Genomic DNA, 47,676 nt, shown 5'->3' with positions numbered 1-47,676 from the left:
CCTCGCCCGGTTCCCCGAGCTCAACTCCACCGTCGACATGGCGGCCAGGGAGATCGTGCGCCTGGACGCCGTACATCTGGGGTTCGCCGCGCAGACCGAGCGGGGACTGGTCGTGCCGGTCGTCAAGGACGCGCACGCTCGGGACACCGAGTCGCTGTCCGCGGAGTTCGCCCGGCTGACCGAGGCGGCCCGCACCGGCACCCTCACCCCCGCGGAACTCACGGGCGGCACCTTCACGTTGAACAACTACGGCGTGTTCGGTGTCGACGGCTCCACGCCGATCATCAACCACCCCGAGGCGGCCATGCTCGGCGTCGGCCGCATCATTCCCAAACCGTGGGTGCACGAGGGTGAGCTGGCGGTGCGTCAGGTCGTCCAGCTCTCGCTCACCTTCGACCACCGGGTGTGCGACGGCGGCACCGCGGGCGGCTTCCTGCGGTATGTGGCGGACTGCGTGGAACAGCCGGCGGTCCTGCTGCGCACCCTGTGACCGAGGCACCCGCACACCACGCTCGCGGCGCCGGCACCCGCCCGCCGCGAGCGTGGTGTCGGCACGCCACCCCCGATCGCGGCGCCGCCGCACGTTCCCTGTGATCGCGACGGCACGCATACTCGGGGGGTGACCTCCAACGAGCCCCCGCGCGCCCCGCACGCCGGTCCTGTGTACGACGTGGTCGTGCTCGCCGGGGGTGCCGCCCGGCGGCTCGGCGGTGCGGACAAGCCCGGTGTGCGGGTGGGCGGACGGGCCCTGCTCGACCGCGTCCTCGCGGCCTGCGCCGACGCCGGTACCACCGTCGTCGTCGCCGACCCCCGCCCCACCGCCCGGCCGGTGACCTGGGCCCGCGAGGACCCGCCCGGCGGCGGTCCGCTGGCCGCCCTGGACGCCGGCCTGCGCCACACCACGGCGCGGTACGTGCTCGTTCTCTCCGCCGACCTGCCCTTCCTCCATGAGGGCACCGCACGAACGCTGCTGACCGTCCTGCGCACGGGCGCTGCCGACGGCGTGCTGCTCACCGACGCCGACGGCCGCGACCAGCCGCTGGTGGCCGCGTACCGCACGCCCTCACTGCGCCACGAACTCGCCGCACTCACCAAGGAGCACGGCGCTCTCACCGGCCTTCCGCTGCGCCGGCTGACCGCCGCGCTCGATCTCACCCGCGTCCCCGACCCCGTCGCGTCCTTCGACTGCGACACCTGGGACGACATCGCCACCGCCAGGGCACGCATCAGGGAGCATGGGCACGTGTTGGACGAATGGATTTCCGCAGTCAAGGACGAGCTGGGCATCGACCTCGACGTCGACACCGGCGTGCTGCTCGACCTCGCCCGTGACGCCGCGCACGGCGTGGCCAGGCCCGCGGCACCACTGACCACCTTCCTCGTCGGTTACGCCGCCGCACAGGCGGGCGGCGGCCCCGAGGCGGTCGCCGAGGCCTCCCGCAAGGCCGCGGCCCTGGCCCTGCGCTGGGCGGAGGAGGCCGACGGGGACACGGCCGCCGCGCCCGGCGGGGCCCCGGACACCCGCCCGGACGCCGGATGACCGCCCGGTCCGCCCGGTCCGTGCGCGCCGGCGACTCCGCGGGCCTCGCCGAAGACGCCGACGATCTCGACGTCGAGGAGGCGCTGGCCCTGGTGAGAGAGGACAACGGCATGGGCCATCCCGGGTCTCACCGCCCTCCCGCCCCGCCGCCCCAGGGCTCGGGCCCGGCAGCAGCCGGGCCGGACGTCCGCCACAAGGCCACCCCGTGGCCCGAGGCCCGCGCCATCGCCGCCCGGGCCGCCCGCGTGGTCACCCGCACTGCCCACCGCGCCCCCGTCTCCGTACGGCTCGAGGACGCTCTCGGACTCACCCTGGCCGCCCCTCTCGACGCCCTCACCGACCTCCCCTCCTTCGACACCTCGGCCATGGACGGCTGGGCGGTCGCGGGACCCGGGCCCTGGGCCGTACGGGACGAGGGCGTGCTGGCCGGGCATGCCGAGCCCGCGCCCCTCACCGACGGCGAGGCCATCCGGATCGCGACCGGCGCACGCGTCCCCCCGGACACCACCGCCATCCTGCGCAGCGAGCACGGGCAGACCGACGAGAAGGGCCGGCTGCACGCCACCCGGGAGGTCGTGCACGGCCAGGACATCCGCCCGCGCGGCCAGGAGTGCCGCAGCGGCGACCAGCTCCTGCCGCCCGGCACCCTCGCCACCCCGGCTGTCCTCGGCCTTGCCGCGGCCGCCGGGTACGACACCGTCACCGCTGTCCCCCGCCCCCGCGTCGAAGTCCTCGTCCTCGGCGACGAGTTGCTCACCGAGGGCACTCCGCGCGACGGTCTGATCCGGGACGCCCTCGGCCCCATGCTCCCGCCCTGGCTGCGCGCGCTCGGCGCCGAGGTCACCGCGGTTCGCCGGCTCGGTGACTCCGCCCAGGCCCTGCACAAGGCGGTCACCGGCTCCAAGGCGGACGTGATCGTCACGACCGGCGGCACCGCGGCCGGGCCCGTCGACCACGTCCACCCCATCCTTCGCCGTATCGGCGCCGAACTCCTGGTCGACGGTGTCAAGGTGCGCCCCGGGCACCCCATGCTGCTGGCCCGCACCAAGGAGAACCAGCACCTCGTCGGCCTGCCGGGCAACCCGCTGGCCGCCGTCTCCGGCCTGCTCACGCTCGCCGAACCGCTGCTGCGCACCCTGGCCGCCCGCCCGGCCCCGGAGCCGTACACCCTGCCCCTGAGGGACGGGGCCCACGGTCACCCCTACGACACCCGGCTCGTCCCGGTCGTCCTGCGCGGTGACAGCGCGATCCCGCTGCACTACAACGGTCCCGCCATGCTGCGGGGCATCGCGGCCGCCGACGCCCTCGCCGTCGTACCGCCCGGGGGTGCCCGGCCGGGGCAGGAGGCCGAACTGCTCGATCTGCCCTGGGCGTCCGCCGGGATCGGGGTGTGTTTCACGTGAAACTTCCGGGCCATGACGCGATCGCCCGCCAGGCGGACGAGCATCTCGTGACCCACAAGGTGAGGCTGCCGCGCAAAGTGGTGGAGCACCCGTTCCGTCAGGTCGCCAAGCGGGTGCTGATGGCCCTGCTGGTCCTCGCGGCTACGGCCCTGATCGTCTACGCAGACCATGACGGCTACAACGACAACTCGGACCAATCGGTCGACTTCCTCGACGCCTGGTACTACGCGACCGTCACCCTCTCCACCACCGGATACGGCGACATCACCCCGGTCAGCGATGCCGCCCGGCTCACCAACATCTTCGTCATCACGCCGCTGCGTGTGCTGTTTCTGATCATCCTGGTCGGCACCACGCTCGAGGTCCTCACCGAGCGCACCCGCGAGGAGTGGCGACTCAACCGCTGGAGGTCCACCTTGCGCGACCACACCGTCGTCGTCGGCTTCGGAACCAAGGGCCGCTCCGCGATCCAGACGGTGTGCGCGACGGGCCTGAAGAAGGAGCAGGTCGTGGTGGTCGACCCCAGTGGCAGGGCGATCGAGGCCGCGACCGCCGAGGGCTATGCGGGCGTCGTCGGGGACGCGACGCGCAGCGAGGTGCTGAAGCAGGCCGAGGTGCACAGGGCCCGGAAGATCATCATCGCGACCCAGCGGGACGACACCGCCGTCCTGGTGACGCTGACGGCTCGCCAGCTCAACAAGGGCGCCAAGATCGTGGCCGCGGTACGCGAGGAGGAGAACGCGCCGCTGCTCAAGCAGTCCGGCGCGGACGCCGTCATCACCAGCGCCAGCGCGGCCGGCCGGCTCCTCGGACTGTCGGTGCTGAGCCCCGCGGCCGGCATGGTGATGGAGGACCTCATCCAGCAGGGCAGCGGGCTCGACATCGTCGAACGGCCGGTCATAAAGGCCGAGGTGGGCAGGAAGCCACGGGAGACGGACGACCTGGTGGTGAGTGTGCTGCGCGGGCACCGGGTGCTCGGGTACGACGATCCGGCCGTCGGGACGCTGGAGCTGACGGACCGGCTGATCACGATCGTGCGGGCGACGCCGGGCAGCCAGGTGGCACCCGGCGTCCGCCCGCTCCCGCAGGGCTGAACGCGGGTCCGGAACGCGGATCCGGTCACTACCGTCGCGCGAACTCATCGGTGGTGCACGGATTTTTCCGGGCGGGGAGTAGCGTCGAGCGCATGCATGCGATCACGATTCCCGAACCCGGTGGACCCGAGGCGCTGGTCTGGAGCGAGGTGCCGGACCCCGTGGCCGGCGAGGGCGAGGTGCTGGTCGAGGTGGTGGCCGGGGCCGTCAACCGCGCCGACATCCTGCAACGCCAGGGCTTCTACAACCCCCCGCCCGGCGCCTCCCCCTACCCCGGTCTGGAGTGCTCCGGACGGATCGCCGAGATCGGCCCCGGCGTCTCCGGCTGGACCGTCGGCGACGAGGTGTGCGCGCTGCTCGCGGGCGGCGGATACGCCGAGAAGGTCGCCGTACAGGCCGGGCAGCTGCTGCCCGTTCCCAAGGACGTCGACCTGAAGCGGGCGGCCGCGCTGCCCGAGGTGGTCTGCACGGTCTGGTCGAACGTCTTCATGGTCGCCCACCTGCGTCCCGGCGAGACCCTGCTGGTGCACGGCGGCTCCAGCGGCATCGGCACGATGGCGATCCAGCTCGCGAAGGCCGTGGGCGCCAAGGTCGCGGTGACCGCGGGCACGCGGGAGAAGCTGGACCGCTGCGCCGAGCTCGGCGCGGACGTCCTGATCAACTACCGGGAGCAGGACTTCGTCGAGGAGGTCAGAAAGGCCACCGACGGGGCGGGCGCCGACGTCATCCTCGACAACATGGGCGCGAAGTACCTCGATCGCAACGTCCAGGCACTCGCCGTCAACGGACGGCTCGCGATCATCGGCATGCAGGGCGGCGTCAAGGGCGAGCTGGACATCGCCACGCTGCTGAACAAGCGCGCCGCGATCAGCGCGACCTCGCTGCGGGCACGGCCGACGGCCGAGAAGACGGCGATCGTGGCGGCCGTACGCGAGCATGTGTGGCCGCTGCTGGACGGCGGGCACATCCGTCCCGTCGTCGACCGCGAGCTGCCGATGAGCGACGCGGCCGCCGCGCACCGGGTCGTCGAGGAGAGCGGCCACATCGGCAAGGTCCTCCTCGTCAGGTCCTAGGCGCCCTGCTACGGCCCTAGGAGCGCCGTACCCGCAGCGCGAACAGGCCGAGCCCGAGTCCCAGTCCGACCAGCACCAGCCCGGTGCCGAGCGGCAGGATGAACACCTTGGACCCGGCCACGGGCCGCTGCGCGGGGTGTGACGGCCGGGCCACGGGGCTCTGCGGGGGCGGCTCCGACACGGCGGTGAGGTCGCCGTCGCCGGCGTCGGTCCCCCTGGACGCCGTACCGTCCGCGTCCGCGTTCTGCGCCTCCGGCTCCTCGGGCCGCCCCGGCCGCTCCCGTCCCTCACCCGCACGGCTTCCGGCACGGGAAGGGGTGGCCTCCGAGGGGGAGGGCGCGAGGGAGGCCGAGGGGGAGGCGCGCTCCGGACCGTGCTCGCGCGGGGGACGCGGGGAGACGGCGGACGGGGAGGCGGCGGACGGGGAGACGGAGTGCCTCGGCCCATGAGCCGGCATCCGGCTCGGCGGGGCGCCGGAGGGGGCGGCCGGCGTGTCGTGCGGCGCGGGCCCGGTGGCGTACGGCCGTGCGGGCTTCCGCAGGGCCTCGTGGGCCGGTACCGAGACCGGTGACCGCGTGGCGGAGGCGGAGGCGGACGTGCCCGCCGCCGGGACGCGTCGCGTCAGCTCGGCGCCGTACGCCAGGTCGGCCCGGGGCAGGACCGTCACGCTCGCGCCCACCACGATCGCCAGTACTGTCGCGCGTAGCCAGGGAGTCACGGGACAAGACTGGCATTTCGGCAAAGGACCGGCATTCCGAGTGACTCCATGGGGGCGATCCGCTCCGGGAACGGTGGATCAGCGCACAGTGGGGGCACCCCAACGGTGAGGTGTACGGGTGCGAGAGAATGGCGGCATGGAGATGCCGAGGAACGAAGGTTCGCCGGAAAGTCCCCAGATCCTGGTCGTGGGCCAGGACGGGATGGCACTGGGCGGCGGGGGTGACGACGACTCCCGGGAGGTCCCGGTCACGGAGATGGTCGAGCAGCCCGCGAAGGTCATGCGGATCGGCAGCATGATCAAGCAGCTGCTCGAAGAGGTGCGCGCGGCTCCTCTCGACGAGGCCAGCCGGGCCCGGCTCAAGGAGATCCACGCCAGCTCGGTGAAGGAGCTGGAGGACGGTCTGGCCCCCGAGCTCGTGGAGGAGCTGGAGCGGCTCTCCCTGCCCTTCAACGAGGACGTGACCCCGAGCGACGCGGAACTGCGGATCGCGCAGGCCCAGTTGGTGGGCTGGCTCGAGGGACTCTTCCACGGGATCCAGACCACCCTGTTCGCCCAGCAGATGGCCGCGCGGGCCCAGCTGGAGTCGATGCGCCGCGCCCTCCCGCCGGGTGTCGGCGGCCAGGAGGACGGCGGTGACCCGCGCGCGGGCGGCCGTTCGGGCGGACCATACCTGTAACCCCCGACAAAGAAGGGCCCGGCAGCCGACGCTGCCGGGCCCTTCATCTCGCCGCTGGGAAGTCACCGGTGGGAAGTCACCGCTGGGAAGTCACCGCTGGGAAGTCGCGAGTGGGGAGCCGCAGGTCGGAAACGCTCGTTCGGGTTCTTCTTCGTGAGTTTGGCCACGGAGTCCGTTCCGTCGTCCCGGCGGAGCGGGTGCCCGTTCCGTGACCGTACGCGAAAGAAAGGTCGTGCGGGCGTTACAGCGGCCCTACGGCCGGTACACAGAATGTGCACGCCGAGACGTAGTACAGATTTGACGTCCGGTCCGTCTCGGGCCGGTCCCCGGGCTCATCCCGGACCGGCGGCTTGCGTGAAGGCTGTAGCGTGGCCGACGGAGACCGTAACAACACCGCGCGCACCGCGGGCAGAAACGACGGCGAGGACCGATGGCACAGCAGCAGCGCGCTCAGGGCCCGTCCGACCCCGAGGCGACTGGCGGCGGAATGTCAGATGCGCCGGAGCTGTGGGGTAACGGCGGACTGGTGGGGGACGGCCGGTACCGGCTGACCCGCAGACTCGGCCGGGGCGGTATGGCCGAGGTGTTCGCGGCCGAGGACGTACGGCTCGGCCGCACCGTGGCGGTCAAGCTGCTGCGCGCCGACCTGGCCGAGGACCCGATCTCCAAGGCCCGCTTCACACGTGAGGCCCAGTCCGTGGCCGGCCTCAACCACCACGCGATCGTCGCCGTGTACGACTCCGGCGAGGACTTCGTGGGCGGCCAGTCGGTGCCGTACATCGTCATGGAGATCGTCGAGGGGCGGACGATCCGGGATCTGCTGCTCAACGCCGAGGCCCCGGGGCCCGAGCAGGCCCTGATCATCGTCTCCGGGGTCCTGGAGGCGCTCGCCTACTCGCACCAGCACGGCATCGTGCACCGCGACATCAAGCCCGCCAACGTGATCATCACGCACAACGGCGCGGTCAAGGTGATGGACTTCGGCATCGCCCGCGCCCTGCACGGCGCGTCCACGACGATGACGCAGACCGGCATGGTCATGGGCACCCCGCAGTACCTCTCCCCGGAGCAGGCCCTCGGCAAGGCCGTCGACCACCGCTCCGACCTGTACGCGACGGGCTGTCTGCTGTACGAACTCCTCGCGCTGCGGCCGCCGTTCACCGGCGAGACCCCGCTGTCCGTCGTCTACCAGCACGTCCAGGACATCCCGACGCCCCCGTCGCAGGTCTCCGACGCCGTCCCGCCGGAGCTGGACGGCCTGGTCATGCGCTCGCTCGCCAAGGAGCCGGACGACCGCTTCCAGACGGCCGAGGAGATGCGCGGGCTCGTCCAGTACGGCCTGCAGATGCTGTACGACCAGGGCGGCCACACCGGCACCTGGAACACCGGCCCGGTGACGGCGCACGACGGCCGCGGCACGCCCGCCGGGGGCTTCGGGAGCACCAGCGTGCTGCCGCACCCCGGCGCCGCCTCCGGCACCACCCAGATCCCGCAGCAGATCCTGCCCACCGGTTACGGCGGCGGCGACGAGGGCGGCTTCGAGGGACACGGCAACCGGGGCAGCGGCCGCGGCAAGCTGTGGATCCTCGCCGTCCTCGCGGTGATCGCCGTCGCGGCGGGCGTCGCCCTGGCGCTCAACCACACCGGCGGAGACGGGAGTAGCGGCGGCACCGGCGAATCCGTCTCGCCGACCACCTCGCAGAGCACCGACGACAAGACGGCCAGCGAGACGCCGAGCGACGAGGCGACGAGCGAGGAGACCGACACGTCCACGGACAACAGCGGCACCTCGGGCGACTCCGGCTACACGCCGTCCTACACGCCGTCGTACACGCCCTCCTACACGCCGTCGGCCACGCCGACACAGCCGTCCGCGACCGCGACGCAGCCGTCCGAGACGGCGGAGCCCACGAACACGGCGGAGCCCACGAACACGGCGGTGCCGACCGGTGACGGCGGCCTCGTAGGAGGCGCGGGCGGCAGCGACGGCGGAGGCGACTCCTAGACCGACCGCGACGCCTCACGCGCGCGTGGCTCCGGGAACGGGCGCCACGCGCGCGTGCTGTTTGCGGGCCCCGCCTCAGCCCGCGAACGCGTCGCACACCGCGTCGTACTCCCGTGTCCACCACACCACCAGCGCCGAGGCCGCCGGGAACTGGGGGTCCGCGCGGGTGTCGCCGCGCTCGTAGTGCCAGCGCAGCATCCAGAAGTCGTTGAGACGCTCCCACCACACGCGGTGCACGGCCGCCGCGAGTTCCGAGGGCGTGGCTCCCGCCGTACGCCGGTACGCGCGCGCGTAGGCCCGCGTCTTCGGCAGGTCGAGCGTCCCCGCGGGTCGTACGAAGAAGATCGCGGCGGCGCGTACGGCCTCCTCGGCGCGGGGCTTCACGCCGAGCCGGTCCCAGTCGACGATCGCGGCGGGGGCGTCGCCCCGGTAGAGCAGGTTGAAGGGGTGGAAGTCCCCGTGCACCCATCCCACCGGTCCGCTGTGCGGAGGCCGCCGTCCCACGTGCTGTTCGAGCAGCGCCCGCCGCTCCAGGAGCCGGTGGCGGGCCAGCTCGTCGAAGGAGTCGGCGGGCCGGTGCCGGCGCACACGCGCGAGGAGGTCGTCGATGAGGGCGAAGGTGGTGGCGGGGTCGGCACCGGCGTCGGCGGGGTTCGCGCCGGGGGAGACGGGCTCAGCGGTCTCGGCATGGCGGGCGGGTAGTGGCGTGCGTGGCTCGGTGTGCGGGGCGCTTTCGCCGGTTCGTGCGCCTCCGCCTTCCCGCGCACCCTTTTCCGTCCACTGACGGACCCACTGGCGGCCCCGCTGACGACCCCGCTCGCGACCCTGCAGCGGCATCACCCGCTCCAGACTCGCGTGCACCACACCCAGCAGCGCCCCCAGCCGACCGCACTGCTCGGCGGTGAGCTGGGCGCCGTGCCGGTGGCGGCCTTCGATCCAGGGGTGGAGGGCGTAGGTGTGGCCGCCGACCACCGCGACCGTGCGGCCGTCGTGCGCGGGGAAGGGCGGGGCGACCGGGACGCCGAGGGCGGCCAGGCGCTGGGTGGCGCGGTGCTGGCGGGCGATCGCCTCGGGGGCGGCCGTCTCCGGGTCGAAGTGGTGCTTGAGGAAGTAGCGGCCGCGGGTCGTGCGGAGCCGGTAGCCGCGGTTGAGCAGGCCCTGGTCGACGGGATCACAGGCGAGGGCGGACCCGGCGGCGTAATGGCGGAGGAGGGCGCCGAGCGGGGGCGCGTGAGGCATGAGGGGTGGTACAGGAGAGCGCGGCACGCGCCAGATGCTAGGGCACGATCCAGCGCTGTGAGCTGGGCGTTGTCACAGGAAGTCACAGACTGCCACAGTAAGTCGCGCTCGGTCTCCTTCGGTCACGGGACCGTCGTGTCCGTCGAGTACGCGGGCCCGGAACGCTCGAAGGCCACCGGCCGGAACGCGCTCTCACGGCCGCCGAGGAGAAGGCCGAGGAGAAATACCCTGATTTCTCCTTCTCGGGTACTCGGCAAGTCGACCACGGAAACCCTTCCGGTGACCTGGGTCGACGGGATAACGTGCCGTTGCTCCGGCCTCCTGCAAGGCTGTGACCAGCACCCCTTCGACCCTTTTCCGATTTACTTGGAAATCCAAGCAAAATCCCAGGTCAAAGGGGGTTTCACAGAAATGTGGAGCACTGGGTAACGTGATTCTTGCAGGGCGCTCGCCGGGGCACCTGTCACGCCTGTTCCGGCCGAGTGGCACCCACCCCGTGCACGGGGGTCGGGAACAGGTGAGCCGCACTGGTACACCCGGCAACCCCGGGGGCCGGACCGACGGAGGAGCACACGTGACCGTGGAGAGCACTGCCGCGCGCAAGCCGCGACGCAGCGCCGGGACGAGGAAGTCCCCGAGCACCAAGCCCGAACTGGTTCAGCTGTTGACGCCCGAGGGCAAGCGCGTCAAGAACGCCGAGTACGACAAGTACGTCGCCGACATCACCCCCGAACAGCTCCGCGGCCTGTACCGCGACATGGTGCTCACCCGTCGCTTCGACGCCGAGGCCACCTCTCTGCAGCGCCAGGGCGAACTGGGCCTGTGGGCCTCGCTGCTCGGCCAGGAGGCCGCCCAGATCGGATCGGGACGAGCCCTGCGCGACGACGACTACGTCTTCCCGACCTACCGCGAGCACGGCGTGGCCTGGTGCCGCGGGGTCGACCCGACCAACCTGCTCGGCATGTTCCGCGGGGTGAACAACGGCGGCTGGGACCCGAACAGCAACAACTTCCACCTCTACACGATCGTCATCGGCTCCCAGACGCTGCACGCCACGGGCTACGCGATGGGCGTCGCCAAGGACGGCGCCGACTCCGCGGTCATCGCGTACTTCGGCGACGGCGCCTCCAGCCAGGGCGACGTGGCCGAATCGTTCACCTTCTCCGCGGTCTACAACGCCCCGGTCGTGTTCTTCTGCCAGAACAACCAGTGGGCCATCTCCGAGCCGACCGAGAAGCAGACCCGCGTCCCGCTCTACCAGCGCGCGCAGGGCTTCGGCTTCCCCGGTGTGCGGGTCGACGGCAACGACGTGCTCGCGTCGCTGGCCGTCACCAAATGGGCGCTGGAGCGGGCCCGCGCGGGTGAGGGGCCGACGCTGGTGGAGGCGTACACCTACCGGATGGGCGCCCACACCACCTCCGACGACCCGAGCAAGTACCGGGCCGACGAGGAGCGCGAGGCGTGGGAGGCCAAGGACCCGATCCTGCGCCTTCGCCGGTTCCTGGAGGCCGCAAACCACGCGGACGAGGGATTCTTCGCGGAACTGGAGACCGAGTCCGAGGCGTTGGGCAGGCGAGTGCGTGAGGCGGTCCGTGCCATGCCGGACCCGGACCGTTTCGCCATCTTCGACCACGCGTACGCGGACGGGCATGCGCTGGTCGATGAGGAGCGGGCCGGTTTCGCCGCCTACCAGGCGTCGTTCGCGGATGGGGAAGGGGCCTGATCATGGCGGAGACGGTGACATTCAAGAACATGGCTCTGGCCAAGGCGATCAACGAGTCGCTGCGGCGGGCCCTGGAGACCGACCCCAAGGTCCTGGTGATGGGAGAGGACGTCGGCAAGCTCGGCGGCGTCTTCCGGGTCACCGACGGTCTGCAGAAGGACTTCGGCGAGGACCGGGTCATCGACACCCCGCTCGCGGAGTCCGGCATCGTCGGCACCGCGATCGGCCTGGCCCTGCGCGGCTACCGGCCGGTGGTGGAGATCCAGTTCGACGGTTTCGTGTTCCCGGCCTACGACCAGATCGTCACCCAGCTGGCGAAGATGCACGCCCGCTCGCTCGGCAAGATCAAGATGCCGGTCGTCGTCCGTATCCCCTACGGCGGCGGCATCGGCGCGGTGGAGCACCACTCGGAGTCCCCGGAGTCACTGTTCGCGCATGTGGCGGGGCTGAAGGTGGTCTCGCCGTCGAACGCGTCGGACGCGTACTGGATGATGCAGCAGGCCATCCACAGCGACGACCCGGTGATCTTCTTCGAGCCCAAGCGGCGCTACTGGGACAAGGGCGAGGTCAACACCGAGGCCATCCCCGACCCGCTGCACAAGGCGCAGGTGGTCCGCGAGGGCACCGATGTCACCCTGGTCGCCTACGGCCCGATGGTGAAGCTCTGCCAGGAGGTCGCGGACGCGGCCGCGGAGGAGGGCAAGTCGCTGGAGGTGCTGGACCTGCGCTCCGTCTCGCCCCTGGACTTCGACACGATCCAGGCCTCGGTGGAGAAGACGCGGCGGCTGGTGGTGGTGCACGAGGCGCCGGTGTTCTTCGGCTCCGGCGCGGAGATCGCCGCCCGGATCACCGAGCGGTGCTTCTACCACCTGGAGGCGCCGGTGCTGCGGGTGGGCGGCTACCACGCCCCCTATCCGCCGGCGCGTCTGGAGGACGAGTACCTGCCGGGCCTGGACCGGGTGCTGGATGCCGTCGACCGCTCGCTGGCGTACTGAGGAGAGGGCCGTGACGACGATGACGGATGCGTCCGTACGTGAGTTCAAGATGCCCGACGTGGGCGAGGGCCTGACCGAGGCGGAGATCCTCAAGTGGTACGTCCAGCCCGGCGACACGGTCACCGACGGGCAGGTGGTGTGTGAGGTGGAGACGGCCAAGGCGGCCGTCGAACTGCCCATCCCCTACGACGGGGTGGTGCGCGACCTGCGCTTCCCCGAGGGCACCACGGTCGACGTGGGCACCGCGATCATCGCCATCGACGTGAGCGGCGGGGCCCCGGCGGCTGCGGAGACGCCGGAGACGCCGGCGGAGGCTCCTGAGGCCGCCGCGGCTCCCACTCCGGCTCCCGCTCCCGCTCCTGCTCCCGAGAAGAAGCCGGAGGGCACGGGCCGTCAGCCCGTCCTGGTCGGCTACGGCGTGGCCGTCTCCTCGACCAAGCGCCGCCCCCGCAAGGGCCCCGAACTGCCGCTGCAGCAGGCCTCGGTGGCGATCCAGACCGAGCTGAACGGCCATGGCCCGGCCCTCGTGGACCCGGCCCCGGCAGCCCCGGCCCCGGCAGCCCCTGCGTCCACCGCGTCGGCCGTCACCGCGTCGGCCGCAGCCGTGCAGTCGCGTCCGCTGGCCAAGCCCCCGGTGCGCAAACTGGCCAAGGACCTGGGCGTCGACCTCAGCACGGTGACTCCGTCCGGCCTGGACGGCATCATCACCCGCGAGGACGTCCACGCGGCGGTCGCCCCGGCCGAGGCGCCCGCCCCGGTCACGCAGGCTCCGCTGACACAGGCCCCGGTGACACACGCCCCGGCCGTCCCGGCGGCGCCCGCCGCCTCGTACGACGCGGGCCGTGAGACCCGTATCCCCGTCAAGGGCGTCCGCAAGGCCACCGCTCAGGCGATGGTCGGCTCCGCGTTCACCGCCCCGCACGTCACCGAGTTCGTGACGGTGGACGTCACCCGCACCCTGAAGCTGGTCGAGGAGCTCAAGCAGGACAAGGACTTCGCGGGCCTGCGCGTGAACCCGCTCCTGCTGATCGCCAAGGCCCTCCTGGTGGCGATCAAGCGGAACCCGGACGTCAACGCGTCTTGGGACGAGGCGAACCAGGAGATCGTCCTCAAGCACTACGTCAACCTGGGCATCGCCGCGGCCACCCCCCGCGGCCTGATCGTCCCGAACATCAAGGACGCCCACGCCAAGGCACTGCCCCAACTCGCCCGGGAGCTCGGCGAGCTGGTGGCCACCGCCAAGGAGGGCCGCACCAGCCCGACCGCCATGCAGGGCGGCACGGTGACCATCACCAACGTCGGCGTCTTCGGCGTCGACACCGGCACCCCGATCCTGCCGCCCGGTGAGTCCGCGATCCTCGCCGTCGGCGCGATCAAGCTCCAGCCCTGGGTCCACAAGGGCAAGGTCAAGCCCCGCCAGGTCACCACCCTGGCCCTCAGTTTCGACCACCGTCTGATCGACGGGGAGCTGGGTTCCAAGGTGCTGGCCGACGTGGCCGCCGTCCTCGAACAGCCCAGGAAGCTCATCACCTGGGCCTGAGGGCCGTACCACCGCACGCGAAGGGGCCTGCCATCCATGGAATGGCAGGCCCCTTGTGCGGTGTGGGTGTCAGCCGACCGTCGCGAAGCCGTAGTTGAGCAGCTTCTTCGCGTCCGTCTCGCGCTGGGGAATCGAGGTGGAGGCGAGGACCGTGCCGATGATGGTCTTGCCGTTGCGGGTGGCCGCGAAGACGAGGCAGTACTTGGCCTCGGGGCCCGAGCCGGTCTTCACGCCGATGGTGCCGCTGTAGCTGCTGAGCAGGCCGTTGGTGTTGGTCCACGGCGTCATCGTGCGGGTGGAGCCCGTCTTGGTGATGGTCTTCGCCGTGTACTTCTTCGTCTTCACGACCGTGCGGAACGTGGCGTTCTTCATCGCGCTGCTGGCGATCTTCGTCAGGTCGCGCGGAGTGGAGTAGTTGTTGCCGTTGCCGATGCCGTCGAAGGAATCGAAGTGCGTGTTCCTCAGGCCGAGCGCCGTGGCGGCCGTGTTCATCTTGCCGACGAACGACTTCACGCGCGCGGCGCGCGTCGAGCCGGTGCCGTAGGTGTCGGCGAGCGCGTACGCGGCGTCGCAGCCCGACGGCAGCATCAGACCGTACAGCAGCTGACGGACGGTGACCTTGTCACCGACGATCAGGTGGGCCTGCGAGGCGTTGTTCGCGACGATGTAGTCGCTGTACGCCTTCTGGATCGTGACCTTCTTGTCCAGGTTCAGGTTCGACTGCGCGAGCACGACCTTCGCGGTCATGATCTTGGTGGTGGAGCCCGTGGAACGCTTGGTGTCCGCCGCCTTGGTGAACAGCGTCTTAGCGTTCGCGTTGTTCATGACGTAGCCGCCCTTGGCCACGATCGAGGGCGCGGTGGCGGCCTGTGCCGGCGCGGCGGCCAGGGCCCCGGTCGCGAGCATGGCACCCGCGGTGATGCTGACCGCGGTGGCTCTGCGGATACGACTGCCCTTGGAACCGGTGATGGCGGTAATCAAGTGAAATACCCCGATTGTGTTGAATGCCCCTGAAACGCGGCCGAGTTGGGGGGAGGAAGAGGGCCGCACGTATGAGATACGTATCTAGCACGAATGGTTGTGAGGTGAAGCGGTCGGGGTTGTCATCTGTGGTGCCCTTGTTACATACGGGTCCGCATTCTGGACGGGACTCATCATGCGTACGTCTTGTATCTAAGCTGTGGGCATGACTCTGGCCGTGAAGCAGCCCCCCGCCGCCGACCGCGTCTACACCCACGTCAAGCAGGGCGTGCTGGACCGCCGCTACGAGGGCGGAAGCCTGCTCACCGAGGGCGAGCTCGCCGAGGCCACCGGAGTGTCGCGCACCCCGGTGCGGGAGGCGCTGCTGCGTCTCGAGGTCGAGGGCCTGATCAAGCTTTACCCGAAAAAGGGGGCGCTGGTCCTGCCCGTCTCCGCGCAGGAGATCGCCGACGTCGTCGAGACCCGGCAGCTCGTCGAGGGACACGCCGCCCGCAAGGCCGTACCCGCGTCCCCGCAGCTCATCGCGCGCCTGGAGGAACTGCTCGCGCGGCAGAAGGAGCAGGCCGCCGCCGGGGATCTGGCCGGTGCCGCCGTCACCGACCGCTGTTTCCACGCCGAGATCGTCCGCAGCGGCGGCAACGAGATCCTCAGCCGGCTCTACGACCAGCTCCGCGACCGCCAGCTCAGGATGGGCGTCGCCGTCATGCACGCCCACCCGGACCGCATCACCAAGACCCTCGTCGAGCACGAGCAGATCCTCCAGGCGCTGCGCTCCGGCGACGCGGAGGCGGTCGTGGGCCTGATCCACGGGCACGTCGAGTGGTTCTCCCACCTCGCCCGGGGTGAGGTGCGATGAGCCGGTCCACTCTTCCGGGTGATCCTCCGGGCGGCCGGCGCGCGATGGCCGTGTGGGGCATCGGCGTCTCCGTCTACTTCGTCGCGGTCATCTTCCGTACGTCCCTCGGGGTCGCCGGCCTCGACGCGGCCGAACGCTTCCATGTCAACGCCTCGGCCCTGTCGACCTTCTCCATCCTCCAGCTCCTGGTCTACGCCGGGATGCAGATACCGGTCGGTCTGCTCGTGGACCGGCTCGGCACCAAGAAGGTGCTGACGCTCGGCGTGGTGCTCTTCACGGCCGGGCAGCTCGGCTTCGCGTTCTCACCGTCGTACGGCACCGCCCTCGCCTCGCGCGCCCTGCTCGGCTGCGGCGACGCGATGACCTTCATCAGCGTGCTGCGGCTGGGCACCCGCTGGTTCCCGGCCCGGCGCGGACCGATGGTCGCGCAGCTCGCCGGGCTCGCCGGCATGGCGGGCAACCTGGTCTCCACGCTGGTCCTGGCCCGGCTGCTGCACGGCGTCGGCTGGACGGCCGCGTTCGCGGGCAGCTCGCTGGCGGGTGTCGTGGTGCTGGTCCTGCTGCTCCTCTTCCTCAAGGACCACCCCGAGGGACAGGAGCCCGAGCCCTTCCCGCACCAGGGAGCGGCCTACGTACGACGCCAGATCGCCGCGTCCTGGCGGGAGCCCGGCACCCGGCTCGGCCTGTGGGTGCACTTCACGACGCAGTTCCCGGCGATGGTGTTCCTGCTGCTGTGGGGCCTGCCGTTCCTCGTCGAGGCGCAGGGGCTGTCCCGCGCGGTGGCGGGCGAACTGCTCACTCTGGTCGTGCTGTCCAACATGGTCGTCGGTCTGGTCTACGGCCAGGTCGTCGCCCGGCACCACGGGGCGCGGCTGCCGCTCGCGCTCGGGACCGTGGGGGCGACGGCGCTGCTGTGGGCGGCCACGCTGGCCTACCCCGGTGAGCGGGCGCCGATGTGGCTGCTGATCGTGCTGTGCGTGGTGCTCGGCTCGTGCGGACCGGCGTCGATGCTCGGCTTCGACTTCGCGCGGCCGGCGAATCCGCCGGAGCGGCAGGGCACCGCGTCCGGGATCACGAACATGGGCGGGTTCGTCGCCTCGATGACGACTCTGTTCGCCGTAGGCGTCCTCTTGGACGCGACCGACGACAACTACACCGTGGCCTTCTCCTCCGTCTTCGTGCTCCAGGCGCTCGGCGTCAGCCAGATCCTGCGGCTGCGCGGACGGGCGGCCCGGCGGGAGCGGGAGCGGCTGGTGGCCAGCCGCGTGGAGACGGTCCACGTGCCCGCCTGAACGGACGTCAGCGCACGCTCACCCCTCTCGGAACGGACCCCGGCACCCGCTACCGCGTCACCGTGAAGTTCCTCAGGATCGCCGACGTCAGTTCCGGGTCGCCCTCCGCCTTCACCCGGTCCGCCACCGCGTCCACGCCCACGCGGCCGCAGGCCAGGCGGACGTAGGTCTCCCAGTCGAGGCTGAGGGCGGCCGCCGGGCCGAGGGCGGGGACGGTCTCCAGGGTGCCGCGGCCCTGGATGTCGACGCGGATGGTGCGCAGGAACTCGATGGGACCGTGGACGTCGAAGACGATCGCCGAACTGCGGGGCGCCTCGGCCTTGACGGCCACCACGTCGGGGAGCGCGGCGAGCAGGACGTCACGGGCGATGTGCGCGCCGGGGGAGTCCAGGTTGCCGGGCCGGCCCAGGGCGGTGCGCAGGTCCTGCTCGTGCACCCAGACGTCGAAGGCGTGCTGGCGCATGGAGTCCTCGAGGGTCAGCTCGGTTCCGAGCGGACCGCGCACCTTCGTGCCGGGGTCGCGGGAGTCGTTCCGCAGCTGGCGGTTGCGGCGGATGATGACGTACTCCAGCTCGGAGGTCATCTCCGGCGCCGTGTGGTGACGGCGGACGTCGACCTGCATCTCCATGTACCGCTGGTGTTCGTTGGTGACGTGGAAGAGGTCGCGGGGCAGGGAGTGGATGGGGCGCGGGTCGCCCAGCATCTCGCAGTCCAGGCCGATGACATGGGACACCACATCCCTCACCGACCAGCCGGGGCAGGGGGTGCGGCGGTTCCACTCTCCCTCCACGAGGGGGTTCACCAGCTCGGATATCGCGTTGATGGAGTCGGTCCAGGCGTCGGCGTAGGGCTGGAGGGTGGGATGCAGACTCACGGAACGGGACCCCTCGGCGGTCGGAACACGGGCTGGTGATGGCGTCGTTGCCAGTGGAGGCGATTGCTGTCGGCGGGTGTCTTGAGACGCTAAGTTACGCTGCTGTGAGGCACCCCGGCAGTGCTTTCGTGTGACGATCGTAGGCCCGTAAGGGACGGCTCGAATGCCAGGACGGTGGTAGTGTGCGCGCCTCTTTGATCCAGATCGCCGTGGACGAGGGCGAATCGGTCGAATCGCGTCGGCGTCGCGTGGCGGCACTGGTACGGGATCAGGCCGGAGCCGACCTCGTCGTGCTGCCGGAACTGTGGACCACCGGGGCGTTCGCCTTCGAGGAGTTCGGGAGCGAGGCCGAGCCCCTGGAAGGGCCGACCCACGAGGTCATGGCGAAGGCTGCGAGCGACGCGGGCGTGTGGCTGCACGCGGGCTCGATCCCCGAGCGGACCCCTGACGGCACCCTCTACAACACCTCCCTCCTCTTCTCACCCTCCGGTGATCTGGCCGCCTCGTACCGCAAGATCCACCGCTTCGGTTTCGACAAGGGCGAGGCCGTGCTGATGGGGCGGGGCGAGGACCTGGTGACGGTCCGTCTGCCGCAGACGACCCTGGGCGTCGCCACCTGTTACGACCTCCGTTTCCCCGAACTCTTCCGCGGTCTCGTCGACGCGGGCGCCGAGACCCTGGTGATCCCGGCGGGCTGGCCGGAGCGCCGCCGGGGGCACTGGACGCTGCTGGCCCGGGCGCGGGCGGTCGAGAACCAGGCGTTCGTGCTCGCTTGTGGAACGGCCGGGACGCACGCCGGAGTTCCGCAGGCCGGTCACTCGATCGTGGTGGATCCGTGGGGCGAGGTCCTCGCGGAGGCGGGCGCCGGTGAGGAGGTCCTCACGGTGGAGTTCGACCCCGGGAGGGTGGCCGTGACCAGGGAGCAGTTCCCGGCCCTGAAGGACCGGGTGCTCTGAGCCGCGGGTCGTCGCGTCAGTCGTCCTCCCTCCGTCGTCCTCCCTCCGTCGTCTTCCCTCAGTCGTCCTCCCGGTCCTTCTCGGCGAGGTGGATCACGCACACCGCCACCGCGATGAGCAGCGCCGGATCCGCGTCGTCCCGGACGATGTCGACGCCGTAGGTCTCGCGGACGTGCAGCCAACGGCGCGAGACCACCGCGAGCAGTTCGCCGTCGTACTCGACGGCGAACTCCCGGTCGAGGATCTTGCCGCTGACGTCGAGTTCGGTACGGCCGTCGGCGAGGGCCACCCGGTAGTGGTTGCGCAGCAGCGACAGGCGTTTCCTCCTGATCGTCGCCAGTGGCTCGCCGTCCCGTTCGATCACCATCGTGTCGCGCAGGGCGAACATCTTCTGGTGGATGTCGATCAGGACCCGCCCCTGGGTGTCCTTCAGCTCGAAGGTGTCCCGGACCCGCATGGCCTTGCCGTCGACGAGGAACACCTTGTTGCCCTGGTCGTCCTCGATCCAGTAGTCGTCACCGAAGCCGAGGAGCCGGTCGCGTACGAGGAATCTCATGCCGTCATGGCTTCCCCGGCGCCCGCTCCGAAACGCCGCCGATAGGCCGACGGGCTGAGTCCCGTCTCGCGGCGCACGCGTGCGCGAAGGTTCGCGGCGGTGCCCAGACCGCTCCGCGCGGCCACCACGTCCAGCCGCTCCTCCCCGCGCTCGATGAGCCGGCACGCCAACGCCACCCTCTCCCCCGTCAGCCACGCCAGGGGAGTCGTCCCGAGCTGGGCCTGGAAGCGGCGGTGCAGGGTGGCGGGGGAGACGGCCGCGCGGGTTGCCAGGTCGGCGACGGTCAGCGGTTCCCCCAGCCGTTCCTGCGCCCACGCGAGCAGCGGGCCCAGCGACTCGTCCCGTACGTCGGGCACGGGCCGCTCCACGAACTGGCGCTGCCCGCCGTCGCGGTGGGCGGCGAAGACGAGCCTGCGGGACACCGCGTTCGCGACCTCGGCGCCATGGTCGCGCCGGACGACGTACAGCCCGAGATCCAGCGCGGCCGCGCTGCCCGCCGCCGTCAGGACGTCACCCTCGTCCACGAACAGCACGTCCGGCTCCAGCCGCACCCGGGGATGCAGCTCGCGGAAGGCGTCGGCCCACATCCAGTGCGTGGTGGCCCGCCGCCCGTCCAGCAGCCCGGCCTCGGCGAGCGCGAAGCTCCCGGTGCACAGGCTGATCACCCGGGCGCCACGCGCGTGCGTGCGGCGGATCGCCTCCCGTACGGCCGCCCCGCGCGGGACGACGTTGTCCGGCCGCCCGGGCACCACGAGGGTGTCGGCGTCGTCCACGGCGTCCAGCCCGGGCACCCCGGTCAGCGTGAAGAAGCCGTGGTTCATCCGCACCTCGGGGGCCGGCGTGCACAGGGTCACCTCGTACAGCGGCCCCGGCCGCCCCAGTTCGGGCCGCGGCAGCCCGAACAGCTCGGTGGCCACGCCCACTTCGAAGGGGTTGGTGCCCTCGTCGACGATCACGGCGACCCGGTGCGGACGCGGGGCCGGTTGAGAGGATCCTTGCGGCATACGCGATTCCTAGCACTCGTCCGCCGCCCCGGCCACCCCGCACGATGACGCCATGGCAACCGAACCCGTCTCCCTGCCCGCCGCCCTGGCCTCCTTCACCGACCGGTGGAGCCCTCGCATCGTCACCGCCGTCAACGACTACGACGTCCGCGTCACGCACGTCGAGGGCGAGCACCTGTGGCACGTGCACGACGACACCGACGAGTTCTTCCTGGTCCTCGACGGCGAACTGCACATCTCCCTGCGCGAGCCGGCCGGCGAGCGCACGGTCGTCCTGCCGAGGCTGTCCGTCTTCACCGTCCCGCGAGGCGTGGAGCACAGGCCATACGCCCCCGTCCCGACCGACATCCTGCTGCTCGAACCGACCGGCACCTCCACGGTCGGCGACCGCCACGACGAGGTCCCGGCCCATGTGGACGTGACGACGGGCCGCGCGCTGAGCTGACTGTCGGTGCCGGGTGGCACCCTTGATCCATGACCGCTTCCGCACCCCGCCGCGCCCGTGTCCGCGCCCCCGAGCTGATCGGCGAGGGCGGCTGGCTGAACACGGGCGACAAGCAGTACACCCTCGCCGACCTGCGGGGTCGCATCGTCATCCTCGACTTCTGGACCTTTTGCTGCATCAACTGCCTGCATGTCCTCGACGAGCTGCGTGAACTGGAGGAGAAGCACTCCGACACCGTCGTGGTGATCGGCGTCCACTCGCCGAAGTTCGTGCACGAGGCCGAGCACGCGGCGGTGGCGGACGCGGTCGAGCGGTACGGCGTCCGGCATCCCGTCCTCGACGACCCCGAGCTCGAGACCTGGAAGCAGTACGCGGTCCGGGCCTGGCCGACGCTCGTCGTGATCGACCCGGAGGGGTATGTGGTCGCGCAGCACGCCGGCGAGGGGCATGTGCACGCGATCGAGCGGCTGGTGACGGAGCTGGAGGCGGAGCACGGCGCGAAGGGCACCCTGCGGCGCGGCGAGGGGCCGTACGTGGCACCCGAGCCCGAGCCGACCACCCTGCGCTTCCCGGGCAAGGCGCTCCTGCTGCCGTCCGGGCACCTCCTGGTCAGCGACACCACCCGGCACCAGCTGGTGGAGTTCGCCGCGGACGGCGAGAGCGTCGTACGACGGATCGGATCCGGCGCGCGCGGCTTCACCGACGGTACGGCGGAGACGGCCGGGTTCAGCGAACCGCAGGGGCTCGCCCTCCTGGACGACGGCTCCGTGGTCGTCGCCGACACCGTCAACCACGCCCTGCGCCGCCTCGACCTCGGCACCGGCGAGGTCACCACCCTGGCCGGCACCGGGCGTCAGTGGTGGCGGGGCTCCCCCACCGCCGGCCCCGCGCGCGAGACCGACCTGTCCTCCCCGTGGGACGTGGCCGTGTGGAACGGCCTGGTGTGGATCGCGATGGCGGGCGTCCACCAGCTGTGGGCGTACGACCCGGGCGACGAGACCGTCGCGGCCGTCGCCGGCACCACCAACGAGGGCCTGGTCGACGGGCCCGGCGCCGAGGCCTGGTTCGCCCAGCCCTCCGGCCTCGCCGTGTCACCGGACGGCACGCGCCTGTGGCTCGCCGACTCCGAGACCTCCGCCCTGCGCCGGGTCGACCTCGACGGGACCGTCCACACCGCCGTCGGCACCGGCCTCTTCGACTTCGGGCACCGCGACGGAGCCGCCGGACAGGCCCTGCTCCAGCACCCCTTGGGTGTCACCGCGCTGCCCGACGGCTCGGTCGCGGTCAGCGACACCTACAACCACGCCCTGCGCCGCTACGACCCCGAGACCGGCGAGGTCACCACCCTCGCCACGGATCTGCGGGAGCCGAGCGACGCGGTCGTCGTGGGCGGGGACATCGTGGTCGTGGAGTCCGCCCGGCACCGCGTGACCCGTCTGCGCCTGCCCGAAGAGGCGGTACGGGTGGAGCCGGTGACCCACCGCACCCGGCGCGCGGCCACCGAAGTGGCTCCGGGCAGGCTCCGGTTGGGCGTGGTCTTCCAGGCCCCGGCGGGCCAGAAGCTCGACACGCGGTACGGCCCGTCGACCCGCCTCCTGGTCTCCGCCACCCCGCCCGAGCTGCTCAAAGACGGCGAGGGCGCGGGAACGGACCTCTCCCGCACCCTCGACCTGAACCCCGCGATCGAGCAGGGCGTGCTGCACATCTCGGCCACGGCCGCGTCCTGCGACGACGACCCGGCCAACGCGTACCCGGCCTGTCACGTCCACCAGCAGGACTGGGGAGTCCCGGTCCGCCTGACGCCGGCAGGCACGGACCGGCTTGCGCTGATCCTCGCCGGCATGGACGAAGGCCCTTAGGCGTACGACGTCTTGGGGCTTGGGGCCGCCGTCACCGCCTGCGCGGAACCAGCTTGACCACCGCGACCCCCGCCGCCACCAACGTCGTCGCGGCCACCACCATCGCCATGCTGTTCAGCCACAGCCCGGTCGCGGCCAGCGTGGCGCCTCCGGCGCCGGTCGTGCCGGCACCGATCACTCTTCCGTACATGCGCTGTTCTCCTATGAGGGGTACGAATCCGGGGAGATCCGAGGGTTACGTCGCCACCCACTTCTCCTCGCTGCGGCGCAACAGGCCCCACAGCGAGGTGAAGTAGACGGCGTGCTGGAAAAGGTCGTAGAGCATCTCCGGCACCATGAGCGCCGCCACCACCACGGCACGTGGCCCCGCCCTGCGCACGGAGACCGTCTTCTCGACCACGAAGACGAGCCCGATCGCGGTCCAGAAGGGCGAGAAGCCGGGCCAGCCGTACAGCGTGGTGCAGGTGACCATGTAGGTCAGGTAGACCAGGAAGGACAGCGCGCCGAAGCCCATGAGGAACTGCTGCATGAAGTAGCGGGCGGTGACGCGGGTCCAGCCGTAGTCGCGCAGGTTCTCCAGGGCGCCGCGCTGCCACCGCAGCCGTTGGTGCCACAGCTTGCCCAGGGTGGGCATGACCTCGGTGGTGACCGCGCAGCCGGCCGGGGACATGGCCCGGTAGCCGAGGGTCTTGACCGCCTTGGTCATCTCGTCGTCCTCGGTGAGCGAGGCGAGGCTGTAGTAGGCGTGGCCGCCGCCGAGCAGTCCGTCGCGGCGTGCGGCGCGCACCTCGCGCAGGACGCGGGCGCGGAACATGGTGCCGGTGCCGGTGAGCACCTGCGCCTTGCCGCCGGTGCGTTCCAGTTCCCAGGCGTAGCGGTGGAACTCCATGCGCTGGAGGAGTCCGAGCAGACCGCCGCCGTCCTCGCCGTAGAAGACGCCGCCGACGGCGCCGACCTTGCGGTTGAAGGTGCCGATGGCCGTCTCGTTGAACCAGGGGCTCAGCACGGTGTCGGCGTCCTGCACCAGCAGGAGGTCGCGCTCCTCGAGATGGGGCAGTACCCAGGCGATGGCCTGGTTGAGGGCGCCGGCCTTCTTGTGCGTGTTGCCCTGGGTGGCGAAGACCTGGGCGCCGTGCGCGACGGCGATCTCGGCGGTGGCGTCGGTGCAGTTGTCGGCGACGACGACGATCAGGTCGGGGCGCCGGGTCTGCCGCCACAGGCCCTGGATCGCCTCGGCGATGCGGTCCTGTTCGTTGTGGGCCGGTATCAGCGCCACCAGGCGCGTCGGGCCGTCGAGTTCGTCGGGGGCGGCGTGGGCGCGGCGGGCGGCGTGCCGGTGGGGGCGCGGCGGTCCCGGAGCGGGCGCCACGCGTGTCGTCGTGGAGTGGAGCACGGGGAGCCCCCGGGGGTGCTGGTGGTTCACGCCCGGTACTGCAGACCCCCCGGGCTCTCAAGGATCCCGAGTCTTCACTCTTTTCACACAAGTAGACAAGTCAATACCGATCACGAATTGCTCACGGTTGCCTATGAATCCGACTTGTCTGCCGTGTCCGTTACACGCCGTATCTGTCGGACGCCGTATCCGTCAGACGCCGTATCCGTCGGAGTAGCCGTCCCGGCGCTCCTCGACGACCGTCGACGTGGTGGGCGGTACCACCACGCGCCGCCGCCGGGCGATGCTGCTGAATGTCGTCACGCCGATCAGTCCCACGATCATCAGGATCACACCGACCAGGTCGAGGTTGACCCCCTGCATGTGCCAGTCGGTGGCGAACGTGAGGATTGCTCCCACGGCGATGAGGATGATGCACCCGCCGAGGCCCATGAGTGTCGCCTCCCTGTCCGGTCCGGTCGTTCCGGTCCGGACTTCCGGGTACCCCCACTTCCCTCGAACTACCCCTCCAGAAACGCCACCAGAGCGTTCGCCAGCAGATGCGGGTCGTCCGCGCCGCACAACTCCCGGACGCTGTGCATCGACAGGATCGCCACACCGATGTCGACGGTCTTGATGCCGTGCCGGGCCGCGGTGATCGGGCCGATCGTCGTGCCGCAGGGCATGGAGTTGTTGGAGACGAAGGACTGGAAGGGCACGCCGGCCCGCTCGCACGCGGCGGCCCACACGGCCCGGCCCGAACCGTCCGTGGCGTAGCGGTTGTTGACGTTGACCTTGAGGATCGGGCCGCCGTTGACGCGCGGGTGGTGCGTCGGGTCGTGCCGCTCCGCGTAGTTGGGGTGCACGGCGTGCCCGGTGTCGGAGGACAGACAGACCGTCCCCGCGAAGGCCCGCGCCCGGTCCTCGTAGGACCCGCCGCGTGCGAACACCGAGCGCTCCAGGATCCCGCCGAGCAGCGGCCCGTCCGCGCCGGTGTCCGACTGCGAACCGTTCTCCTCGTGGTCGAAGGCGGCGAGGACGGGGATGTAGGGCAGATCACCGGAGGTGACCGCGGTCAGGGCGGCCACGCCCGCGTGCACGGACAGCAGGTTGTCCATCCGCGGCCCGGCCAGCAGCTCCTTGTCCCGGCCCAGGTAGGCGGGCGTCTCCACCGAGTGCGTCATCAGGTCCCAGCCGGTCACCTCGCCCGCGCCGAGCCCCAGTTCCTCCTCCAGGAAGGCGATCAGGTCGCCGTCGCGCACGTCGTCGCCGAGACCCCAGATAGGCTGCAGATGCCGCTGCTTGTCGAGCTTGAGGCCGTCCGACGACACCGCGCGGTCCAGGTGGATGGCGAGCTGGGGCACCCTCAGCAGCGGCCGGTCCACGTTCACCAGCCGCGTCGAACCGTCCCGCAGCGTCAGCCGGCCGGCCAGCCCCAGGTCACGGTCCAGCCAGGAGTTCATCAGGGGACCGCCGTAGATCTCCACGGCGACCTGGCGCCAGCCGTGCGCCCCGCTGTCCGGCAGCGGCTTGACCCGCAGGTTCGGGGAGTCGGTGTGCGCGCCGACGATCCGGTACGGCGTGTGGGGCGCCGCCTCCTCCGGGACGTACCAGGCGATGATCGCGCCGCCGCGCAGTACGTACTTGCCGCCGCTCGAGCCGTCCCAGGCGTCCGTCTCCGAGACCTGGCGGAAGCCGGCCTTCTCCAGCCGCTCGGCGGTGTTCGCCACCGCGTGGTACGGCGTGGGGCTCGCCGCCAGGAAGGACATCAGGTCGTCGGTGTGGCCGCGGTCGAAGCGGTGGGGTGCGCTCATGGCAGCCACCCTAAGGTGCCGTGCAGCCGTGTCGAGCCGCGGTTCCGTCAAGGAACGCGGTGCCGCCGAGGTCGACTTGATCGGAAAGCGGCGGCCGGGCGGCGTATGCCGTTTCGCGGACCGGACCCCCGCCCGGGCGCCCCGGTGCCGCCCCGGGCCCCTTCGCGGTGGTCCCGGGGCCGCGGCGGCGGAGCGGCGCCGGAGGCGCAGTGCCTCCGCCGGCTGGATGCGGGCGGCGCGCCAGGCCAGGTGCAGGCCCGCCGGGAGGCCCGGGAGGCCCGTGACCAGGCCGACGGCCGGAGCGGCGGCGAGGGTGACCGGGTGGACGACCGGCGTCCGGTCCCGGACCGATCTTGTGCCCGCCGTGACAGCCGGAGCAGAAGAGGACGGACGGGTGCTGATCCAGCAGAAGAGGAGGACGGGCGCTCATCCGGGCCGCCCGGTACCCGGTCCCGGTCGCGGTCACGACCACGCGCGTGCCGTCGGGGCGCAGTACGTCGGCGGTGAGTGCGGCGCCGGAACCGCTGCCGCGTTTTCGGGTACGAAAACGGCGGCGGCCCGCTCCCCAGCAGGGGAACGGGCCGCCGCCACGCGGGCCGGAGGCCGGTCGGATCAGAACGCGGCCTCGTCCAGCTCCATCAGGTCCAGCTCGACGCCCTCGGCGACCTTGCGGGCCAGGGTCACACCGGGCAGGACGTTGGCCGCGAAGAACTTCGCCGCCGCGATCTTGCCGGTGTAGAAGGGCTTGTCCTTGGCGGAGGCCGTCTCCAGCTTCTCGGCGGCGATCGCCGCACCCTTGAGGAGCAGGTAGCCGACGACGACGTCACCGGAGGCCATCAGCAGGCGGGTGGTGTTGAGGCCCACCTTGTAGATGTTCTTGACGTCCTGCTCGGTGGCCGCGAGGTCGGTCAGCATCAGACCGACGATCGCCTCCAGCTCGACGGCCGCCTTGGCCAGGTGCTCACGGGCACCCGCGAGGTCCTCGCCGCCGGTGCCGAGCGCCAGGAACTTCTTGATGTCCTCGGCGAGGGAGTTCAGGGCCGCGCCCTGGTTGCGGACGATCTTCCGGAAGAAGAAGTCCTGGCCCTGGATCGCGGTGGTGCCCTCGTACAGGGTGTCGATCTTCGCGTCCCGGATGTACTGCTCGATCGGGTACTCCTGCAGGAAGCCGGAGCCGCCGAAGGTCTGCAGCGACTGGGCGAGCTGCTCGTAGCCCTTCTCGGAGCCGTAGCCCTTGACGATCGGCAGGAGCAGGTCGTTCAGCGCGTGCTCGGTCTTCGTGTCCTCGCCCGCGGCCTCCTTGACGGCGATCGCGTCCTGGATCGAGGCGGTGTAGAGGACCAGCGCGCGCATGCCCTCGGCGTACGCCTTCTGCGTGATCAGCGCGCGGCGCACGTCGGGGTGGTGGGTGATGGTGACCTTGGGCGCGGTCTTGTCCATGAAGTTCGCGAGGTCGGGGCCCTGGACGCGCTCCTTGGCGTACTCCAGGGCGTTCAGGTAGCCCGTCGACAGCGTGGAGATCGCCTTCGTGCCGACCATCATCCGCGCGAACTCGATGATCCGGAACATCTGACGGATGCCGTCGTGCTTGTCGCCGATCAGCCAGCCCTTGGCGGGGTGCCGGTCGCCGAAGGTCATCTCGCAGGTGTTGGACGCCTTCAGGCCCATCTTGTGCTCGACGTTCGTCGCGTACACGCCGTTGCGCTCGCCCAGCTCGCCGGTCTCGAAGTCGAACAGGTACTTCGGGACGAGGAAGAGGGACAGCCCCTTCGTGCCGGGACCGGCACCTTCCGGTCGCGCGAGCACGTAGTGAAGGATGTTCTCCTCCATGTCGTGCTCACCGGAGGTGATGAAGCGCTTGACGCCCTCGATGTGCCAGGAGCCGTCCTCCTGCTGGACCGCCTTGGTGCGCCCGGCGCCGACGTCGGAGCCCGCGTCGGGCTCGGTCAGCACCATGGTCGAACCCCAGGTCCGCTCCACGGCGATCTGGGCGATCTTCTTCTGGACCTCGTTGCCCTCGTCGAAGAGGATCCCGGCGAACGCCGGGCCGGAGGAGTACATCCACACGGCCGGGTTCGCGCCGAGGATCAGCTCGGCGTACGACCAGATCAGGGACGGCGGAGCCGTCGTGCCGCCGATCTCCTCGGGCAGACCCAGCCGCCAGTACTCGGAGTCCATGAAGGCCTTGTAGCTCTTCTTGAAGGACGCCGGAACCGGCGCGGTGTTCGTCTCGGGGTCGAAGACCGGCGGGTTGCGGTCGGCGTCCGCGAAGGACTCCGCCAGCTCGTTCTCCGAGAGACGGGTCAGCTCCTCCAGGATGCTCTTCGCGGTCTCGACGTCCATCTCGGCGAAGGGCCCGGTGCCGTACAGCTTGTCGCGCCCGAGTACTTCGAAGAGGTTGAACTCGATGTCGCGCAGATTCGACTTGTAGTGCCCCATGGCGACGGCTCCGTAAAGAGTTCGGCGAGGCACGTGGTTCCTCGCGCTAGTACACATACCAACAAGTAGCTCCGATGATGCTACCCGTCGGTAATAAGTCGCAACCCCGACCCGGCCATCTGTGACGGTTCACACCGCGATGGTCAGCGTGGCTCTGTACCCCTTCTCCACGCTCCCCTCGACCGCCGCGAGCTGCTGGTCGTGACCGTCCCGGAAGACGCTGTCCGACTCCAGCGAGAGCCGGCCCAGGTTGTCCACGCTGCTCTCGTAGCCCTCGGTGGCGTACACCGTCTCGCAGACGTCCTTCGGGAGCGCGAGCTGCGAGGTGCTCGTGATCGCGGTGGCGCTCGTCGCGTCCCGGAGGCTGCCGTAGACCTCGAAGTGGATGTGCGGCCAGCGGCCGGTGTAGCAGCCCGGGAAGACACTGGTGAACGTCACCCGTCCCCTCTCGTCGGTCTCCTGGACCCCGCGCAGATAGTTCTCGTCGGTGACGCCCTCGGTGTAGAGGGAGTAGCCGCCCTCCCGGTCGCAGTGCCAGACATAGACGGCGGCGTCCTTCCTCGGGGTCCCGCAGCCGGAGGCGGCGTCCACGACGGTGAGCGTGAAGGTCAGGGGTACGCCCTCGGCGGTGCCGCCCGCGGAGTCGCCGAAGCTGCTGGTGATGTCGCTGCGGACGACCCCTGTCTCCTTCAGCACGTTCACGCCGTTCGAGCCGTCACCGGGGTAGGGGCCCGCGGTCTCCTCGGGAACGGTGGCGCAGTCCCCGGTCGAGGAAGAGGTGCCCTCGGCGGAAGATGAGGCGCCCTCGGCGGAAGACGGGGTGTCCTCGGAGGTGCAGCCCGCCAGGGCCACCAGCCCGGCCCCCGCCCCCGCTCCCGCCAGCAGCCGGATCATCCGTCGGCGGGCGAGCACCGGAAGGTCGTGGGAGAGCCCTCTGTCGTGCTCGTGGAACTCGTCGTCGTCATGTCTGCGCATGAACCGACGCTACGAGTGCCGACCGCCTCCGACCCAGGGCCGGCGGCTGTCGGGTCGCTGTCGGTTTTCCGGGTGCCGGTAGCCGCCCACGGGCCCTTCCCCCCTCGGTACTCTTACGCCCATGTACGGCTACGACCAGAACGCTGGTGCCCAGCAGCAGTACGGCGTCCCCCCGCAGCAGCCCATGGCCGGCGGTGTGGGCGGGTACGGCCAGCAGCCGCCGCTGTACCCCGAGCCGTCCCCGCCCTCGCTCGCGGACGCGGTGCGTGCCTTCACCACCGGGCAGTTGGCGGCCGAGGACTTCCAGCAGGTCTTCGCCACGTCCAAGGTCTACTGCCCGCGCGGCGACAACCCGGGGTTCCTCGCCCTGCACAACACCCAGCAGCCGGTGATCCCCATGTTCACCACGCTCAAGGAACTGCGGCGGTACGCGGGCAAGGAGTCCAAGTACTTCGTCATCACCGGCGCCGAGGTCCTCGACCTGCTGCCCACGGGCTACGGCTTCGTCCTCGACATGGAGGGGGAGCACCGGATCGTCTTCGACGCGAAGGCCGTGGAGCAGATGGTCGAGTTCGCGATGCGCAGGATGTACGGGTAGCGCGCCCACGGTGTTCCCACGCTCACGGTGTTCCCACGCTCACGGGGTTCCGAGGCGTAGTGACAGGCCGTCCAGGACGATGTCCAGGGCGGCCTCGAATTTCGCCTCCCGCAGTGCCGCCGGATCCGTCGTGGCCGCCTCCTCCGTCTCGGCGTAACCCTGGGCCAGATGACTGTGCGGGGCCGTGGCCTGCTGCACCGCGGGGAGAAGGCGGGCGATGAGGCCCGACTCCGAGTCCCCGGAGCGGGTGACCGTGGTCAGCCAGGCCGCCTCCGTGGTGCTCATGCCGATCACGTACGACAGCACCGCGTCGATCGCCGTGCCGGGATCCGGGAACCCCGCGGCCGTGAACAGGGCCGCCAGCCGCTCCGAGTAGGACATGAGGTTGGGGCCCAGATAGGCGAGGCCCGCCTGGCCCAGGACCGGGGGCAGCCACGGGTGCCGCAGGGCCGTCGCACGGAAGGAGCGGGCCGCCTCCGTGACGGCCGCACGCCAGTCGGGGCCGTCCGCCGACGGGACGTGGATCTCCGCGGCGACCTCGTCCACCGCCAGCTCCATCAGCTCGTCCTTGGTGGCCACGTGCCGGTAGAGCGAGGCCGCGCCCGCGTTCAGCCGGGTGGCGAGCTTGCGCATGCTCAGCGCCTCGACGCCCTCCGCGTCCAGCATGACGATCGCCTCGCGCACGATCGAGGCACGGCTGAGCGCCGGCTGGTCGGGCTCGCGCTGGGGGCGGGCCCAGACGGAGGGAATGGGCGTCGGCTTCGTCGTCATCGGTAACTCCTGCTCCTGCGGCCCCGACCTGCTGCGTACGTCGTTCGCGTCAAGCGTACAAGAATCCATGCTTGCGTACGGCGTTCCGTTCTGCGTACAGTGTTCGCAACGAGGGAACGGTGTTACGCCGAAATCGGAGAGGAATCGTCATGGACGCCTTGGAAGCCCGCAATCCACGCCGTTGGTGGATCCTGGTCGTGCTCTGCCTGAGCAGCTTGGTGCTCGTCGTCGACAGCATGGCGCTGACCGTCGCGGTACCGGTCATGACCGAGGACATCGGAGCGAGCGCCCAGGACACCCAGTGGATCCTGGACTCCTACATCCTGGTCTTCGCCGGCCTGCTGCTCACCTCGGGCAGCCTGGGTGACCGGTTCGGCCGCCGCAAGGTGATGCTGATCGGGCTCCTGCTCTTCGGCGCCGCCTCACTGGCCGCGATCTGGTGCACCACCCCCGGCGAGGTGATAGCGGTCCGCGTCGCCATGGGCGTCGGCGGCGCGCTGATCATGCCGTCCACCCTCTCGATCCTCATCACCGTCTTCGACGAGGACGAGCGCGGCAGGGCGATGGCGGCCTGGAGTTCGGTGGCGATGCTCGGCCTGGTCGGCAGCCCGGTGCTCGGCGGTGTCCTGATCGAGCACTTCTCCTGGCAGTCGATCTTCCTCCTCAACGTGCCGGTCGTGGCCCTCGCGATCATCGCCGGTCTGACGCTGATGCCGGAGTCGAAGGCGCCCTGGCAGAAGGCCGACTCACTGGGCGCGGTGCTGTCGGCGGCCGGGATGACCGCCCTCGTCTGGTGGATCATCGAACTCCCGCAGCACGGCGTGTGGACGGCCGCCCTGCCCGTGGCCCTCGTGTCCCTGACCGGCTTCGTCCTCTGGGAGAACGTCACGAAGTCCCCCATGGTCCCGCTCGCCCTCTTCAAGCACCGCAACTTCAGCGGCGGTTCGCTCTCGCTGGCCCTGGTCCAGACGGGCAACGGAGGTCTGCTCCTGGTGCTCACCCAGTACCTCCAGTTCGTGCTCGGCTACTCACCGGTCAAGGCGGGCCTGGCCTTCCTGCCGCTGGCGCTCACGGCCCTGCTGGGCAACGCGGTGGGGGTCAAGCTCGCCGCGAAGTACGGCAACCGGTGGGTGATCCTCGTGGGCATGCTGGTGATGGCGGCCTGCTTCTGCCTGCTGACCACGGTCTCGGCGGAATCCGGCTTCACCGTCCCGGCCGTCGCGCTCGGCCTGCTCGGGCTGGGTGCGGGCCTGGCGATGCCGGCCGCGGTGGCGGCGCTGATGGGCACCATCCCCGAGGACAAGGCGGGCGTCGGCTCGGCTCTGAACGACACCGTCCAGCAGGCCGGCACCGCACTGGGCATCGCGATCCTGGGTTCGCTCCTGTCGAGCGGCTTCGCGGCCCGGATGCCCGAGGGGACGCCGGAGCAGGCGCGGCACTCGATAGCCGGAGCGGTCGCTCTGAAGGACCCGGGGTTGGCGGCGGCGGCCCGCGAGGCCTTCACGGCCTCCATGTCGACGACCTTCACGATCAGCGCGATCGGTGTCCTGGCGGCGGCGCTGCTGGCGACGCTGGTGATGCGGGAGGACCGGCCGGCTCCGGAGAAGATCGCCGATCGGGAACCGGAGCTCGCCGCCTGAGCTCTTCAGGGGGTGCGACGTCTCGGAGAAGCCTGGAGGGAATGCCTTCCGGGCTTCTGCCGTTACAGGTGGCAGAAAGTTCAACGCTCAACTAAACTCGAACCACAAGGAGGTACCGACATGCCTGCAGTGACTGTCGACAACCCGCTGACCCTGCCGCGCGTGGCCGCGACGGCGGACGCGGTGGCCCGTCCCGTCCTCGGCGTGACGACCGCGCCGAGTGGCTTCGAGGGCGAGGGATTCCCAGTGCGCCGGGCGTTCGCGGGGATCCATTACCGGCACCTGGATCCGTTCATCATGATGGATCAGATGGGTGAGGTGGATTACGGTGCGAACGAACCGAAGGGGACCCCGTGGCACCCTCACCGCGGGTTCGAGACCGTCACGTACATCATTGACGGCACCTTCATCCACCAGGACTCCAACGGTGGCGGAGGCACCATCACCAACGGCGACACTCAGTGGATGACCGCCGGCTCGGGCCTGCTGCACATCGAGACTCCGCCCGAGTCACTGGTGAAGTCCGGCGGCCTTTTCCACGGTCTGCAGCTCTGGGTGAACCTGCCCGCCAAGGACAAGATGAAGGACCCGCGCTACCAGGACATCCGCGGCGGCCAGGTACAGCTGCTGACCTCGCCGGACGGCGGTTCGCTGCTCCGTGTCATCGCCGGTGGGCTGGACGGTCACCAGGGCCCGGGTATCACGCACACGCCGATCACGATGATCCACGCGACACTTGCGCCGGGCGCGGAGATCACGCTGCCGTGGAGTGAGGAGTACAACGCTCTCGCGTATGTCCTGGCAGGGCGCGGCAGCGTCGGTGCCGAGCGCCGCCCGATCCACCTGGGCCAGACCGCCGTCTTCGGCTCCGGTTCCTCTCTCACCGTCCGGGCGGACGAGCAGCAGGACTCCAACGCGCCGGACCTGGAGGTCGTCCTCCTGGGCGGACGGCCGATCCGTGAACCGATGGTGCACTATGGTCCGTTCGTGATGAACACCCGTGACGAGCTGCAGCAGGCGTTCGACGACTTCCAGAAGGGCAGGCTGGGGACGATCCCGGCGGTGCACGGGATGTCCGAGGGCGGGCTGTAGGTTCTTGGCAGATCGTCGGTCGGCCCGGAGGCCAGGCCGACGATCTCCTGTTACCGTCCGTTGCTCAGTCAGGGCGAGAGGGTTGTCTGCGTGGAACTCGCGGTGTTCGCCCACGCTGATGATGCGAACGTGGTTCGTGAGGAGTGGGCGTAGTTCGTCGAACGTGTGCAGGGCGCTCTTTCGGCTGAGCCGGGACATGTAATGCACCATGATCACGTTGATGCGTCCGGCTCGGGCGTCGCGCAGTAGTCGTTCGTAGGCAGGGCGTTCCACCTTCTTGAATGCGCTGATCCCCAGGTCCTCGTAGACCGCGACGTGGGCCGGTTCAATCGCCCATCGCGCCATGGCCTGCAGGAATTCTTCGCGTTGCGCGGCCGTGCTGGCCTCGCAGCCGGTGGTACGGCGTTCGGACTGGCGTAGGTACACCCCTACGTGCTGCGCCATGCCGGTAACTACTTGCGGCCTGCCTGCGAGAGTGCGCAGAGCAGGACTAGAGTCGTTGTCATCCATGAGATCGGTCCTGTCGATCCTGTGGTGAGGCCCCGGCGGGTGCTGCGAACACCCGGCCGGGGTTGTTTGTTACCGCGAACGCTGAATGATGGCGACGGAGCGTCGCAGCCGGTTGCGAAAAGTAATCTGCGCTGGTGCAGGCGTGAGAGACCCGGCGACATGGATGACGACACCAGACCAGGCGCCAGACGCGCTTCCACATGGGTATCGCGTTGTCATGGGGCCGGGTACATCGCCGTCGCCGCTCTTGTCGATACCTGGCGACCGGAGCCTCGACTCGCTCAAGGACACCGCCCAGGCCACAGCCGATCACCTCAGGGCCGGAGTCGGGCGCTCCTGCGTATCGCCGGGCCGTCGTTCCCCTGTCCCGATGCTTTCATTTGCAGCAGGACCGTACCGCTGACCGGCGCTCTTGGTGTCGTGAGCTGCCGCAGCCCTACCCGGCGTCCTCCCCCGACGACTCGTACAGCTCGAACCAGATGGTCTTGCCCTCGCCCCGGGGGTCCACGCCCCACTCGTCCGCCAGTAGTTCGATCAGCATCAGGCCGCGGCCCGAGGAGGCCAGTTCGCCGGGGCGGCGTTTGTGCGGGAGGTCGTCGCTGGTGTCGGTGACCTCGATCCGCATCCGGCGCTCGCCCGCCTCACCGCGGACCTCCGCGAGCAGCAGCGCGTCGGCGTCGGTGTGGACGAGGACGTTGGTCAGCGTCTCGGAGAGCAGCAGGACCGCGGAGTCGACCTGGTCGGCGGAGGGCCAGTCGTGGAGCAGTTCGCGCAGTTGCTGGCGGGCCACTGCGACCCGTTCGGGTTCCGCCTGGGCCACCGAGAGCATCGTGCGGCGGACCGTGGGCCCGACGGCGGCCGGGTCGCTGCCCTCGCCCTGCCGGTGCAGCAGCAGGACCGCTATGTCGTCCTCGCGGCGGTCGGCGAGGGGGCCGGTGGTGTGGTGGGAGGAGGGACCGTGGACGGCCTGGATCAGGGCGTCGGCGAGTTCCTCCAGGTCGCCGTCGTGGGTCTCCAGGATGGTGCGGATGCGCTTCCAGCCGGTGTCGAAGTCGTGGCCGCCGGTCTCGATCAGCCCGTCGGTGCACAGCATGAGCGTCTCGCCGGGCTCCAGGGTGATCCGGGTCGTGGGGTAGTCGGCGTCCGGGTCGATGCCCAGCGGGAGGCCGCCTTCCGTGCGGCGGGCCAGGACCGTGCCGTCGGCCATGCGGATCGCGGGGTCGGGATGGCCGGCCCGCGCCACCTCCAGGACGCCGGTCACCGGGTCGGCCTCGACGTACAGGCAGGTCGCGAAGCGCAGGTCGGAGGAGTCGTCGACGCCGTACGCCATGCCGTTGAGGAAGCGTGAGGCGCGGGAGAGGACCGCGTCGGGGCGGTGGCCCTCGGCGGCGTAGGCGCGCAGGGCGATGCGGAGCTGGCCCATGAGGCCCGCCGCTCGTACGTCATGCCCTTGGACGTCCCCGATGACGAGGGCGAAGCGGCCTTCTTCGGACGCCGTCCGGGAGGTGCCGCCGGGCAGCGGGATCATGTCGTACCAGTCGCCGCCGACCTGGAGACCGCCGCCGGTGGGCACGTAGCGGGCGGCGACGGTCATGCCGGGTATCTCGGGGCCGAGGGTGGGGAGCATCGAGCGCTGGAGGCCGTCGGTCAGCTCGCGTTCCGATTCGGCGAGGCCCGCGCGGGACAGGGCCTGGGCGAGCATGCGGGCCACTGTGGTGAGGACCGAGCGCTCGTCCGGTGTGAAGGCGACCGGGTAGGCGAAGCCGGCCATCCAGGCGCCCATCGTGCGGCCGGCCACCGTCAGCGGCAGGAATGCCCAGGACTGGCGGTCGAAGCGCTGGGCGAGCGGCCAGGTGACCGGGTAGCGGGAGCGGTAGGCCTCGGGGCTGGAGAGGTAGACGGCCCGGCCGGTGCGCACGACCTCTGCGGCCGGGTAGTCGGTCGCCAGGGACATGTGGGAGAAGGGGCTCTCGTCACCGGGCTGCTGGCCGTGGTGGCCGACGATCGTCAGACGGTCGCCCTCGACGCCGAAGACGGCCAGGCCGTCGGGGCTGAAGCCGGGCATGGACAGGCCCGCGGCCACCCGCAGCACCTCGGCGGTGGAGCGGGCCTCGGCCAGGGCGCGGCCGGCGTCCAGCAGGAAGGCCTCGCGGGAGCGCCGCCAGTCACCGGTGACCGCGGTGCGTCCGGCGGGAGTGCCGGGGGTCGGCTCGGTGACCTCCTGGAGGGTGCCGATCAGCTGGAACGACTTCTTCTCCTTGTCGTACGACGGCTTGGAGCGGCTGCGCACGGTACGGGTCACCAGGCCGCGCTCGTCCATGATCCGGATCCGGACCTCGGCGAGCGTGTCCTCGGCGACGGCGAGTCCGACGACGCTGATGATCTCGTTCCAGTCGACCGGGTGCAGCCGGGCCCGTGCCTGGGCCTCGGTGAGAGTGGTCCGCTCGGCGGGCAGCCCCAGCAGCCGAGCCGCCTCCGCGTCGACGGTGACCAGCTCGGTGGCGGTGTCCCAGTGCCACAGGCCGGTCGCGAGGGCGGTGAGAACCTCCCCCACGGCGGGCAGAGGCTCACCAGTGCGCATTGACCCACTTTAAGAACAGGAGTTCCCGGAGTGCCACTGTTGGCCGAGTCGTAATGGTGGGGAGGCGATCTCGGGGTCCCCGGTAGGCTGGGAGCTGTTTCACGTGAAACACGCCCCTCGATCCGCGAAGACTGGATGAACGACGATGCATCGGTACAGGTCCCACACCTGCGGCGAGCTCCGCTCCTCTGACGTCGGCACCGACGTCCGGCTGAGTGGCTGGCTGCACAATCGGCGCGACCTGGGCGGCATCCTCTTCATCGATCTGCGCGACCACTACGGCATCACACAGCTGGTCGCCCGTCCGGGCACGCCCGCGTACGAGGCCCTCGACAAGCTGACCAAGGAGTCCACGGTCCGCGTCGACGGCAAGGTCGTCTCCCGTGGCACCGAGAACGTCAACACGGACCTGCCCACCGGTGAGGTCGAGGTCGAGGTCGGCGAGGTCGAGCTGCTCGGCGCGGCGGCCCCGCTGCCGTTCACGATCAACACCGAGGACGGGGTGAACGAGGAGCGGCGCCTGGAGTACCGCTTCCTGGACCTGCGCCGCGAGCGCATGCACAAGAACATCATGCTGCGGTCGTCGGTGATCGCCTCGATCCGCTCGAAGATGGTCGCCCTCGGTTTCAACGAGATGGCGACGCCGATCCTGTCCGCGACCTCCCCCGAGGGCGCACGCGACTTCGTCGTCCCCTCCCGCCTGAACCCGGGCAAGTTCTACGCCCTGCCGCAGGCGCCGCAGCAGTTCAAGCAGCTGCTGATGATTTCCGGGTTCGACCGCTACTTCCAGATCGCGCCCTGTTTCCGTGACGAGGACGCGCGCGCGGACCGTTCGCCGGGCGAGTTCTACCAGCTCGACGTCGAGATGAGCTTCGTCGAGCAGGAGGACGTCTTCCAGCCGATCGAGAAGCTCATGACCGAGCTGTTCGAGGAGTTCGGCAACGGCCGTCACGTCACGTCTCCCTTCCCGCGGATCCCGTTCCGCGAGGCGATGCTGAAGTACGGCTCCGACAAGCCGGACCTGCGCGCCCAGCTGGAGCTCGTCGACATCACCGATGTCTTCGAGGGCTCGGAGTTCAAGGCGTTCGCCGGCAAGCACGTGCGGGCGCTGGCGGTGCCCGACGTTGCCGCGCAGCCGCGGAAGTTCTTCGACCAGCTGGGTGACTACGCCGTCTCGCAGGGCGCGAAGGGCCTGGCCTGGGTGCGCGTGACCGAGGACGGCTCCCTCACCGGCCCGATCGCGAAGTTCCTCACCGAGGAGAACGTCGCCGAGCTGACCAAGCGCCTGTCGCTGGCCGCCGGTCACGCCGTGTTCTTCGGCGCGGGCGAGTTCGACGAGGTCTCGAAGATCATGGGCGCGGTGCGGGTCGAGGCCGCCAAGCGTGCCGGGCACTTCGAGGAGGGCGTCTTCCGGTTCTGCTGGATCGTCGACTTCCCGATGTACGAGAAGGACGAGGAGACCGGCGCGATCGACTTCTCGCACAACCCGTTCTCCATGCCGCAGGGCGGTCTGGAGGCGCTGGAGACCCAGGACCCGCTGGACATCCTGGGCTGGCAGTACGACATCGTCTGCAACGGCGTCGAGCTGTCCTCCGGCGCGATCCGGAACCACGAGCCGGAGATCATGCTCAAGGCCTTCGAGATCGCGGGCTACGACCGGGAGACCGTCGAGGAGAAGTTCGCGGGCATGCTGCGTGCCTTCCGCTTCGGCGCCCCGCCGCACGGCGGCATCGCCCCCGGCGTGGACCGCATCGTCATGCTCCTCGCGGACGAGCCCAACATCCGCGAGACGATCTCCTTCCCGCTCAACGGCAACGCCCAGGACCTGATGATGGGTGCGCCGACGGAGCTGGAGGAGGCCCGGCTGAGGGAGCTGCACCTGTCGGTGCGCAAGCCGCAGCCGAAGTAGCCTGCCGAAGTAGCCGGCACTTTCCGAAGGGGCCCGAGACCGACGCCGGTCTCGGGCCCCTCCGCATGCGCCCCCGCCGCGCACAGCAAGCCACAGTCCGCTCCCATGCTCAGGACAGGCTTCTTACCTAGCTTCCATGTCCATGACGGGAAACCAGACGGACCATCAGCAGTCGGCCCATGAGCCGAAACACAAGAAGGACCTGACGCGGCGCAAGGTCGTCGTCGCCGGAGCGGGCGTGGCCGTGGCGGTGAGTGCCGGCGGCACCCTCGCCGCCACGGGCGCGTTCGCGGGCGAGACGAGCACGACCGCCGCCGCGAGCAGCAGCTCCAGTGCGTCGGAGGCCTGCTACAAGCTCACCTCGGAGACCACCGAGGGGCCCTACTACATCGACGCGGACAAGATCCGCCGGGACATCACCGAGGACAAGGAGGGCATCCCGCTCACCCTCGCCCTCAAGGTGATCGACTCCGAGACCTGCAAGCCGATCGCCAACGCGGCCGTCGACATCTGGCACTGCGACGCGCTGGGCGTCTACTCGGGCTACGAGAGCGCGTCCACGGGTGGTGGCGGCCCCGCCCCGAGCGGTACCCCGACCGGTGAACCGCCCTCGGGCGCGCCGACCGGTGGCACCGGTGGCGGTGGCGGTGTCCATCAGGAGCCCACCGACGACGAGCGCTATCTGCGCGGCACCTGGAAGACCGACCGGCACGGCCAGGTCACCTTCCGGACGATCTTCCCGGGCTGGTACCGGGGCCGTTGCGTGCACATCCACACCAAGGTGCACGTGGACGGCGAGTGGACGGAGGCCGGTTACGAGGGCGGGCACACCTGCCACACCGGCCAGTTCTTCTTCGACGAGGAGTCCGTACTGGCTTCCGCCGAGGTCGCGCCGTACTCGACCAGCACCACCGAGCGCACCACGCTCACCGAGGACACGATCTACGACCAGAGCGGCACCACCGGCGGCCTGCTCAGGCTGAAGTACAACAAGAAGAACATCGCCAAGGGCGTCCAGGCCTCCCTGACGCTGGGCGTCGACCCGGACGCGACGCAGGACGGCACCTCGATCTAGCGCGGACGGACACGAAGGCGCCCGGGACCGTGCAGGTCCCGGGCGCCTGGTCCGGTGCATCCCCTGTCGGGGAAAGGGAGGGCTAGGAAAGGAACGTGTAGCCCTGCCAGCCGGTCGAGATCTTCGCCCGTGCTCCGAACGACCCCTTGCCGTCGCCGTTGTTGCGCCACAGCGCGCCGCCGGTGTCGCGGGAGACGAGGTCCGCTCTGCCGTCGTCGGTGATGTCCCCGACGCCGACGACGACGTTGTAGGAGCCGCCCCAGTTGGCGAAGAGTTTCACGCGGGCCTTGAAGGTGCCCGTGCCGGTGCCGTCGTAGCGGTAGAGGGTGTTGGACGTGTCCTGGGCGAGCAGGTCGCCGATGCCGTCGCCGTTGAGGTCTCCGACGCCGACGATCTTCTTGTAGCTCTTCCAGTTGTCGTAGAACTTCACGCGCGCGGAGAGCTTGCCGGTGCTGGTGCCCTTGTAGAGGTAGACCGTGCCGGTGGACGTCCCTCGTGCGATCAGGTCGGGGCGGCCGTCGCCGCTGATGTCACCGGGCGAGGTCAGCACGTCGTACTGGTTCCAGCCGCTGGTGTTCAGCGTGGTGTACGACGTCGACGGCTTGACCGCGGATCCGCAGCCGGGCTTGTACAGGCGCAGGGCGCCGCTGCTCAGCCGGACCAGGACGTCGTTGCAGCGGCCACCGCTCAGGTCGCCGAAGGGGATCGCCCTGATGGTGGTGGGCCGGCCGCCACCGCTACGGCCAGGGCGGAGACGAGCGTGGCACGGCCCGCTCGTCCCGGGGCGTGTCTGCCCAACTGAGGGTCCTTTCCTATGAGTCCGCACACCTTATCCGCAGGTAAGAGGGGAGTGAGTGGCGGGTAAAGGAGTGCGGGCGGGGCGGTTGTGAGGTCGTGGTGCAAGAAAATTCCGCGCGCTGCGGCAACCTCCCCGATTCCGGCGGCTACTTGAGGACGGAAGCGCCTTCACCGGTGCTCCACGAAACGCACATGTCCCACCACCGCTCGTAAGGAATCCCCGTGGCCTCTGCCTCCCACCGCCGGTCCCTCCGCAAGCGCCGTACCCTTGTCGTCTCCGCCGCCGTGGTGGCCGCGGGCGTCGGCGCCGGTGCTGTCGTGATGAACGCGAACGCCCAGGCCGTGGACCTGTCCCACCAGACGCTCGCCGCGAAGGACGGCTGGGCGTCCTCCGGCACGGGCACGACCGGTGGCACCAAGGCCGACTCCGCGCACACGTTCACCGTCTCCACCCGGGCACAGCTCGTGAAGGCGCTGGGGTCCGCGTCCGACACCACCCCGCGGATCATCAAGGTCAAGGGCACGATCGACGCCAACACGGACGACGCCGGCAAGAAGCTGACCTGCGCGAACTACGCGTCGGGTACGGGCTACTCGCTCTCCTCCTACCTGAAGGCGTTCGACCCGGCCACCTACGGCCGCTCGAAGCTGCCGTCGGGCACGCAGGAGACCGCGCGCGCCGCAGCGCAGAAGAAGCAGGCCGCGAACATCGTCTTCAAGGTGCCCGCCAACACCACGATCGTCGGGGAGCCGGGCACGAAGGCCGGAATCTCCGGCGGCATGCTCCAGATCCAGAACGTGGACAACGTCATCGTCCGCAACCTCACCTTCTCCGGCACCGAGGACTGCTTCCCGCAGTGGGACCCGACGGACGGCGACGACGGCAACTGGAACTCGAACTACGACTCCGTGACGCTGCGGGGCGCCACCCACGTGTGGGCGGACCACAACACGTTCACCGACGCCCCGCACCTGGACTCCGCCAACCCGAAGTACTTCGGCCGTGAGTACCAGATCCACGACGGCGCGCTGGACATCACCAAGAGCTCGGACCTGGTGACCGTCTCCCGCAACCAGTTCACCAACCACGACAAGACGATGCTGATCGGCAGCAGCGACAGCGAGCCGAGCGGCAAGCTGCGGGTCTCGATCCACCACAACGTGTGGAAGGGCATCGTCCAGCGGGCGCCCCTGTCGCGCGTCGGCCAGATCCACATCTACAACAACTACTACGACGTCACGACGCTGAACGGCTACGCGCTGCAGTACAGCATCAACTCCCGCGCCAAGGCCCAGGTCGTCGCCGCGAACAACTTCTGGACGGTCCCGTCGAGCGTGAAGGTCTCCAAGCTGCTGTCCGGCGACGGCACCGGCGCGATCGCGGGCTCCGGCAACCAGGTCAACGGCACGGTGACCGACCTGGTCGCCGCCTACAACGCCGCGTCCTCGAAGGACCTGAAGACGAGCGTGAACTGGACCCCGACCCTGACGGCGGGCCTGGAGTCCTCGGCGTCCGCGGTGAAGAACCTGCCTATGTCGCTGGCGACGACGACCGGTGCCGGAGTGCTCTCCTAGCTCACGTGTCGTAGGTCCCGTCCCAGGGTTCCGCGAAGGCGAGGCGGTCCGGGTAGAGCTCTGCCCACTGTTCCCCCTCGTCCTCGCGGATCACCAGGCCGAAGCGGACGCCGTCGTGGGTGACGCTGAAGGGACGGATCGCGATGTCCGTGTACGAGCGGCGGGGGAGGCTGCGCAGCAGGGTCGCCCGGTGCACCTGGGCGCGGGTGAGGGGCGAGGCGTCACCGCCCGGGTCGCGCTGCTGCTCTCCCCAGGTGCCGGCGCACCAGATGTCCGAGTCGCGGTAATTGCCCTCGGTATCGAAGGTGTGCAGAACCGCGTACAGGCGCTTCTGCTCTTCCCAGCCCTCCTCGAGGCGGAATCCCTCAGGGAAGGCATATGTGATCGACGCCAGGAACTGACCCTCCGCATACCGCCCGATCGTCTCGGTGCGGTGCTTCGGCTCGTACGCGACAGGAATGACCCCGGGCACTGCCATGGCGCAAACCATACGGCTTGGCGCGGACACGGCAGTAGCGGGGTCCTTCCGATCAGTGTCCTCGGGCGATCTATTCGCCGCCGAAGCGCTCCTTGTACGTCTCCAGGTCCTCGTCCGTCAGCTTGGCGAAGAGGACCGGGGGGACGGTGAAGGGGACGCCGGGGGTGAGGGCGGTGAGGGCGCGGGCCTCGTCGGCGGTGATCCAGGTCGCGGTGTCGTTCGTCAGGGCGAACGCCTGGCGCATGGCGGAGGACGTCGCCGGGATGAACGGCTCCGAGACCACCGCGTACAGGTGGATCAGGTTCATCGCGGTGCGCAGGGTCAGCGCCGCGCCGTCCTTGTCCGTCTTGATCTCCAGCCAGGGAGCCTTCTCCTCCAGGTAGGAGTTGCCCGCCGACCACAGGGCGCGCAGCGCCGCCGCCGCCTTGCGGAACTGGAGTGCCTCCATCTGGGACTCGTATTCGGCCAGCAGGCGCGCGATCTCCTCGCCCAGCCTCGTCTCCGCCTCACCCGGCTCACCGCCCGCCGGGACCTCCTCGCCGAAGCGCTTCTTCGAGAAGGACAGGACGCGGTTGACGAAGTTGCCGAGGGTGTCGGCGAGGTCCTTGTTCACCGTCGCGGTGAAGTGCTCCCAGGTGAAGGACGAGTCGTCCGACTCGGGGGCGTTGGCGATGAGGAAGTAGCGCCAGTAGTCGGCCGGGAGGATGTCCAGGGCCTGGTCGGTGAAGACGCCCCGCTTCTGGGACGTGGAGAACTTCCCGCCGTAGTACGTCAGCCAGTTGAAGGCCTTGACGTAGTCGACCTTCTTCCACGGCTCGCGCACACCGAGCTCGGTGGCCGGGAACATCACCGTGTGGAAGGGGACGTTGTCCTTCGCCATGAACTCGGTGTAGCGGACGTCGGTGTCGACGTCGTACCACCACGACTTCCAGTCGCGGTCGGCCGGGTCCAGATCCGCCCATTCCTTGGTCGCGCCGATGTACTCGATCGGGGCGTCGAACCAGACGTAGAAGACCTTGCCCTCCGCCGCCAGCTCCGGCCAGGTGTCCTCCGGGACCGGCACGCCCCAGTCCAGGTCACGGGTGATCGCACGGTCGTGCAGGCCCTCGGTCAGCCACTTGCGGGCGATGGAGGCGGCGAGCTGCGGCCACTCCTCCTCGTGCGCGGCCACCCACTCCTCGACCTCGTGCTGGAGCTTGGACTGCAGGAGGAACAGGTGCTTGGTCTCCCTGACCTCCAGGTCGGTGGAGCCGGAGATCGCCGAGCGCGGGTTGATCAGGTCGGTCGGGTCCAGGACGCGCGTGCAGTTCTCGCACTGGTCGCCGCGGGCCTTGTCGTAGCCGCAGTGGGGGCAGGTGCCCTCGACATAGCGGTCCGGGAGGAAACGGCCGTCGGTGGGCGAGTAGACCTGGCGGATCGCCCGCTCTTCGATGAACCCGTTCTCGTTGAGGCGGCGGGCGAAGTGCTGGGTGATCTCGACGTTCTGCTCGCTGGAGCTGCGGCCGAAGTAGTCGAAGGCCAGCGCGAAGCCGTCGTAGACCGCCTTCTGAGCGTCGTGCGCCTGCGCGCAGAACTCGGCCACCGGGAGGCCCTGCTCCTTCGCGGCCAGCTCCGCCGGGGTGCCGTGCTCGTCCGTCGCGCAGATGTAGAGGACGTCGTGGCCACGCTGGCGCAGATAACGGGAGTACACGTCCGCCGGGAGCATGGACCCCACCATGTTGCCCAGGTGCTTGATCCCGTTGATGTACGGAAGGGCGCTGGTGATGAGGTGTCGAGCCATCGGGGGCTGCTCCCAGGTCGCTGCATGCGGTGACGGATGTCTGTTCCGGCTGCATGGCCGGCCGTCGTACGAACTCTGAAATCGTAGTCGACCGGGGCGATCGCCCAGCTCCTGCTCGGCACGAAGACCAAGAAGGACACCGTCAACACCGCGCTGCTGGAAGTCGCCAAGCGACGCAGCCGGGCCATAGCGCTGGCCAAGCTCCGTGAGAGGGGAGCGCGAGGTGACTTCGACATCCTCCTGGACAAGAGGAACTACCGCCGGTGAGTGACGCCTCGTATCTGATCGACACCTCGGCCGCAGTGCGCCTGCTCAGCAGCGACGCGTACGACGAGCAGTGGGGGCAGGTGCTCGACAACGGGTTGGTCGCGCTCTGCGATCTGACCGAACTGGAGATCCTCATCTCCGCGCGCGGCCGGACGGACCGTGAGGGCATTCAGGAGGAACTGCGGCAACTGTTCAGCCGGCCCCTCATGCCCGACGGCATCCACCAGCGCGCCCGCGAGGTGCAGCAGCTCCTCACCGACAACGGGGAGCACCGCTCCGCCGGACCGGTCGACCTGCTCCTCGCCGCCACGGCCGAGCTGTCGGGCCTGACCCTGCTCCACCACGACCGGGACTTCGATACGGTCGCCGGGCGGACGGGCCAGCCGACCGCCTGGCTGGCCGAGCCCGAGTCCTGAGGCCGTGACGCGGCCGGGTCGCGTACTACACACCCGGCTCCTCCAGACGCTCCAGACGAGGGAAGAGCACCGCGCCCTTCGTGACCGTCGAGCCCGGCCGGAGCCGGCCCCACTCGCCCGCTTCCTGGACCTTCTGGTCCGCGAGGGCGCCCAGGGAGGCCTCCGCGCCGAGGGAGTCCCAGAGCTTGCCGGAGGTGTCCGGCATGACCGGGTTGAGGAGCACCGCCACCGCACGGAGCGACTCCGCGGCCGTGTAGAGGATGGTCGCCAGACGGGCCCGCCCCTGCGGTGAGCCGTCCTTGGCCACCTTCCAGGGCTCCTGCTCCGTGAGGTAGCCGTTGACCTGCTTCACGAAGTCGAAGACCGCGAGGATTCCGCCCTGGAAGTCCAGGTCGTCGCCGATCCGCCGGTCGGCCTGGGCGACGGTCTCCGCCAGCCCGGCCCGGACCGCCTTCTCCGCCTCGCCCGCCGCCGATGTCCCGGGCTCGGGAAGCACGCCGCCGAAGTACTTGCCCACCATGGCGGCGACGCGTGACGCGAGATTGCCGTAGTCGTTCGCTAGCTCGCTCGTGTAGCGGGCGGAGAAGTCCTCCCAGGAGAACGAGCCGTCCTGGCCGAAGGCGATCGCGCGCAGGAAGTACCAGCGGTACGCGTCCACACCGAAGTGGGAGGTCAGGTCCTGGGGTTTGATGCCTGTCAGGTTCGACTTGGACATCTTCTCGCCGCCGACCATCAGCCAGCCGTTGGCAGCGATCCTCCCGGGGAGCGGGAGGTCCTGCGCCATCAGCATCGCGGGCCAGATGATCGCGTGGAAGCGGAGGATGTCCTTGCCGACGAGGTGGACGTCGGCGGGGAAGGTGTCCTCGAACTTCGCCGGATTCTCGTTGTAGCCGACCGCCGTCGCGTAGTTCAGCAGGGCGTCGATCCAGACGTAGATGACGTGCTGGTCGTCCCAGGGGACCGGGACGCCCCAGTCGAAGGTGGAGCGCGAGATGGAGAGGTCCTGGAGGCCCTGGCGTACGAAGTTCACGACCTCGTTGCGCGCCGACTCGGGCTGGATGAAGCCCGGGTTCGCCTCGTAGTGGGCGAGGAGCCGGTCGCCGTACCCGCTCAGCCTGAAGAAGTAGTTCTCCTCCTTGAGGATCTCGACCGGCTTCTTGTGGATGGCACACAGCTGTGTACCGTCCTCCGCCTCGATGAGGTCGCCCGGCAGCTTGTACTGCTCGCAGCCGACGCAGTACGGGCCCTCGTACCCGCCCTGGTAGATCTCGCCCTTGTCGTGGAGGTCCTGGACGAACTCCCGGACGCGGTCCGTGTGGCGCTTCTCCGTGGTGCGGATGAAATCGTCGTTGGCGATCTCCAGGTGCTCCCAGAGGGGCTTCCAGGATTCGGTGACGAGTTTGTCGGCCCACTCCTGAGGGGTGACGCCGTTCGCCTCGGCGGTCCGCATGATCTTCTGACCGTGCTCGTCCGTGCCGGTGAGGTACCACACCTTCTCGCCGCGCTGACGGTGCCAGCGCGTGAGCACGTCGCCCGCGACGGTCGTGTAGGCGTGGCCCAGGTGAGGAGCGTCGTTGACGTAGTAGATGGGGGTGGAGACGTAGTACGCCTTCCCGCCCCGCTTCTCGGATCCGGTGGCCGCCATGGGCGGAAGCGTACTGGCGCCACGGGAACGGGGCCCGGTGATTTTTCCGGGCCCCGTCATTGGTGGTTTCTACGGGCGCCAGTTCGCCAGGACGCCCTCGTAGATCTCCGTGTCCGTGAGTTCCTTCGGGCTCTCGCCGGCGAGGAAGTGGGACGTGTTGGGGAGCTTGAGCTTGCGGAGGTAGTCGAAGGCCTTGTTCGCCGGGTCACCGAAGGCGACGAACGAGAAGAAGACGGCGGGGTGGGTCTTCGCCGCCTCCGTGAGGGCCTGGGTGGCGGGGGTCTTCGCGTCTGGGGCGCCGTCGGTCTGGAAGACGACCAGGGCGGGGGTGTCCGGGGACTCCTTGGTGTGGTGCGCGAGGACTTCCTCGACGGCCGCGTGGTAGCTGGTGCGGCCCATGCGGCCCAGGCCGGCGTGGAGTTCGTCGATCTTGTTCTCGTGGTCGGCGAGGGTGAGTTCGCCGGTGCCGTCGAGTTCGGTGGAGAAGAAGACGACCTGGACGGTGGACTCGGGGTCCAGGTGGGCGGCGAGAGCGAGGGTCTGCTCACCGAGGGCCTGCGCGGAGCCGTCCTTGTAGTACGGACGCATGCTCGCGGAGCGGTCCAGGACGAGGTACGTCTTCGCGGTGGTGCCGGTGAGGCCGTGGGCCGCGAGGGTGGAGGCGGCGGCGTCGTAGGCGGTGCGGAGGGTGGGGGGTACGGCGAGGCCGCTCCCACCGGGACCATCAGCAGCGGTCAGTGCCGGTGCCGGTGCCGCTTCCGACTCCGCTTCCGCTTCCGATTCCGCTTGCGGTTCTACGACGGTCTCGGGCTCCGGGGTGGCGGAGACCTCGGCGACCGGCTCGGGCTCCGGCTCGGGCTCCGCAGCGGCTTGCGGCTCGGGCGCGGACTCCGCTGCCACGGTGGCGGGTACCTCCACGGCCGTGTCCTGGGCCACCGGTTCCTCGGCAGCGGGCTCCTCGGCGACCGGCTCCTCGGCAACGGGCTCGCCGGAAGGGGCCTCCTCAGCGACCTGCTCCTCGGCGGGTGCCTCGGGCACAGCCGTCGACTCCTCCACGGCCGTGTCCTGCGTCACCGGTTCCTCGGCAGCGGGCTCCTCGGCGACCGCGT

At 70.2% G+C, this 47,676-nt stretch carries 41 protein-coding genes and 1 pseudogene; 22 read left to right on the top strand and 20 right to left on the bottom strand.

Annotation, left to right across the window (positions count from 1 at the left end):
- From ACFVYN_RS17095 to ACFVYN_RS17075, 5 genes are all read left to right on the top strand, one after another.
- Positions 1-490, top strand: a 490-nt coding sequence (locus tag ACFVYN_RS17095; protein ID WP_389998721.1) for a 2-oxo acid dehydrogenase subunit E2, incomplete at its 5' end; no start/stop codon positions are given.
- Positions 491-619: 129 nt separating this feature from the next.
- Entirely contained in the window at positions 620-1,540 is a 921-nt protein-coding gene (locus ACFVYN_RS17090) for an NTP transferase domain-containing protein (protein WP_389998718.1), read from the top strand.
- Positions 1,537-2,943 carry a molybdopterin molybdotransferase MoeA gene (locus tag ACFVYN_RS17085; RefSeq protein ID WP_389998716.1) on the top strand — a complete coding sequence of 469 codons (1,407 nt, stop codon included), beginning with the start codon at positions 1,537-1,539 and terminating at the stop codon, positions 2,941-2,943. The genes ACFVYN_RS17090 and ACFVYN_RS17085 overlap by 4 nt, the downstream gene beginning before the upstream one ends.
- The gene (locus ACFVYN_RS17080) at positions 2,940-4,037 is read left to right on the top strand and encodes a potassium channel family protein (protein ID WP_389998713.1); all 1,098 of its coding nucleotides are present in this window, start codon (positions 2,940-2,942) and stop codon (positions 4,035-4,037) included. The genes ACFVYN_RS17085 and ACFVYN_RS17080 overlap by 4 nt, the downstream gene beginning before the upstream one ends.
- A gap of 92 nt (positions 4,038-4,129) precedes the next feature.
- Entirely contained in the window at positions 4,130-5,110 is a 981-nt protein-coding gene (locus ACFVYN_RS17075) for an NAD(P)H-quinone oxidoreductase (RefSeq protein ID WP_389998710.1), read from the top strand.
- 16 nt (positions 5,111-5,126) lie between these two features.
- Here ACFVYN_RS17075 and ACFVYN_RS17070 read toward each other — a convergent pair whose 3' ends face one another.
- Positions 5,127-5,828: a hypothetical protein gene (locus ACFVYN_RS17070; RefSeq protein WP_389998707.1), complete on the bottom strand. Its 702-nt coding sequence runs from the start codon at positions 5,826-5,828 to the stop codon at positions 5,127-5,129.
- Between the two features lie 136 nt (positions 5,829-5,964).
- Here ACFVYN_RS17070 and ACFVYN_RS17065 point away from each other — a divergent pair, with 136 nt between their 5' ends.
- The gene (locus ACFVYN_RS17065) at positions 5,965-6,507 is read left to right on the top strand and encodes a bacterial proteasome activator family protein (protein WP_352387303.1); all 543 of its coding nucleotides are present in this window, start codon (positions 5,965-5,967) and stop codon (positions 6,505-6,507) included.
- A gap of 430 nt (positions 6,508-6,937) precedes the next feature.
- Positions 6,938-8,512: a protein kinase gene (locus ACFVYN_RS17060; RefSeq protein ID WP_389998704.1), complete on the top strand. Its 1,575-nt coding sequence runs from the start codon at positions 6,938-6,940 to the stop codon at positions 8,510-8,512.
- Between the two features lie 75 nt (positions 8,513-8,587).
- On the opposite strand, the gene ACFVYN_RS17055 is transcribed toward ACFVYN_RS17060, so the two are convergent.
- Positions 8,588-9,751, bottom strand: coding sequence for a phosphotransferase (locus ACFVYN_RS17055; protein WP_389998701.1), 1,164 nt, complete (start codon positions 9,749-9,751; stop codon positions 8,588-8,590).
- Positions 9,752-10,325: 574 nt separating this feature from the next.
- Between ACFVYN_RS17055 and pdhA the strand changes: the two genes are divergently transcribed.
- From pdhA to ACFVYN_RS17040, 3 genes are read left to right on the top strand one after another with little or no spacing between them, the layout of a single operon-like run.
- A complete protein-coding gene (pdhA, locus tag ACFVYN_RS17050) occupies positions 10,326-11,474 on the top strand; it encodes a pyruvate dehydrogenase (acetyl-transferring) E1 component subunit alpha (RefSeq protein ID WP_389998698.1) in 1,149 nt (382 codons plus the stop codon).
- A gap of 2 nt (positions 11,475-11,476) precedes the next feature.
- Entirely contained in the window at positions 11,477-12,469 is a 993-nt protein-coding gene (locus ACFVYN_RS17045; RefSeq protein WP_389998697.1) for an alpha-ketoacid dehydrogenase subunit beta, read from the top strand.
- A 10-nt stretch (positions 12,470-12,479) separates the two neighbouring features.
- The gene (locus ACFVYN_RS17040; protein WP_389998695.1) at positions 12,480-14,009 is read left to right on the top strand and encodes a dihydrolipoamide acetyltransferase family protein; all 1,530 of its coding nucleotides are present in this window, start codon (positions 12,480-12,482) and stop codon (positions 14,007-14,009) included.
- 69 nt (positions 14,010-14,078) lie between these two features.
- Here ACFVYN_RS17040 and ACFVYN_RS17035 read toward each other — a convergent pair whose 3' ends face one another.
- Positions 14,079-14,915 carry a D-alanyl-D-alanine carboxypeptidase family protein gene (locus ACFVYN_RS17035; RefSeq protein WP_389998823.1) on the bottom strand — a complete coding sequence of 279 codons (837 nt, stop codon included), beginning with the start codon at positions 14,913-14,915 and terminating at the stop codon, positions 14,079-14,081.
- A gap of 280 nt (positions 14,916-15,195) precedes the next feature.
- Here ACFVYN_RS17035 and ACFVYN_RS17030 point away from each other — a divergent pair, with 280 nt between their 5' ends.
- Together ACFVYN_RS17030 and ACFVYN_RS17025 are read left to right on the top strand one after the other, a co-directional pair.
- Positions 15,196-15,846 carry a GntR family transcriptional regulator gene (locus ACFVYN_RS17030; protein ID WP_389998693.1) on the top strand — a complete coding sequence of 217 codons (651 nt, stop codon included), beginning with the start codon at positions 15,196-15,198 and terminating at the stop codon, positions 15,844-15,846.
- The gene (locus ACFVYN_RS17025) at positions 15,843-17,138 is read left to right on the top strand and encodes a nitrate/nitrite transporter (RefSeq protein WP_389998691.1); all 1,296 of its coding nucleotides are present in this window, start codon (positions 15,843-15,845) and stop codon (positions 17,136-17,138) included. Before ACFVYN_RS17030 ends, ACFVYN_RS17025 begins: the two co-directional genes overlap by 4 nt.
- Before the next feature lie 49 nt (positions 17,139-17,187).
- Here the strand turns inward: ACFVYN_RS17025 and ACFVYN_RS17020 are convergent, their stop codons facing one another.
- Positions 17,188-18,012: a maleylpyruvate isomerase family mycothiol-dependent enzyme gene (locus ACFVYN_RS17020; RefSeq protein WP_389998688.1), complete on the bottom strand. Its 825-nt coding sequence runs from the start codon at positions 18,010-18,012 to the stop codon at positions 17,188-17,190.
- 182 nt (positions 18,013-18,194) lie between these two features.
- Between ACFVYN_RS17020 and ACFVYN_RS17015 the strand changes: the two genes are divergently transcribed.
- On the top strand, positions 18,195-18,968 hold the full coding sequence (locus ACFVYN_RS17015; RefSeq protein WP_389998685.1) for a carbon-nitrogen family hydrolase: 774 nt from the start codon (positions 18,195-18,197) through the stop codon (positions 18,966-18,968).
- 58 nt (positions 18,969-19,026) lie between these two features.
- On the opposite strand, the gene ACFVYN_RS17010 is transcribed toward ACFVYN_RS17015, so the two are convergent.
- Together ACFVYN_RS17010 and ACFVYN_RS17005 are read right to left on the bottom strand one after the other, a co-directional pair.
- Positions 19,027-19,524, bottom strand: a complete 498-nt coding sequence (locus ACFVYN_RS17010; protein WP_389998682.1) for an LURP-one-related/scramblase family protein — start codon at positions 19,522-19,524, stop codon at positions 19,027-19,029.
- The gene (locus ACFVYN_RS17005; RefSeq protein WP_389998679.1) at positions 19,521-20,528 is read right to left on the bottom strand and encodes a GlxA family transcriptional regulator; all 1,008 of its coding nucleotides are present in this window, start codon (positions 20,526-20,528) and stop codon (positions 19,521-19,523) included. The genes ACFVYN_RS17010 and ACFVYN_RS17005 overlap by 4 nt, the downstream gene beginning before the upstream one ends.
- A 52-nt stretch (positions 20,529-20,580) precedes the next feature.
- On the opposite strand from ACFVYN_RS17005, the gene ACFVYN_RS17000 reads away from it, so the two are divergent.
- On the top strand, positions 20,581-20,973 hold the full coding sequence (locus ACFVYN_RS17000; protein ID WP_389998676.1) for a cupin domain-containing protein: 393 nt from the start codon (positions 20,581-20,583) through the stop codon (positions 20,971-20,973).
- 29 nt (positions 20,974-21,002) lie between these two features.
- Positions 21,003-22,832, top strand: coding sequence for a thioredoxin-like domain-containing protein (locus ACFVYN_RS16995; RefSeq protein ID WP_389998674.1), 1,830 nt, complete (start codon positions 21,003-21,005; stop codon positions 22,830-22,832).
- Positions 22,833-22,863: 31 nt separating this feature from the next.
- Here the strand turns inward: ACFVYN_RS16995 and ACFVYN_RS16990 are convergent, their stop codons facing one another.
- The 6 genes from ACFVYN_RS16990 to ACFVYN_RS16965 all read right to left on the bottom strand — a co-directional run bounded on the left by ACFVYN_RS16990 (position 22,864) and on the right by ACFVYN_RS16965 (position 29,432).
- On the bottom strand, positions 22,864-23,022 hold the full coding sequence (locus ACFVYN_RS16990) for a hypothetical protein (RefSeq protein WP_389998671.1): 159 nt from the start codon (positions 23,020-23,022) through the stop codon (positions 22,864-22,866).
- Between the two features lie 45 nt (positions 23,023-23,067).
- Positions 23,068-24,108, bottom strand: a complete 1,041-nt coding sequence (locus ACFVYN_RS16985; RefSeq protein ID WP_389998820.1) for a glycosyltransferase — start codon at positions 24,106-24,108, stop codon at positions 23,068-23,070.
- A gap of 309 nt (positions 24,109-24,417) precedes the next feature.
- The gene (locus tag ACFVYN_RS16980; protein WP_020119420.1) at positions 24,418-24,657 is read right to left on the bottom strand and encodes a DUF6458 family protein; all 240 of its coding nucleotides are present in this window, start codon (positions 24,655-24,657) and stop codon (positions 24,418-24,420) included.
- Between the two features lie 68 nt (positions 24,658-24,725).
- Positions 24,726-26,018, bottom strand: coding sequence for a M18 family aminopeptidase (locus ACFVYN_RS16975; RefSeq protein ID WP_389998668.1), 1,293 nt, complete (start codon positions 26,016-26,018; stop codon positions 24,726-24,728).
- 612 nt (positions 26,019-26,630) lie between these two features.
- Positions 26,631-28,457 (bottom strand): acyl-CoA dehydrogenase, encoded by a 1,827-nt coding sequence (locus ACFVYN_RS16970; RefSeq protein WP_389998666.1) that lies wholly within the window; start codon positions 28,455-28,457, stop codon positions 26,631-26,633.
- A gap of 129 nt (positions 28,458-28,586) precedes the next feature.
- Complete coding sequence (locus ACFVYN_RS16965; RefSeq protein WP_389998664.1) at positions 28,587-29,432, bottom strand: intradiol ring-cleavage dioxygenase; 846 nt, start codon at positions 29,430-29,432, stop codon at positions 28,587-28,589.
- 121 nt (positions 29,433-29,553) lie between these two features.
- Between ACFVYN_RS16965 and ACFVYN_RS16960 the strand changes: the two genes are divergently transcribed.
- Positions 29,554-30,030, top strand: coding sequence for an SseB family protein (locus tag ACFVYN_RS16960; RefSeq protein WP_123990455.1), 477 nt, complete (start codon positions 29,554-29,556; stop codon positions 30,028-30,030).
- A gap of 39 nt (positions 30,031-30,069) precedes the next feature.
- Here ACFVYN_RS16960 and ACFVYN_RS16955 read toward each other — a convergent pair whose 3' ends face one another.
- Complete coding sequence (locus ACFVYN_RS16955) at positions 30,070-30,801, bottom strand: TetR/AcrR family transcriptional regulator C-terminal domain-containing protein (RefSeq protein WP_389998661.1); 732 nt, start codon at positions 30,799-30,801, stop codon at positions 30,070-30,072.
- Between the two features lie 149 nt (positions 30,802-30,950).
- Here ACFVYN_RS16955 and ACFVYN_RS16950 point away from each other — a divergent pair, with 149 nt between their 5' ends.
- A complete protein-coding gene (locus ACFVYN_RS16950; RefSeq protein ID WP_389998658.1) occupies positions 30,951-32,441 on the top strand; it encodes an MFS transporter in 1,491 nt (496 codons plus the stop codon).
- A gap of 120 nt (positions 32,442-32,561) precedes the next feature.
- The gene (locus ACFVYN_RS16945; RefSeq protein WP_389998656.1) at positions 32,562-33,533 is read left to right on the top strand and encodes a pirin family protein; all 972 of its coding nucleotides are present in this window, start codon (positions 32,562-32,564) and stop codon (positions 33,531-33,533) included.
- Between the two features lie 111 nt (positions 33,534-33,644).
- Here ACFVYN_RS16945 and ACFVYN_RS16940 read toward each other — a convergent pair.
- Together ACFVYN_RS16940 and ACFVYN_RS16935 are read right to left on the bottom strand one after the other, a co-directional pair.
- A pseudogene (locus tag ACFVYN_RS16940) lies at positions 33,645-33,977 on the bottom strand (recombinase family protein); the annotation flags it as partial.
- 502 nt (positions 33,978-34,479) lie between these two features.
- The gene (locus tag ACFVYN_RS16935; protein WP_389998653.1) at positions 34,480-36,624 is read right to left on the bottom strand and encodes a SpoIIE family protein phosphatase; all 2,145 of its coding nucleotides are present in this window, start codon (positions 36,622-36,624) and stop codon (positions 34,480-34,482) included.
- A 145-nt stretch (positions 36,625-36,769) separates the two neighbouring features.
- Between ACFVYN_RS16935 and aspS the strand changes: the two genes are divergently transcribed.
- Together aspS and ACFVYN_RS16925 are read left to right on the top strand one after the other, a co-directional pair.
- Positions 36,770-38,533: an aspartate--tRNA ligase gene (aspS, locus tag ACFVYN_RS16930; RefSeq protein WP_389998650.1), complete on the top strand. Its 1,764-nt coding sequence runs from the start codon at positions 36,770-36,772 to the stop codon at positions 38,531-38,533.
- Positions 38,534-38,675: 142 nt separating this feature from the next.
- Positions 38,676-39,608 (top strand): intradiol ring-cleavage dioxygenase, encoded by a 933-nt coding sequence (locus ACFVYN_RS16925; protein ID WP_389998817.1) that lies wholly within the window; start codon positions 38,676-38,678, stop codon positions 39,606-39,608.
- Positions 39,609-39,690: 82 nt separating this feature from the next.
- Here the strand turns inward: ACFVYN_RS16925 and ACFVYN_RS16920 are convergent, their stop codons facing one another.
- Positions 39,691-40,434 (bottom strand): FG-GAP repeat domain-containing protein, encoded by a 744-nt coding sequence (locus ACFVYN_RS16920; RefSeq protein ID WP_389998647.1) that lies wholly within the window; start codon positions 40,432-40,434, stop codon positions 39,691-39,693.
- A gap of 194 nt (positions 40,435-40,628) precedes the next feature.
- Here ACFVYN_RS16920 and ACFVYN_RS16915 point away from each other — a divergent pair, with 194 nt between their 5' ends.
- A complete protein-coding gene (locus tag ACFVYN_RS16915; protein WP_389998644.1) occupies positions 40,629-41,981 on the top strand; it encodes a polysaccharide lyase family 1 protein in 1,353 nt (450 codons plus the stop codon).
- Between the two features lies 1 nt (position 41,982).
- Here the strand turns inward: ACFVYN_RS16915 and ACFVYN_RS16910 are convergent, their stop codons facing one another.
- Together ACFVYN_RS16910 and metG (ACFVYN_RS16905) are read right to left on the bottom strand one after the other, a co-directional pair.
- The gene (locus ACFVYN_RS16910) at positions 41,983-42,459 is read right to left on the bottom strand and encodes a hypothetical protein (RefSeq protein ID WP_389998641.1); all 477 of its coding nucleotides are present in this window, start codon (positions 42,457-42,459) and stop codon (positions 41,983-41,985) included.
- Between the two features lie 70 nt (positions 42,460-42,529).
- Positions 42,530-44,239 carry a methionine--tRNA ligase gene (metG, locus tag ACFVYN_RS16905; RefSeq protein WP_389998638.1) on the bottom strand — a complete coding sequence of 570 codons (1,710 nt, stop codon included), beginning with the start codon at positions 44,237-44,239 and terminating at the stop codon, positions 42,530-42,532.
- A gap of 263 nt (positions 44,240-44,502) precedes the next feature.
- Between metG (ACFVYN_RS16905) and ACFVYN_RS16900 the strand changes: the two genes are divergently transcribed.
- Complete coding sequence (locus ACFVYN_RS16900; RefSeq protein ID WP_389998635.1) at positions 44,503-44,922, top strand: PIN domain nuclease; 420 nt, start codon at positions 44,503-44,505, stop codon at positions 44,920-44,922.
- 25 nt (positions 44,923-44,947) lie between these two features.
- On the opposite strand, the gene metG (ACFVYN_RS16895) is transcribed toward ACFVYN_RS16900, so the two are convergent.
- Both metG (ACFVYN_RS16895) and ACFVYN_RS16890 read right to left on the bottom strand, forming a co-directional pair.
- On the bottom strand, positions 44,948-46,567 hold the full coding sequence (gene metG, locus ACFVYN_RS16895) for a methionine--tRNA ligase (protein WP_389998632.1): 1,620 nt from the start codon (positions 46,565-46,567) through the stop codon (positions 44,948-44,950).
- Between the two features lie 69 nt (positions 46,568-46,636).
- Positions 46,637-47,676: VWA domain-containing protein (locus ACFVYN_RS16890; protein ID WP_389998629.1), on the bottom strand; the 1,040-nt coding region annotated here is incomplete at its 5' end.

The sequence above is a fragment of the Streptomyces sp. NPDC058307 genome, from assembly GCF_042880295.1.
In the GTDB taxonomy this organism is placed as follows: Bacteria; Actinomycetota; Actinomycetes; order Streptomycetales; family Streptomycetaceae; genus Streptomyces.
The sequence above is the reverse complement of the archived record's forward strand: the minus strand, read 5'-3'. Positions and strand labels throughout refer to the sequence as shown.

Excerpts from the sequence above, each read along its gene's own strand:
- ACFVYN_RS17060 (WP_389998704.1), top strand. The coding sequence starts at position 6,938 with ATGGCACAGCAGCAGCGCGCTCAGGGCCCGTCCGACCCCGAGGCGACT.
- ACFVYN_RS17010 (WP_389998682.1), bottom strand. The coding sequence starts at position 19,524 with ATGAGATTCCTCGTACGCGACCGGCTCCTCGGCTTCGGTGACGACTAC.
- ACFVYN_RS16990 (WP_389998671.1), bottom strand. The coding sequence starts at position 23,022 with ATGTACGGAAGAGTGATCGGTGCCGGCACGACCGGCGCCGGAGGCGCC.
- ACFVYN_RS17025 (WP_389998691.1), top strand. The coding sequence starts at position 15,843 with ATGAGCCGGTCCACTCTTCCGGGTGATCCTCCGGGCGGCCGGCGCGCG.
- ACFVYN_RS17085 (WP_389998716.1), top strand. The coding sequence starts at position 1,537 with ATGACCGCCCGGTCCGCCCGGTCCGTGCGCGCCGGCGACTCCGCGGGC.
- ACFVYN_RS16980 (WP_020119420.1), bottom strand. The coding sequence starts at position 24,657 with ATGGGCCTCGGCGGGTGCATCATCCTCATCGCCGTGGGAGCAATCCTC.
- ACFVYN_RS16910 (WP_389998641.1), bottom strand. The coding sequence starts at position 42,459 with ATGGCAGTGCCCGGGGTCATTCCTGTCGCGTACGAGCCGAAGCACCGC.
- ACFVYN_RS17055 (WP_389998701.1), bottom strand. The coding sequence starts at position 9,751 with ATGCCTCACGCGCCCCCGCTCGGCGCCCTCCTCCGCCATTACGCCGCC.
- ACFVYN_RS17065 (WP_352387303.1), top strand. The coding sequence starts at position 5,965 with ATGGAGATGCCGAGGAACGAAGGTTCGCCGGAAAGTCCCCAGATCCTG.
- ACFVYN_RS17045 (WP_389998697.1), top strand. The coding sequence starts at position 11,477 with ATGGCGGAGACGGTGACATTCAAGAACATGGCTCTGGCCAAGGCGATC.
- ACFVYN_RS16995 (WP_389998674.1), top strand. The coding sequence starts at position 21,003 with ATGACCGCTTCCGCACCCCGCCGCGCCCGTGTCCGCGCCCCCGAGCTG.
- ACFVYN_RS17030 (WP_389998693.1), top strand. The coding sequence starts at position 15,196 with ATGACTCTGGCCGTGAAGCAGCCCCCCGCCGCCGACCGCGTCTACACC.
- ACFVYN_RS16965 (WP_389998664.1), bottom strand. The coding sequence starts at position 29,432 with ATGCGCAGACATGACGACGACGAGTTCCACGAGCACGACAGAGGGCTC.
- ACFVYN_RS16935 (WP_389998653.1), bottom strand. The coding sequence starts at position 36,624 with ATGCGCACTGGTGAGCCTCTGCCCGCCGTGGGGGAGGTTCTCACCGCC.
- ACFVYN_RS16960 (WP_123990455.1), top strand. The coding sequence starts at position 29,554 with ATGTACGGCTACGACCAGAACGCTGGTGCCCAGCAGCAGTACGGCGTC.
- ACFVYN_RS17035 (WP_389998823.1), bottom strand. The coding sequence starts at position 14,915 with ATGCTCGCGACCGGGGCCCTGGCCGCCGCGCCGGCACAGGCCGCCACC.
- ACFVYN_RS17000 (WP_389998676.1), top strand. The coding sequence starts at position 20,581 with ATGGCAACCGAACCCGTCTCCCTGCCCGCCGCCCTGGCCTCCTTCACC.
- ACFVYN_RS16970 (WP_389998666.1), bottom strand. The coding sequence starts at position 28,457 with ATGGGGCACTACAAGTCGAATCTGCGCGACATCGAGTTCAACCTCTTC.
- metG (WP_389998632.1), bottom strand. The coding sequence starts at position 46,567 with ATGGCGGCCACCGGATCCGAGAAGCGGGGCGGGAAGGCGTACTACGTC.
- ACFVYN_RS16975 (WP_389998668.1), bottom strand. The coding sequence starts at position 26,018 with ATGAGCGCACCCCACCGCTTCGACCGCGGCCACACCGACGACCTGATG.
- ACFVYN_RS16945 (WP_389998656.1), top strand. The coding sequence starts at position 32,562 with ATGCCTGCAGTGACTGTCGACAACCCGCTGACCCTGCCGCGCGTGGCC.
- ACFVYN_RS17005 (WP_389998679.1), bottom strand. The coding sequence starts at position 20,528 with ATGCCGCAAGGATCCTCTCAACCGGCCCCGCGTCCGCACCGGGTCGCC.
- ACFVYN_RS16925 (WP_389998817.1), top strand. The coding sequence starts at position 38,676 with ATGACGGGAAACCAGACGGACCATCAGCAGTCGGCCCATGAGCCGAAA.
- aspS (WP_389998650.1), top strand. The coding sequence starts at position 36,770 with ATGCATCGGTACAGGTCCCACACCTGCGGCGAGCTCCGCTCCTCTGAC.
- ACFVYN_RS17075 (WP_389998710.1), top strand. The coding sequence starts at position 4,130 with ATGCATGCGATCACGATTCCCGAACCCGGTGGACCCGAGGCGCTGGTC.
- ACFVYN_RS16950 (WP_389998658.1), top strand. The coding sequence starts at position 30,951 with ATGGACGCCTTGGAAGCCCGCAATCCACGCCGTTGGTGGATCCTGGTC.
- ACFVYN_RS16955 (WP_389998661.1), bottom strand. The coding sequence starts at position 30,801 with ATGACGACGAAGCCGACGCCCATTCCCTCCGTCTGGGCCCGCCCCCAG.
- metG (WP_389998638.1), bottom strand. The coding sequence starts at position 44,239 with ATGGCTCGACACCTCATCACCAGCGCCCTTCCGTACATCAACGGGATC.